Here is a 57,671-nt window from a genome sequence, read left to right on the forward strand (position 1 = left end):
AAAACTGGAGTTAATTATCCGGTTACTAAATCGGCGTTGTGGACAAATTCAGCCTTATTTAACTGAACGAGTTCATCAATTATCTATGGAAAAGCTGGAAGAGTTGGGAGAATCTTTATTAGATTTCTCTTCTATCAGCGACTTGGAAGGATGGTTGCAAAATAATTCATAACTATCAATCCTTCCCTTATATTTTCCTGTGAGTGATTTAAGGTTGTTTATTTCTAATATTTTGATGTGACTCATTTTGAATTTTGGTAGTTAAAACCGCTAATAACGTAAGTTGCTTTTTAAAATTAAGTGAGGTGCGTCAGAACCTTAAAATTAGTGATTTTAGTCTAAATTATTCTGTCTGATGCACCCTACAAACTACAAAACATCCGATTGAGGAGGAAAGAAAGATGCCCTTGGTTAGTCCAACCGAAAAACTTGCTATAGAACGTGGTAAACTTGAAGGGAAGATTGAAGGGAAGATTGAAGGAAAGATTGAAGGGAAACTGGAGTTAATTATCCAGTTGCTAAATCGGAGTTGTGGACAAATTCAGCCTTATTTAACTGAGCGAGTTTATCAATTATCTATGGAAAAGCTGGAAGAGTTGGGAGAATCTTTATTAGATTTCTCTTCTATTAGCGACTTGGAAAGATGGTTGCATAATAATCCATAACTATCAATCCTTACTAAGCTTATTAATTATGAAAATCATTTGGAAATGGGGCTTTAGATTTCTAATTATATTCCTGGGGTTATTGCTATTTTTGCTAATATCATCCCATTTAGGAGCAGAAATATTTTGGTTTCAGGAAGTTGGCTACCTGCAAATATTTTCATTAAGAATAATCACCAAAGCGGCTTTATGGTTAGTTGTCGCTAGTATCACAGCAACTTATTTATTCGCAAATCTGACAATAGCACAAAGACTAAAACATCAAGATCAGGGAAAAAAGGCCTTACTTCCCTCCTCAATGAGATTGCGCTGGCTGTTACCCGTGATCTTGGTTTTAACTATGCTGGTGGGGTTATTAGTGGCATATTATGGGCAAATTGGTCTAACCTATTGGCAAAAAGGAATTGATCAGGCTAGTTTATCCGTTCCCATTTTATTGCGACCAGAGATAATTTTACAGATGGGAAGACAGATGATTTCTCAAGTCTGGGGTTTTGGGATGAGCTTAGGAATAGCTATTATATTATTAGTTTATCCCCAAATCTCCCTCAGAGCGATCGCTCTCGTCTTGAGTATTGGTTTTGGTTGGATGATTTCTCAACATTGGGGAAAATTTCTGCTTTATTTCCACTCTATTCCCTTCAACAGTTCCGAACCTTTATTTAATCAAGATATCGGCTTTTATATATTTTCTCTCCCTTTCTGGGAACTATTGGGATTTTGGTTAATTGGATTATGTTTATATGGCTTCATTTCTGTTCTTCTCACCTATCTTTTATCCGCAGATAGTTTAAGTCAAGGCTTTTTTCCTGGTTTTTCTCCACCGCAACAGCGTCACTTATGTGGGTTAGGTGGATGTTTAATGTTAGTAGTGGCTTTGAGTTATTGGTTAAGTCGTTATGAATTGGTTTATTCACCCCGTGGAGTCAGTTTTGGTGCTAGTTATACCGATGTCAATATACAATTACCAGCAGATACAGCTTTATGTATTTTAGCTGTTGGTATAGCCACTTATCTATTAGGATTAGCTTTTTTCTGGAAACCAAAACCTAAAAATCACCAATTGGTAATTTCCATCTTGAGTATTTATTTAGTTTTGGTAGTTGTAGGTGATATAATTATCCCCACTGTCGTACAATATTTAATCGTCCAACCAAATGAATTAAAACGAGAGCAACCCTACATCGAAAGAACTATTGCTCTAACTCGTCAAGCATTCGATTTAAACGCAATTGATGCGATCACTTTTAACCCCCAAGGACAATTAACTCAAGCTGATTTAAAAATCAACGACTTAACAATTCGCAATATTCGTCTGTGGGATCAAGAACCGTTATTAAAAACTAACCGACAATTACAACAAATTCGACCTTATTATCGTTTTCCCGATGCAGATATTGATAGATATACGATAAAAACAGAACCATCCGCAATTGAACCCACTGAAAAACGTCAGGTACTAATTGCCGCGAGGGAACTAGACTATAATAATGTACCACAACAGGCGCAAACTTGGGTAAATCGTAATTTAATTTACACTCATGGTTACGGTTTCACCATGAGTCCCGTTAATACGGTTGCTCCTGGTGGTTTACCTGAGTATTTTGTGAAGGATATCGCAGGTAATAATGAAAACCCTTTGACTACTTCTAGTCCAGCTATTCGTGAAAGTATCCCTATTGGACAACCCCGAATTTATTATGGTGAAATTGCTAATACTCATGTAATGACAGGGACAAGGGTTAGAGAATTAGATTATCCTAGTGGTAGTGATAACGTTTACAACGTATATGATGGTTCAGGGGGAATTACCATTGGTTCACTGTGGAGAAGGTGGTTATTTGCTGCTTATTTAAAAGATTGGCAGATGGTATTTACACGGGATTTTTTGCCAGAGACAAAGGTATTATTTCGCCGAAATATTAATGAAAGAATTAGAGCGATCGCCCCTTTTTTACAATTTGACAGTGATCCGTATTTAGTAGCTGCTGACACCGAACAAGGGAATGGTCTTTACTGGATCATTGATGGATATACAAAGAGCGATCGCTATCCTTACTCAGACACAGGAGAAGACGGAATCAATTATATCCGTAACTCAGTCAAAATCGTCATTGATGCCTATAACGGTACAGTTAATTTTTATATAGCAGATAGCAGAGATCCGTTAATTAAGGCTTGGTCAGAAATCTTTCCCGACACATTCAAACCGCTCAATACCATGCCTGTAAATCTCCGCAGTCATATCCGTTATCCAGTTGACTACTTTAAAATTCAATCTGATCGGTTGATGATCTATCATATCACATCACCCCAGGTATTTTATAATCGGGAAGACCAATGGCAAATTCCCAATGAAATTTATGGGACTGAAACTCGTCAACTTGAACCTTATTATTTAATTACCAGTTTACCCAATGTCCCCTTTGAAGAATTTCTTTTACTCTTACCTTACACACCCAAACAGCGAACAAATTTAATTGCTTGGTTAGCAGCGCGATCTGATGGAGAGAATTACGGTAAACTTTTAATTTATATCTTTCCTAAAGAACGGTTAATTTACGGAACAGAACAAATAGAAGCGCGAATTAATCAAGATCCGGTAATTTCTCAACAAATTTCTTTATGGAATCGGCAAGGTTCAAGAGCAATTCAAGGTAATCTGTTAATTATACCCATCGAGCAATCTTTGTTATATGTTGAACCAATTTATTTAGAAGCAACACAAAATAGTTTACCGACTTTAGTGCGAGTAGTTGTAGCTTATGAAAATAGAATTGTGATGACGCAGACTTTAGAACAAGCGTTACAAGCAATTTTCCAGCCAGAAACCACACCAGCACCGGCGATAATTCGTCCTGTGGAGGAGGAAGGTGTACCACCAGTTAATTAATGAACTTTTTTGATATGCTAACAACTGCCCCAACATTGCCAATGCTTTCTTTGATTTGTAAAGACTGCTGGAAGAGGTTGATCGCTTCTTTACATCAACGATCGCATAAAATCATTCACTGCATCATATTGATCTGCCATTCGGGAATAAAACTCTAGTGACCGCAAATCCAATTCTGGTAATAATTCACTCTTACTTACTAAGTCATATCCTGTAGAACGCAAACAATAAACCGAAATTACACCATCTTGCCAAAACCAAACCTCTGATACTCCGACTCGACGATAAATTTCTAGGGTGTCAATTCCACCAGTGGTAACTATTACCTCAATTGCCAAGTCTGGAACTGGTCTGCGTGTACCCAAACAATAAGACTCATCTGGTTCTTTGCGAGCGCCTAATTCTTTTGTCCCAATTGTTGTACTACCGCGTCCATAAAAACGAATATTTTTCACCCGCATATAAATCTCTAAAAGCTGACCTAAAGTATTTTTAGGTTCTTCATGGGCATCAGATAAAGGAGTCATAATTTCTAAACACCCATCTAAATAAGTTAATCTCGCTCCAGTTTCTGCCAAATCTGTATCTAATTTTTCCAGAGTTTCCCATGTTAGATTGGATAGCAAAGCTCTAACTGGATTTATTTCAGCTTGAGAAATTGTGACAACCATTTGATTCACCTTTTGCGATAGCTACAACTAATTAATAGAAGGTTGATGTAAATTTAAACCTTTAATAAAGCGAAAATCTTTCACATTCAAGGTATATAAATCAATCTGATGCACTAATGCTGTTGCAGCAATTAAAGCATCAGGAATACTTAATTTATGACTAAGTGAATAATTTTCCATTAATCCAATAAACTGAGTAGATATCATGACATCAATAGGTAAAATATGGAGTAATTTTAAATGGGTTTTAATTTTTTTTAACTCCACATTATTGATAGCACCATAGTATAATTCAGCTTGAGTAATAGAACTAATGGCTAATTGATTGATACCCAGAAAACTTAGTTCAGAGATCACCTGAGAATTGTTTTTATAAAATTCTATGATGATATTGGTATCACATAAAATCATTTATTTTCTGTTCTCCATGCTTTTTGACGAATGGATTCAGTGGTAATATTTCTAGTTTCCCACATTCCCGCTAGGGCAAAAAAATCTTGTTGATTATCAGCTATATTGGTGTTATCTTCTACTACTTCTACAGAGTTGACAAAATCTAAAGCAGAAATTATTGTTAATAGCATCTCGGCTTTTTCTTTATCGGCAACTTGAATGATTAATTGTTGCATATTTTTGTAATCAGTTAATTTAATTATTATACATTATTTTTCTGGGTTATGTCGAGTAGCAGGAAAACGATATATCTGGTGAGCTACTGCTAACCAACTTCAAAATTATACCTAAATAGCGATCGCATCTGATAAAAATTATCAAGTTATTCTTCTGATACAAATAATGGCTTTTTATGTAATGTTAGTTAAGGTTAATGAAGATAATCAAGGTGTTACTTGTAACTTCGGTACTGATCCCGAACATTTAGGGAAAGTTCATCTTGATAAACATAATGGAAAAATTCAAGAGATTGAAGCCTCGAAATCATAAAAAAGCTGAACTGATATGCTAAAATTGTAGAACAAGTAGCAACTTAGGTCATTATAAAATAAATATTAACGTTCACTCCTTACCAATCACCACAGCTATGAACAGAGAATTAGTCAAAAAATTAGTTGAAATTATCCATTGCTTATCCCCAGAAGAACAACGATTATTAGAAACAGAATTGCAAATTAAATCTGATTGGACAATGATTAAGCAAAATATCTTTAAAAGAAGAGAAAGCCTGAATCAAAAGCTAAATAATCAATCTTCACAAGATATAATTACTAATATCATTGCAGAAATGAGAGAAGAGAGAATTGACGAGTTAGTTAATTCTTTTAGCCCCCATGAATAATTATTTAATTTGCGTAGATGCCAGTTTTATTGTTAATTTAATCAACAGTAAATCTGTAGATTCACCATTTATTCAATTATGGGAAACTTGGCAAGAAAATTCTGTCACCATAATTGCCCCAACTTTATTTTATTATGAAATCACTAATGCTTTATATCGTATGAATCAAGCGGATTTATTGAGCATTGAAGAAATGGAAGGAGCTTTACAAGATGCTTTGCATTTAGGGATAATTCTTTATGGAAACTCGCAAATTCCTCAACTGCATGAAATGGCAATAAATTTGGCAAAAACACTCAAATTATCTGCTGCTTATGATGCTCATTATTTAGCATTATCAAAGCTATTAAATGCAGAATTTTACACTGCTGATAAACGTTTATATAACAGTGTGAAATTATCGTTAAACTGGGTAAATTTTATTTCTCATGCTTAACTTCCACCTGATATGTCTTCATTTTCTCTTTTAATCTTCATCATCAGCATCTTGTTGTAAAATACGACTGTTTAATCTTTCATATTCATCCTCTAGTAGCCACATTTTAGCGGCTTCATAATTGTCACTGGTAAAGATAATTTTATAGTTTTGTGCAGGGTTATGGATACAGAATTTTCCTGATTGTTCTTTGACTAACATCAGAATATAAGGAGGAGATATCAAAGTATCTACCCAGATTTCTGCAAACTCCCATTCAGTTTGTTGTTTTGATGTTTGTTGCAGCATTTTCAAAATTTGGAAGTTTAAGAAATTACCTTAACCATTTGCCATTTGTTGCACATCATTAATAATTCTCTTCACTGTCTCAGCAGTGGGAGATTGAATACGCTGCAATATCTCTAAAGACTGCTGTAAATATTCCAGTGCAGTCACAGAATCTCCTTTTTGATATGCTAACAACTGCCCCAACATTGCCAAAGTTATCGCTTGACCTTGGACATTGCCAATGCTTTCTTCAATTTGTAAAGACTGCTGCTAGAGGGCGATCACTTCCTCTATTTTTCCCGTATTGGCGTAGATACCAGCTAACTGGTGCAAATTGAATAATTAATGCGTTAATTTTCTATACGGTTAATTATTTCCTTCACTTTTTCAGCATTAGGGGATTCGATCTTCTGGAATATCTCAAAGGATTTCTGTAAATATTTCCGTGCAGTCACAAAATCCTTTTCACTATATGCAAGCTGTCCCATCTCCATCAAAATAGAAGCTTTTCCTTTACCTGTTTCATTGCCAAATTCTTCTTCTATTTGTAAAGCTTGATAAAAATAAAAAAGTGCTTTATTTCTGTCTCCTTTTCTAGCATACACAGCACCTAAACATTGCAAAGTTGAGGATTTATTGATTACATCTCCAATGCATTCTTTAGTTTCTAAAGACTTTTGGTATTGAGCTAATGCTTTATCAAATTCTCGTTTTTGGACGTAACAACGTCCAAGTTCGTGAAAAATCGCTGCCTGATTGTAGAAATTTTCAGTACGTTCGTTAATTTCCAAAGACCGATTGTACAAGGTAATTGCTTCGTCAATTTCTCCCTTATCGAGGTAGGTACTAGCTTGGTTATGAATAATTGTTGCTTTTGCTTCTTCATCTGTTGCTGGACAGAGTTCTAATGCTTGTTGATAATGTTGATCTGCTTGTTCAATTTCACCAATTTCTTGTTCAGCACGAGCTAGATTAAAAAGAATTTTATTGCTTTCAACAATATCTAAGGTAGATTTGCACAGATAAATGGTTTCACGAAATCGGCTTTTTTGATTCCAGTGAGCCGCCAAATCTGATCCAACTTTTGAGGCAATTTCCCCTTTTTTCCCCAACAACGCTAACCGATGAATTTCTAACACTTCTTCTTCTGTTCTGGTTTCCCCTTGTTTCCACCACAGACGATACAACACCTCAGCCGCTTGTTGATGCAAGGTTTCTACATGAGTGGATAACGTCAACGGCAAAATTCTCGGTACTCGCAACGACTCATCAGGACTAACTTCCAACAATCCCAACGCCACCGCCCGATTGATATAATCTGCCAAATTGGGGATATTTTCACAAACTGCGGTTAATGCTTCTCTGGGGACTGGTAACTCAAACACCAAACCTTGTGACAACATTTCCCCCATCGTTGCATCCATTTGTTGCAGCAAAGCCTCAGCTAAAACCTGTTCTCGCAACTCCACCGCATCAACTTCTAAACGATTGAGAATTGCAACTTGGTCAACAGTGGAATTTTGCAAAATCTTATCCAACCATTCCAACAACCGAGGATTACCATCAGCTAACCTCCTCGCTTGAGATTTCAACGCCTCATCTACCTGAGATTTTGCCCCAAAAGCCTCAAGACGACTACACTTTTTTGTTAAATCTGCCCCCCGCATTCCCTCCAACGGCTGTTTATAGAAATACCGCAACTGGCTAAATTCAAAATCATAACGACAGGTGAGAATTAACCGGTGGTTGGTGGATGTTTCCCGAATTGCCCAAACTAAAGCCGTTAAAACCTCTACTGCTATGGGTTGCAAACGACCTAACCCCCCTAACCCCCCTTCCCTGCTAGGGAATGGGGGAACTAGACTCCCCTCTCCTTGTAGGAGAGGGGCTGGGGGAGAGGTCAATTCTAAATTCTCCTCAAAATCATCCAACACCAATAAAAACGGATTTTCCCCAGCGTCCGACAACTGCTGAAATACCCGCTTGAATCTAAATTTCAATTCCTCATCAGGATTTTGTAGCTGTTTGCGTTGTTCATTATCATCCAAATTTTTCACTAACTCACTAACTAAACTCGGTTCATCAATTCTCCCTACCAAGACAACACGCTGAAAATGCGGGAGGCGATCGCACAGTCTGGATGCTAAACTACTCTTACCTAAACCACCCATCCCATAAATTAATACCCCTATTTCTTCCGTTGATTGTGTCAGCGTCCTTAAACAACTTTGCAACTGACGACGACGACCAACAAAACTCTCACGGGTCGGAACTTTTATTTTTTGAGTCGCAGGATCTAAAAATTTCGTGCTAACAGAAAGCGGTGGTGGTAGTTTACGATTGGGAGTACCTTTAGGTGTCACCAATTCCCCTGGTAAATTATCCGCCGCATATAATCGCAATAAATGCCAATCCCGTGCTTTGTTTTTGATTAATGTTTTATAGGTAATCGCCACCGCTTCGGTGATTTGCTTTCCGGCGGCTAATTCTCCATATAATGTCGCTGCTGCTTCTGTTGCTTCAACTGCTGAAACTGCTTGTCCCCATCCCAAAACAGCTTTCGCACCAGCATTTAGCAATTCTTCCGCCATTGAAGGGACTGAACCATAATTAGCGCCATCACTCCCAGCTTGTCCAGTGCGACAACCGGAGAGGAAAATCAATTTGGGTAATCGGAATTGTAGTGCTTTTTGGAAATCTTCTGCACTGGCATAATCAGCTTCTCCGGTTTCCGTTTCGGTAATAAATTGGGGTTGTCCATCGGTAATTTTGGCATGACCGGTAATATGGAAAATATCAAAATAATCTTTACCGTGATAATCCACTAAATAACGCAACTCTGATAAACAACCGCTTTCTTCCACTGTCAAAGCTAAAGGTTGTCTTCCCGTCGCTTCTAAAATTCGCGCTTCTTCTGCTTCAAAATCTAATACAGGTTCTACTCCTTGGGGAGAAGTAGCCATAAATAAGACTTGCAAAGCGCGGTTTTCTGGTTTTTTTTCTACAGACAATGTTTTTACAGAATCCGATGATACCCACCGTACAGGAATAATTGACCGTTGCACCAGAAAGCTTTGACTATCGTGCAGAACTTCCCAAGGTAAATGATTGAGAGACTTTCCAGGTTGTAGAGACGTTGTATTATTTTGTAGAGACGTTCCATGGAACGTCTCTACAGAGGTGCGAATGGCTAAAATGATTCCTTGACGCTGATATTGATTGATGAGTTTTTGTAACCATCTGTCACTCCCATCTAACCAGTGATACAGCCGCTTCCCTGTGACTGCGTAATCTTCAGCATAAGAGGAAACGTAATAATCTCTTTCTGCTAACTCAATTAAATCACTGATATCACTCAAAGGGAGAGTGCGCTTTTCGTATTGGTTGTAATTATCAGTAAAGTAGCGTAACTCTACATAATTACCGGCAACGGCTTTCAGGTCAAGGTGAAGAATCTGCACGTTATGATTCTAAAATTTGGCGAATTTCCTCAATTGTGGCATTTTCTAACAACAATCGTCTACCATTACGCCCCACAATCAGAACTTTAGCAATTTTTTTTCCAGACTGACTCTGTTTATACTCTTGATACCATTTGCGAATTTGTTCAGCAATGGCGATTGTTCCACCAACCAAACCGACAATAGTAGCAATTGTAGTAATTACTGCCTCTTTTCTCGCTTCTTCCGAATCTATAGTATAGTCCCCAGTTATACCCTCAATCGCCAAAAGCTCCTCCGTAGCTGCAATTGAATCTTCACCCTCAATCAAAAACTTAATTTCTGCCATAAATTTACCTAAAAATACTTAATTTTTCTGATATAATTTAAACTATTAGTAAAATAATGTCAAACTAGATTTATTAACCTCTGCAAAACCTATTTGAGAGCGATCGCCATTTACTTTTCGCTGCTAGTTGAGCATTACCTTGTAGAAACCTGACCTGGGTAGGGATTATCGGGTTTACATTCTTTTTCACCAGATAGGTTTGGTAAAAATTCATTATCTAATATTTCTATCATTGCATAATCACAATTTTCTCCAAAGGTTTCATAAGGCAAATTAGTTTCCTTCACAGCCAAGTTAATCCCATCTTCATAACTTAATTTTAATGCTTCTTCTAAATAAGATTTTAAACTGGGACTATCTGCTAATATTCGCTTGATTTGAGTGCGTTGTTCTCGAATAGTTGCTAACCAACTATTACTGTGTTTTTCCGGTTGATATTGCCATTTTAATAAATGTCCCAATAATAACCCTAAACGGTTAATTAATTCTCTTCTTTCTTGTCTTCCCAATGCTTCTATCTCTTCAATTAGGTTTAACTTGTCTATCGCTTGCCATTTTTCTTCTTTTAGTAGTTGTGATTGTGCTTTTGTCCAGCCATAAAAATCAGAATCGTAAAGTTCACTCATTGTTTTTACCTGCATCCACTCTTCTAAATTTAATAAATATTCTTTATTCGTAACCGTTCAGGGGGTGTAAAGAAAACGAAAAACAACCCCCAAAATCAAACAATAAAATTAAGCAGCTTTCAACAAGTCAGAATCATCAGAACAAGTAGTATTTTCTGGAAGCAAAGAAGGTACAGTTGTAGAACCACGAGCCGCAACAACAGCTTGAGTGATAAACTCCAAAACATTACGCTGTTGGGACTTGAGGCTTGTAACCACAGTTAACATCCGAGCCACAAAAACACTACCAGCCTGAGGAAAGAGAGCCAAAACTAGTCCGTCTGCCACTGCGTTACTCGCTTCCAGCCTGAGTTTGTTGACTGTTCCCAAGTTTTTTTGATTGCTGTTCTATTTGCTGCGCCATTTCCTCCACCAGTTTTTTGACGCTGGTTGGAGTCTTTCCCCAATCTTCTGGGGATATCTGTTCTAAGTAATTGACGCGCTTTTCTTCCATGTCACTTAATTTAACAGATTTTTGGGGGAATTTTTAACGAACTGACCAGTCAGCACTTGCCCTATCGCTCTCCTACCCCCCTGAACGGTTACCCTATATCACCTTAGAGAAGTCCACAATATGTGATGGCAAAATCATTAGACATCTCCAGAAACTAAATATGCGTGACCTAAAACCCCCGTAGAAACGTTCCATGGAACGTCTCTACAATCTTTACCAGAGATGTCTATTTGGAATTAATTTAGTATTTGTCGAGACAAAAACTGATTTTATAGTTCCTTAGTCCATCTTGTCACTAATATTATTTTTTGTCTTAAAATTACCTGCTGAATGTAGGCTATAAGTCTGTATTAACAATTACTCCTGGAATTAAGGGAATAATACAGGGATTCTGGATGTTAAAAAAGTATGCAGTTAATTTCGCTCAGGCACTCATAGCATATTGCAGGAAAGTAGATTATTGTAAGTTTGCAATTTACAATGATATAATTAAGGGAATCTATAGTTGAAAGTGAATCAACCAGAGGTGTATACTCAAGTTTTGTGTACCAGGTGAAGGTTTTACCAATTGCCGCTTCTGGCTTGGTCAGTCGCCAAAGGGGGGAAAACTCTCTAAGCGACGCTGGCTAACCAATTACCAGCCTAAACTAAATAATAAGCAACTTAAGTTAATATATCTACTTGAGTTTCTGTTAAAAATAGTATATACATAAACCGGATTCGAGATCAGGACTCCGTATAGAATGACCTCCGAACAAGTAATTAGGCGTTCCGACATATTGAACACCCAGGTAATCACTCGCGATAATGGCAAACGGCTAGGAATCGTGAATCAAGTCTGGGTTGACATTGATCAAAGAGAGGTTGTGGCTCTTAGTTTGCGAGACAGCCTGATCTCTATTTCTAGCCTGCCTCGCTATATGTATCTCAATAATATCAGCCAAATTGGTGATGTCATCCTGGTAGATAACGAGGATGTAATTGAAGATATTGAAATTGAAGCCCTCAGCAACTTAGTTAACTGGGAAGTGATAACTGAAACTGGGGAAGTTTTAGGCAGGGTGAGAGGCTTTAAATTTAATGGGGAAACTGGTAAGATATATTCAATAGTCATCGCTTCCTTGGGATTACCGCAAATTCCTGACCAGTTTTTGAGTACCTACGAACTTTCCATTGATGAAGTTGTCAGCACTGGCCCTAGCCGGTTGATTATCTTTGAAGGTGCGGAAGAAAGGGTAAATCAATTGACAGTCGGTGTCTTAGAACGGCTGGGTATTGGTAAAGCACCATGGGAGAGGGATGCAGAAGAAGAATATGGTTATTCTCCTCCACGTACGGTTTCACCGGCGAATCAATTACCCAGTGGCGTACCATTACAGCCACCCAGACCCAAAGTTAGAACTCCTGAACCGATAGCTAGGGAAGAGGAGGAATGGACTGAGGATTATGTGGAAGAAGAAAGGCCACAGCGTCGGGTAATGCAAGCGCGACAGTATGAATCTATTCAATACGAGGAAGACGAGGAAGATAATTGGAGTGAGGCAACGGGTAGCGATAGATATCAAGCAGCCCCCAAATCGGAAGCACAAGCCTACAAATACGACGATTATGACGATGTAGAAGGTGATGCTTGGGATGATGCACCTAAACCAGTGAATATTCCGAAAAAGGTGAAGGAAAAACAGCCAGAATACGAAGAAGAAGGCGGATATTAAGCTCACCTCCAGTCCCTCACAAGGGTAGGTATTTTACATTGTCGTGAGGGCAAGACTTGGGGGACAAGGAAGGACAGTGGACAAGGGAAAAAAACCGTACAAATGATGTACAATTGGCAACAAAAACTGACGCTCAACAGACCATTTCTTGTATAAAATCTTCCTTGTCTACAATACCTCCTTGTCTTCCAAGTCCAGCCTTCACAGATAATATTAAAAACCTACCCCTGTCAGACCTCCAGCCCCCTCTAATATAACGAAGAGGGGGTTAATTTTTGTTTATTTAATGGCTGAATTGGCCATTTTGATTAATTCATTACGGCTACCAGCTTTTAAGCCGATGGTATATTGAATGCCCTGATATCGCCAGGTTAATGTAGCATCTGAGCAATTAGCACCACATTGGAAATCGACAAAATAGCCAGTGATGCCTTTAGCTAAAAGTACAGCTTTACCTGTGAGTCTGGGTGTTTGTTTATTTACTTTCTCAGCAGTCAGTAGACCCAAGCGGCAAGCAGTTCCACCACTACAATCGGGGCTAAAACCTAGTAATATCTCATATTTATTTTTTGTAGCGGTTTCGATAATGGCGTAAAGTGGGTTTTCGGTATTTGATTCAGGGATATACTTTGGTAAGAGCAGCTTAATTTGAGACTTTTGTTTTAATTTAGGGAGAATGGGCTTAAAAACTGGGTTTATTTGCTGTTGTGTGAGGGATGGTAGAGCGATAGCTCTTTGTTCAAAAGTACCAGGATAAGCGAAAAAAAGTAAAGCAGACAAAGCGTAAAGATTTTTATAGCTGAAAATCATCTTTGGCAACATACTATATATTACGTCAGGTTAAATAACTATACTGCACACGGTGTTAGGATAATCTTCACCTGATGAATCTATAATTATGAAATTAGTTTGCTCTCAAAGTGATCTCAGTACGAACCTCTCCCTAGTCAGTCGTGCAGTACCATCACGGCCTACTCATCCAGTTTTAGCCAACGTGTTGCTACAAGCAGATGCTGAGACTAACCAAGTTAGTTTAACAGCCTTTGATCTCAGCTTAGGTATCCGTACCAGCTTTAGTGCAGAGGTATTAGAAGGGGGAGCGATCGCTCTTCCTGCTAAACTATTAGTAGACATCACCTCTCGTCTACCAGAAGGAGAAATCACCCTAGACGACGAATCAGGGGAATCGACAGGAGAAGGCTTAATTGTCACCCTCACCCCCAAAAGCGGACGTTATCAAGTGCGAGCAATGGGAGCAGAAGAGTTTCCCGAATTACCCATAATTGAAAGCTCAGAGACAATTCATCTCACCACAGCCGCATTGATTGAAGGATTAAAAGGTTCATTATTTGCCACCAGTGCAGATGAAACTAAACAAGTTTTAACTGGAGTACATTTAACAGTTAAACAAGACACCTTAGAATTTGCCGCAACAGACGGACACCGTTTAGCAGTAGTAGAAACCACAAACGAGCGCCCTTTAGATGACAATAATCAGCTAGAGTTAACAGTACCAGCTAGAGCATTACGCGAACTGCAACGGATGTTAGCTCATAGTTCCTCAGAAGAAACAGTAGCAGTATCTTTTGATCAAGGTCAAATAGTATTTGCTTGGCAAAATCAACGTTTAACCAGTCGTACTTTAGAAGGACAATATCCCGTTTATCGGCAACTCATACCCCGTCAATTTGAGCGACAAGTTACCCTTGAAAGACGGCAATTTATCAGCACCTTAGAACGTATTGCTGTGTTAGCAGATCAAAAGAATAATATCGTTAAAGTCAGCATTGATAGTGAAGCTCAAGAAATCACCTTATCTTGTGAAGCGCAAGATGTTGGTAACGGTAGAGAATCAATGCCAGCACAGATATCTGGGGATAACATAGATATTGCCTTTAACGTCAAATATTTAATGGAAGGCTTAAAGGAGTTACCATCTTCCGAAATTCAAATGCACTTAAATCAAAGTCTTACCCCGGTAATATTTACCCCTTTAGGAGGGTTAAAAATGACTTATTTAGCAATGCCTGTACAACTGAGAAATTAAGAAATATCTGATTATTTCTCTTGTGATACTAAGATCAAACACAAGTAGAGACGTTCCATGGAACGTCTCTATAAAAAAAGGGTTTTTCTTTCATAAATTGACTTAAATAAGCGGTATTAACTTCCCTTCTTTATTTGCGGTTCATTTTTTTTAGATTATCATCATGACTGAATTTACCAACTATCTAAACGATTTACAAGAAAATATCAAACGAGGTGGAGAACGCAGCCATTACCCCAGCTTAAAAAATTTAATAGAAAGTTTAATGATTGGGATTAATGCCAGAATTGAAGAAAAAGGAAATCAAGCAGGAATACCCGATTTAACTATCAGAAAAAATGATCGGATTGTGGGATATATAGAAGCCAAAGATATTAATGTTGATTTAAGCAAAGCAGAAAAAACTGAACAACTCAAACGTTATTTAGAATCAAACATTGGTTATAACTTAATTTTAACTAATTATCTAGAATTTTGTTGGTATGTAGACGGAGAATGTGAAAAGACCGCCAAAATAGCTGATTTAGAACAAAACGAAATTATTCAAGTTAATGATTTACAACCCATAACAGAATTACTGCAATTATTTCTCAATCAAAAAGCCAAAGATATTAATAACTATTATGATTTGGCTAAAGAAATGGCAGCTTATACCAAAACCATTAAAAATGCGATTGAATCAACTTTAGATACAGAAGAAAAAACCGATGAATTAAATCAATTAAAAGAAACATTTAAACAGATATTGATTCTTGATACAGACAATCAACGGTTTGCTGATATGTATGCTCAAGCTATTGCTTATGGTTTATTTACTGCGAAAATTGGTCATGCACAAAACCCAGGAGAATTTACATTTAACCGGACAACAGCAAGTATTTATATTAGTGATAGAATACCCTTTTTAAAAGGTTTATTTGATATAGTTATTGCCACTGATAGCGTTAGCAAAATTCATAAATCAATTGAAAATTTAATAGAATTATTAAATTCAGTTGACATGACCAATATTTTAGAAACATTTGGAAGAGAAACACGGACAGAAGATCCGGTTATTCACTTTTATGAAACATTTTTAGCTGCTTATCAAGCTTCATTAAGAAAAAGTAGAGGAGTTTATTACACTCCTGAACCTGTAGTAAATTTCATTGTCCGTTCTGTTAATGATATTTTAGTTAATGAAGAGATTTTTGATTTAGAATATGGTTTAGGAAATAGAAGAGTAACTATTCTTGACCCTGCGACGGGAACAGGAACATTTTTATATGCAGTAATTAAACAAATTCGTGATAATGTCGTTAAATATGGTGTTGATAAATGGAATACGTTTTTAAGAGATGCAAAACTTTTAAACCGTTTATTTGGGTTTGAATTGTTGATGACTCCTTATACCATAGCACATTTAAAATTAGGATTATTATTAGGAGATTTGGGTTATAAATTTGCACCTGAAGAAAGATTAAAAATTTATTTAACTAATGCTTTAGAAGAAGGAATAAAGCAAAGTGAATTAATTCCTGGTATTACACAAATTATTGCAGAAGAATCAAGTCAAGCAGCAAAAGTAAAAACAGAAGTTTCTGTTACAGTTGTATTAGGAAATCCTCCTTATTCTGTGAGTTCCCAAAATGCCAGTAAACGCAAAAGGATATTAAATCAAGAAGAGAGATATTTAGCTGATGTTGAATATACTGGTTCATTTTGGAACAGGATTTATAAAACTGGTAAAGCTGGTAAAACCATTACAGAATTAACCCATATTGGAGAACTTTTAGAGTTATATAAAGGAAGAGTTAGATTAGAAAAAGAGAAGAATATTCAACCTTTAGATGATGATTATATTAAATTTATTCGTTTTGCTCAACATCAAATTGAAAAAACTACTCAAAATTGTGGCATCATTGGTTTTATTACTAATCACTCTTATCTCAACGGTTTAATTCATCGAGGAATGAGAGAGGAATTATTAAAGTATTTTGATAGATTATATATAATGGATTTACATGGTAATTCTTTATTAAAAGAAACTACACCAGATGGAAATGTTGATCAGAACGTTTTTGATATTCAGCAAGGAGTAGCAATTCTAATTGCTGTACGCGAAAAAAGTCATCCTGATTATGGTTCTACTGCTTATAAATCCAGAGATGGAATTAAGGAAATGGCTAAGGTATTATATTATGATCTTTGGGGAAATCGTGAGGATAAATATAAGTTTTTAGAATCAGCAAGTTTAGATAATGTTGATTGGATAGATTTACAACCAACTGAACCGAATTACTTTTTTGCCCCGAAAAATTTTGATTATGAAGATGAGTATAAACAAGATTTGAGTATTACTGATATATTTCCAATTCATGCTGCTGGTTCGCAAACCAGGAGGGATAATGTATGTGTTGATTATGATAAAGAAAACCTAACAAATCGGTTTAACGATATTGCAATAAATGCTAACTTAGAAGAATTAAAACAAAAATATAATATCACAGACACAGAATATTGGAGTTTAGAAAAAGCTAAATTACATATCCAAGAAAATGAAATTCAATCAAAACTACTACTATATGCTTATAGACCATTTGATAATCGCTGGGTTTATTATAATCCTAATATTATTGAAAGAGGAGATAGTCGTAAAGAATTAATGGGACATTTGCTAAAGGGTAATAACATGGCTTTACTTTCTTGTCGTCAGCAAGTTGAACCAGGTTTTTATCATATATTTTGTTCAGAGATTTTAACAGAACGTTGTATTGTATCGCTTAAAAGTAGAGAATTAACTTATGTTTTTCCTCTCTACACATACCCAAATACAGAAAATGACCAAACAAATCTTTTCTTAGAAAAAATTCCTAACTTATCCTCAAAATTCTTAGAAGTTATCAGAACAAAACTCGGTAAAAAACCAACACCGGAAGAAATATTTTACTATGCTTATGCTATATTTCACAGTCCTACTTATCGTAGTAGATACGCTGAATTTTTGAAAATAGATTTTCCTCGTCTTCCCTTAACCAGTAATCAAAACCTTTTTAACTCATTAGCTATCAAAGGAGAAGAGTTAGTTAATTTACATTTAATGAAATCTGATACACTCAATACCTTAACTACAACATACCAACCAATAGGAGATAATCAAGTTAGTGAAGTTACTTATAATTCAGAATTACAAAGAGTTTATATAAATAAACGAAGTTATTTTACAGATATTCCCCAACATATCTGGGAATTTAAAGTTGGTGGATATCAAGTATTAGATAAATGGTTAAAAGATAGAAAAAATGCTAGTCGAAAATTATCTACTGAAGAAATTATACATTATCAAAAAATTATCATGGCTTTAACAGAAACTTTGCGTTTAATGCAAGAAATTGATAGTTTAATTCCCAGGTTTCCCATAGAGTAAAAAATATTGGTTTTTCTTACGTCAAACACCGCTTTATATGGGGAAACCCGTCCAAAGTGAAGGGCTTCCCAATCTATGGTAATTACACCTTTACAATGTCAGCGAAGCGGATTTTTAAATAATCATCTTCCATTTTTGCGCCTGATGGTTGCAGTGCTGCTAAGGCTTGGGGTAATACCAAATTACGACGATGATTACCAATGGTAATGTTTAATTCATCCCCGGTTTTACTAAGTTGAACTTGGCTTTTGGGGATATTAGGTAAATAAAGTTCCAAACTGTATTGGCCATTTTCTTGAACAACTCGAATAGTTGTTTCTTTGTAATAAACTTGAGCCGGATCTTCATCTTTGTAGAGGGTTTCTTTCAATCTTTCTAAAGCTGCCAAACCACACATTTCTTCCGAAAAAAGTGGCACTTCTTTCACAGGTAAAGGATGAAAGTTGTCATGAATTTCTTGGCGATATTGTTCTTGATTTTCTTTCCAACGTTGGAAAAATGGGTCTTGAACTTCTGGGGGAATGATCCGATTAGCTACTACTAAATCTGTTGCTACATTATATAAACTTAGATAAGCATGGGCGCGAAGAGATTCTTTAATTACCATCTTTTCTGGATTTGTCACCAGCCGGACGGAGGTTTGTGTATTATCAGTTAATACTTTTTCTAGGGCTTCTATTTGTTCATAAAACTCATAAGGGGCATCCATTACTTCTTTATCTGGTAAGGAAAAACCTGCAATTGGTCTAAATAAAGGTTCAACCAAAGGTCTGAGTGCGACGGAAATATTTTGAAACGGTTTGTAAAAACGCCGCATATACCAGCCACCAACTTCTGGTAAACTTAAAAGACGCAATGCTGTACCAGTAGGGGCGGAGTCAATGATTAAAACGTCAAATTCCCCTTCGTCATAGTGACGTTTCATTCTCACTAAGCCAAATATTTCGTCCATTCCTGGTAAAATTGCCAACTCTTCGGCTTGTATGCCGTCTAAACCTCTGGCTTGTAAAACTTGGGTAATGTAGCGTTTAACCGCACCCCAATTTCCTTCTAATTCTTGCAGTGCGTCTAGTTCTGCACCCCATAAATTAGGGCGAATTTGTTTTGGTGCGTGTCCCAATTCTAAATCAAAACTGTCTGCTAGGGAGTGGGCGGGGTCTGTACTTAAAACCAATGTCCGGTAGCCGAGTTCAGCACAGCGAAGTCCAGTAGCGGCGGCGACGGAGGTTTTTCCTACGCCACCTTTACCTGTCATCAAAATTACGCGCATGGATGATTGCCTGAGTTATTTACATTTATTTACAATCTAACGTATTTAGCTAGGCTTTTGCTTTATTTCACGCAGAGGCGCAGAGGCGCAGAGAGAGTTGGCGAAAATGATCTCCACGGATTTCAAAGTTGGGGTATTGGTCGAAGCTGGCACAGGCTGGGGATAGTAAGATTACAGGTGCGTGATGCTGTTGGGCTAACTCTGCGGCTTTGGGAATGGCTTTTTCCATTGTTTCTACAATGTGATAATTTGAATATCCGATTTGTTGTAGACGTTGGGCAAATTTAGGTGCAGCAGTACCAATGAGTAAGACAGCAGCAGCTTTTTCTTGAATTTTGGCTAACCATGCGTTATCGTCTCCGGCTTTGGCTTCTCCACCAGCAATCAAAATTGTGGGACTTTTGACTGATGTTAAACCAACTTCGGCGGCATCATAATTGGTGGCTTTGCTATCATTAATAAAGTCAATATTTTTCCAGGTACAGATATGTTCTAAACGATGGGGTACGCCGGGAAATTCTTGTACAGCTTGGATAATAGCATTTTTATCTATTCCTGCTAAACGGGCTGCTGCTACGGACATGAGGAGATTTTGCTGGTTATGTTCTCCTACCATTCGTAAGGCGGAAACTTCAACTATGGGTGTTGGTGTGGAAGTGGCTGTTAATTTTTCTATTACCCAACCATCTTGAATATAAAAGCCTTTTTCACTTATTAGGTGATATTTTCCTTTAACGCTTGTCCAATAAGCATCTGGCCAATGGGTTAATCCAATTTGGCTTAAAAAGGCATCGTCGCCGTTGAATATTTGTAACTGAGATTTTTTTAACAGTTTGGCTTTGATATTATAATAGTTATCTAAGGTTTTATGGCGAGCAAGATGGTCTGGTGTGAATGTTGTCCAGACTCCTATTTGAGGTGCTAGGGTGTTGGAAGATTCGATTTGATAACTGCTAAGTTCGCCAATTATCCAGTCTGGTTTTTTTGGAAGTAGGGCGACTTCACAGGCTGCATGACCAATGTTACCACAGGCGGGGGCGTTGAGTCCGGCGGTTTGAAAAATGGCAGCAGTTAGGGCTGTGGTGGTGGTTTTACCGTTTGTGCCGGTTATGGCTACCCAAGGAATGTTTTGCAGGTTTCGCCAAGCTAGTTCCATTTCGCCTACGGTTTCAATTCCCTGTTCTCGCGCTTGGATTAGGAGGGGTATGTCCCAAGGTACTCCGGGACTGACTACTATTAATTGCGGTGAGTCGTCTAAGTTGGGGGTTGATTGTAATTTGACTGTAATTTGTTCGGTGGCGAGTTCTTGTTGTTGTTGGAGGAGGGTTGGGGAGGTGTTGAGGTCATTTATTTCTACCTCCCAGCCTTCCTGTTTCAACAATCTTGCCGCAGCAACACCGGATTTTCCTAATCCAATTATCGAGGCTCTTGGCATAGACTGTGTAGCAGAGTTCCCTGGTTAAGCTTTTCTATGGTAACGCGATTTGTTCACAGTTACACAATTTTTTGTGAGAAAGTCCTGGCGACTGGAAGTCGCGGCTACACAGACAAAACCCACCTCCGTGGGTTTAAAACCTTTTTTGTGAGTTTTACAGCAAATTGTCATCAAATCTACCACAGATGGAAGGGGAATTAAACGCAGATGAACGCAAATTAACGCAGATGAAGGATTAATTCCACATTATTTTTGTGGTGGGTTTAATCGAAAACTGCTGTAACTACAGGTTTTTGACGATCGCTCCAAAGTCTGCTAAAATGCGGGCATGATTTCGCAGTAATCCGAGCAAATTTAGGCGATTTCGTTTAATTTCTGGGTTGGAGTCCATGACTAGGACGCTATCTTCACCATCAAAGAATTTGCTGAGGGTGGGGGCGATTTTTTCGAGTCCAGCGATTAATAGTTGATAGTTGCGTGTTTTTTGTGCTGCTTGGGTTTGGGGGGCTAATTCGATTAAGGCTTTGTAGAATGCTGGTTCGGAGGGTTTTTGGAAGAGTTCGGGTTTGATTACTGTTGTTGGTTCTAGTTGCTGGAAGTCTAAGTCTCCCTGGGCGGCGAGACGGGTGGAACGGTTGACGGTTTCGTAAATTTTATCTAGTGTACCATCGTTGCGGATTTTTTGTAAGTAAAGAGAGCGATCGCGCACGTCTAATAAATCTTCTAACGCCCTCTCTGTATACTCTTTGTCATTTTCGCCTAACACAGCATTGACTAAATCATAATCTATCTGTTTTTCTTCTTGGAGTAAGGTGCGAATCCGTTGGAGAAAAAAGTCTCCCAAGGCGTTATTTAATGATGCTTGATCTTTATTAAATGCTGTGGTAAAATCTGTTGTAATTTGCTCTAATAATTTATCTAAATTAATTGGCAAATTCGCAAACCAGGTAATATTAATGATTGCGTTTGCGGCTCGACGCAATGCAAAAGGATCAGATGAACCTGTGGGTATTAAACCTAAACCAAAGATACTCACTAAAGTATCTAATCTATCCGCTAAACCGACAATTTGACCTGTGATGGTTTGGGGTAAATTATCGTCGGCGTTTCTGGGTAAATAATGTTCAACTATTGCTGTAGCCACTTCTGCATCTTCACCACTGGCTAAGGCGTATTTTTCGCCCATGATTCCTTGCAATTCTGGAAATTCATACACCATTTGGGTGACTAAATCGGCTTTACATAATAAGGCTGCTTTTTGGATTTGTTGGGTTTGAATTTCGGTTAATTGTAGTTGGCTGGTAAGGCGTTCGGCAATTTTGACGACTCGATTAATTTTCGCACGAACAGAACCTAAATCTTCTTGGAATGTGACTTTTTCTAATTGGGGTAAAAAGTTTTCTAAAGGTTTGGCTAAATCGGCTTCATAAAAAAATCGACCATCTGCTAAACGCGCTCGAATTACTCTTTCATTTCCCACTGCAATGATATCTGATTTTGTCGGGTCGCCGTTGGAAATGGTGATGAAGTTGGGTAATAATTCTTTGCTGTCAGCAGATTTGAAAACTGGGAAGTAACGCTGATGACTTACCATAACTGTGGTAGTTACTTCGGTGGGTAAGTTTAAAAATTCATCTTCAAATTTTCCAACTACGACGGAAGGATATTCGACTAAATTTGTCACTTCTGCTAACAGTTCAGGATAAATTGGTGTGTGTCCGCCTAACTTTTGTGCTGTTGCTTGTACTTGTTGGGCGATAATATTTGAACGTTCTTCAGGTGCGACAATTACAAACGCATCACGCAAGGTATTTACATATTCTGTGGCGTGGGAAATGGTGACGGGTTCGGGGTGTAAAACGCGATGAGTTTGGGATATTCTATTACTGTTGACAATTTTATCGCCATTTGCTAGTTCTAAGGGTAAAATTTCTCCATCTAACAAAGCGACTAACCAGCGAATGGGACGGGAAAACCTTTTATCTCCATCTCCCCAACGCATTAATCTTTTTCCTTCTAAATTCCAAACCCATTGGGGAACAAGTTCGGTTAAAATTTCCCCGACTGGTTTTCCGGGAGTCTTTTTCTGAACGAAGACAAAATCACCTTTGTCTGTGGGTCGAATTTCTAAAGCTTCTAGTTCCACACCTTGTTTTTTGGCGAAACCGACTGCTGCGGGTGTGGGTTTACCATCTTTAAATGCTGCTTGTGCGGGGGGTCCTTTGATTTCTTCTTCTCTGTCTGGTTGCTGGGTGGGTAAACCGGTGATCAGAACTGCTAACCGTCGGGGTGTTCCGTAAACTTCGATAGATTCGGCTTTGAGGCTATGGGTTTCTAAAGTTTGGGGAATGCGCGATCGCCATTGTACAATAGCGTCACTCAAAAAGTTTGCTGGTAGTTCTTCTGTACCAATTTCTAATAAAAATGCAGTCATCTTCTTAATTTTGTTTATCGGTCAATTCTACCAGTTTACCTTGACATTAAGCTGGAAGGACAATTTTTTTCACGCCGAGGCGCAGGTAAGCTGTCAGAATCAAGATGTCCAGGATTAGAGGATTAACAGGATATTCTTTGTCTGAATCAGGATGTCCAGGATTAGAGGATTAACAGGATATTTTTGATCACTTATGGTTTTTATAAATGATAGAATTAATATTCATGAGGATTCAATATTCACAGAAAAGCTATAAACTACAATCCTGTACATCCTAAAATCCTGGTTATCCTGATTCAGACAAACTATTTTTATCTAACTCGCTGTAAGTTGAGGATTTCTTGATAATATTGCATATTTCCTTCTTGATAAAAGAGATCAGCAGATTTTTGCAGGTCTTCAATTGCTTTTTGATCATTGTTTAAGTTGCGCTGAATATGTGCGCGGACTAGATAAGCTAAAGCATAACGGGGTTGGAGTTGTAAGGCTTGGTTTAAGTCTTGAAGTGCTGGTTGTAGGTTTTGTAAAAGTAGATGACTACGACCTCGATTAAACCAATCTTGGGCTAAGTTAGGATTAATAGCGATCGCTCGATTGTAATCTTTGATGGCGCTATGATAATCTCCTAAAGCATAATGAGCATTGGCGCGATCGCTGTACAATATTTCTAACTGGGGATTTAGTTGTAATGCTTGGTTGTAATCAGCGATCGCACTAGCAAAGTCTTGTAAAATATAATGGCTAGAACCCCGATTATAGTATGCTTCTAACAAATTAGAGTCTAGTTTTAATGCTTGATTATAGTCTTGAATTGCTGCCGATAAGTTTCCTAACAAACGGTGAATATTACCCCGATTCAAGTATGCTAGAGCAAAATCAGGAGCGATTTCTATGGCTTGGCTATGATCGTCAATTGCTCTTGGTAAATCTTGCATAGCTTCCCGTACCATTCCCCGTCCATAGTATGCGGTAGCTAAACGAGGATTCATCTGTAATGCTTGATTATAGTCTTTGATTGCCCCTTCATAATTGCCCAATTGGTGATGCTCTCTAGCCCGATAGCTGTAGACTAAAGCCAGGGTGGGATCGATCTGTAAGGCTCGGTTATAGTCGTTAATTGCCCCTTGATCATCTCCCAATGTACTATATATTAAGCCCCGTTCACAGTAGGCTTGTACGTCTTCAGGATTGAGTTTTAGGGCTTGGTTGAAATCAGCGATCGCTCTTTGATATTCTTGGAGTTGGCAAAAAACTAAACCTCGATTATAGTAAGCTTGGGCAAAGTTGGGGTTAATTTCTAAGCTGCGGTTGTAATCAGCGATCGCTTCTGTATATCTACCTAAAACCTGAAAAATATTCCCCCGATTATTATACCCTGGGGCAAAATTACCATCCCACTGCAAAGCCGTTTCTATATCTGCAATAGCCCCTAAATTATCTCCACGCTGAAATTTTGCTAAACCCCGGTTATGGAATGCTTGAGCTAGACTTTCAGGACTATGATTTGTGGTTTTTAGATAGTTAGCGATTTCTTTGGAGTGCTGATCCTCCGCGATAGCGATCGTCTGTTCATCATCTAAATTAGGTAGAATAAACATTATCCCCAACTTTATTTTTTCATTTTGTGTTTTTAAATAAGAATAGTTTAACAGATAAAATCATCCGTTTTAAATAGGTGGACAGAATAAAACCAACCTGTGTAAAGCAAAATAAGGGCGTATTACAATACGCCCCTGTCCTTTTTTCCTGCCCCTAGTTTATCCCAAGTCCCTAGAATTTTAACATTACAATTTCTGTAACAACTCCTGAGTTAATTGAGAAAATGCCTTAGAACCAGCAGAACCAGGATTCATTAACACAACAGGCATAAAACTATCAACAGCTTTAGCAACATTTACATCAACTGGTATTTGCGCTTGACAAATTTTTTCTACACCAAAATCTTCTACAACTCGGTGCATTACTTGTTTATAATACCTACCAGTTAAAAGATTATTATTGCACATACTAAAAACAATACCCAACATTTTGATATTGATTTTAGTTTCATGTTCGTGACTATCTTTTAATTGAGCAATACGCCTTTCTAGTAATTGAATACCTACCACAGATAAAGGTTCAGGTTTAGCAGGTAAAATGTAAAAATCGCTGGTAGCTAAAGCACTGCGAGTCATGAGATTATAGCCAGGAGCGCAATCTAAAAGAATAAAATCATATTCATCACGCACTGTTTTTAAAATGTTGTTAATCAACACTCGTTCAAAGCGATTCCAAATCGTTTCAAAATCCTGTTCACCTAAAGCAACAGATTGATTATGGAGCATTTCTGAAACCACAAATTCATCGTATAAGTCAATATCTCCTGGCAATAAATCCAATCCAGGGAGATTACAAACTTGCGGTTGAATGATATCCTGAATGATCAATTTAGAATTTGGTTCAGGATTAATTACTTCATCTATTAAATACCTAAATGTCTTTCTTTGTTTGCGACGTTTGGCAAAATCCACAGGCGACATCAGACTGAGTGTAGCACTAATTTGACTATCTAAATCGAGAACAAGTACCCGTTTTCCGTGATTTTTAGCCAAACAAGTAGCTATATTGACGGTGAGTGTAGTTTTACCAACTCCACCTTTCATATTTGCGGTCGCAATTACATATCCCATTGGTTAACTCCTCTAATTACGCTTTCCCGTTTAGGTAGCGTACACTTTTTCTGATGAATTTAAATTTTAACTAACTTATGCCTTTTGGTAGATGTGAAAAAATAGCTTTAGTGATATTTTACGCATCTGTTAGTCAGGATTATATAGTAAAAGATAGATTTATAGACTCTGAAAATATATAGTGTAGGGTATGTTACATTTTATTAAAAAAGTATGACAACCTTTTCTACAAAGAAACCATAAGCAGATACAATTGTAAAGTTGATTGCCTCACTGTATTAGTATGACTGCTGAGAATGACTCTAACCTTACACGTATTTTTAATGGGATCAGTCGGAGCAGCAATGAATCCGATGTAGAACAAAAAGTTATAGTTCCTATGTTAAGTATTCTAGGTTACAGTAGTGAAGATTGGCAATCTCAGTTAGTAGTTTTACAGTCTAAACTTGATTTCTTAGTAGGTCAGCCAGATACAGTTTTAACAAAGCCAGCTTATTTAGTTATTGAAGTAAAAGCACCGTCTAAAAAAATATCCCATAGTGTTTGGCAAATTAATAAATATATACGTCGAACTGGCGCTGTTTTAGGTCTTTTAACTAATGGGTATGAATTTCGTATACTGTATAATCATAATGATAAAATTACAACACTTGTTGAATATTCCCAAGTCATGCTTATTGACAAAAAAAGGATATTTTACAAAATTTTATCTAAAAAAACTTATTTAAGTTTTAATGAAAGTCTTTATAGAAATCAACAAAATATTCGTTTGCAATTCTTAAATTTAATTTCCAAAGCAGTGGAGCAAGAAAATATGTTTGGCTTATTCGATAAACCTAAAAACACTCCTGTTCAACAAGAACAAGTTACCCAAAAAAAAGAGATGTTACCAGAAATTAAAAAGGATAAAAAAGCAATGATTATTACGGTATTTAATAACAAAGGTGGAGTAGGTAAGACGACGACAACTATCAATCTTGCTGCTGCTCTTAACAAATTAGGTAGACGTGTATTGCTAATAGATATTGATCCTCAAGCTAACTTAACGATGGGATTAGGAATAGATCCTTTAGAAGATGTTGAACAGCAAGGCAAGAAAGATATTAGTTATTTATTAACTGAACCAAGAACTACCGTAGAAGATACAGTAATTCATAAACAGTTTGATGATGTTGAACTTGATATTATTCCATCTCATATTCGATTAAGTGAAATGGAAGCGATGTTGATTATGACACCGGATATTGATCGTGTATTAGCCAAGAAACTCAAGAAATATCAAGATCAATACGATTATATCTTAATCGATCCACCACCATCTTTTGGTAAAGCTAATACTATTTCATTAATGGCTTCAACAGGAATATTAATTCCTACTCATTTATCTCCTTATCCCATTAGAGCATTAGAGTATGTTATCAATAGAACTATTGCACTAGATCAATCTAGAGATGAATCTTTGCCAATTTTGGGTATTGCAGTTAGTATGTATGATAGAAATGCTAATAAAAATACTGCTAACATGGCTCAAAAAATCCATGATATAATTGCTAATAATCCTCAGAACAAAACTATAGAATTGTTTCCACAAAAAACATGGATACCACGCTTAAACATCGTTTCTAATGTGGCAGATGAAGATAAAGGATATCCATTGTGTTATGCAGAATTTGATAATCGTTTAACTGCTAAAGATAAAGAATCTGCCCAGGATGCTTTTAGTTGCTATATTGAACTGGCAAAACACTTAATTTCTATTACTAAAAATCAGGACTAACAAAAATGACATCATTAGAAACCAGTAATTCAATTATTGATCGTTTACGGATTAAACCAATTTCCCACGGACAAATTTACACTTTCCAAATTGCTATTCCTTCTTCTGAAATTGTAGAAATCTCTTTAGAAAGACAAGAATACCTAAAAAGTAGTCTTATCCAGCAAGGTACTAACTTAATTCCTTTAATTGTCCGACGAACTGAAGCTTATAGCGAAGAAGAAGAATATGAGCTTGTCTATGGGGCTGATTGGTGTTTAGTTGCTAAAGAACTGGATATTGAAAGGCTCTGGGTCTGGGTATTTGATATGACTGATGAACAAGCTGCTATTGCTAAACAAGAAATGCAGTTATTAGTTAGTAATGCAAATGAAAGTGAAAAAATTGAAAATAGAAGCAAAGAAACAGATATTGGTATTTTATTTGAACAAAAGCTAAAACCAATTCATACTCAAATACAACAACTATTTTCTAATTTTCGTAAGATTGAAGATTTATCATCCATTATTCAAATACTTACCCCACTTATTAAAAAACTGACTGCTGAAAATAGCAAATCAGATTATGATGAAAAATTGAGATCAATTGAAAGTAAGATTGAAAATTTATCATCTGATATTCAAAAACTTACAATAATTCCTGAAAAACGTACTATCAAAGATATCACTTCAGATCCCCCAGCTAAAAAGCTGGATTTATTAATAGCAACAGATGAAGATATTACAAACGAATTAAAACATTATGGAATGAAAATTACCAACATAAAAGCAGCATTAAACGCTATTAACTCTTGGCGACAGCCTGGTGAAAAATTAACTTGGAATAATCTCGAAAAATCTACTAAACCAGGTGAACATAAAATTGATAATTTTGGGAAAGAAACTTATAACAAGCTGAAAAGTGTTACGGATATAGGCAATGGCTAGACTTTTCTTTTGCGTCTCTGCATGAGACATAATTCCTGTATTCAGCGCAAAAATTGACCCTTTACCCTTCTTGAAAGATGCAAACTAACTGCGACTCTGGTGGGGCTTTATGTCCAATAATCTTCACCTTTTTCTCCCAACATAACTGTTGAACTAATCCATCAATTTGAGATTCTTTCAATTCTGGAAAATGAATACAGGTGTTTTGAATTAAAATTTGTCTACTCAAAAAATATTGAGTTGCTACTAGATTCAAAATGTAATCCTTACTATCTACCAATTCCTTTTTCGATTTCATTGGTTTAAAAGCATCTTTAGCACCAATTTGACTATCTGACTCAAATAACTCAGGTGGTTTTGTTACAACCCCTAAAGACTGCAATAAAGCACAATCATGTAAAACCTTAGTTTCATTGATTAAAGACTGTAAACCAACTAAATCAATCATCTTACCACCAATTACCAAATCTCTTTCACGAGCATCTCTAATAAAGCTGTTATAAGTAACCAAGTAGTGAACAGAATTTAAATTGGGGATAATGTGAACATGACGAGAATTAGTAAAAATCTCTTCATAAGCTTCATAACCTTTATTACCTGGACTTCCTAAAGATTCTGCACGAATTAGATACATCTTGATAGATTTATTTTTTTCTAGCATTTTCCTACAGGCTTCCATCACATAAAACAAACTTATATTGTTAGGATCTTCTGTCCAAACAACTCCTAACATTTCAGATTTATTTGGTAATTCATAGCCTAAAGAATAGCCAGCATACTTTGTTCTAATAAACAGGGGATTTGTGATTTTTGTTATTCCTGAACCAACTAAGGCTTCATTTAAAATTTGAATCAGTTCAGGGGATGATAATTGATTAATTCGTGTAATATCATACTGGAATGTAGTAAATCTTTCACGCCATTTAACTTTGAAGTTTGCTAATAACTCTAAATGTTCTTCCTCTAAGCTTTGATGATCTTTATTAATGTTGAAATCACCCCGCTTATTACCTTGCGCTAACCATTTTTTATAGGCTTTAAAGATATTACTAGCCCAAATGATTAGGTCTCTAGGATTGGTTCTTCCTTCAGGAAACTCTTTTTCTAATATTTGTCGAGTTAAAGGATAAATTGGTGAAGGTGGTTGAGGATTTGATTGAGAATGGATGGTAGCAAGTCTAGAAGATGTGATTAGTTCCGCCTGTGCTAAGGTAATATTTAATAAATCTACTTTTTGATTAATCCGAGACTGCTGGATCTGATTAATTTTCGATTCATTTTCTTCCCAAGTATGGTTAGAAATATTGATGATAATCAAAAAATTATGATCTTCGTCTCTAATTTTGGTATTGACAGTGAATAATGCTGGTAAATCTATTGAGCCATCTGGTAAGCAGCCAATACTTTCTATTTGATCAAAACACAGGACTATAGGTTGATTATCACCAGCTACTTTACCTAAATTGACTAAGGTTTCCCGTGCTATTGTTTCGGTATCAATCGTTTTTTTAATTCCTAATGCTTGCATAGATTCTTCGCTTAAATCATCACCACGCAAATAGCCACAAGCTAAAGGATAAAGGTCTGAATTAGTCAAATCGAAGAGTATGCCAAAGAAAGTATCAGGATCATAAATGTTGACCTGTTTATATATTTCTTTGAGTTTGTTAATAAATTTCTGTTTATCGCTTCGCCAAAACTCTAATAGCTCATCTCTGAACATTCGTTCCTTGGTGTTGCTTTGCTTCATAGCAGATAACCAAGTTAATAGTTGAGATTCTCGGCTATCTTCTGATGGTTGTGTCAAACTATCAACTGTATAACGGAGAATATGCCGCCAAATCCACTCACGATCAGGAAAGGGAGGTATATAAGCAAAATATGATTTGAAGTGAAATTGCTTTCTCAGTCTAGTTAGTAAATAGGTTTTACCAGAACCACTATGACAATTAATCAGAACTGTGCGTGTACGGTGATCTTGTATAACTTGATTTAGTAAAGCTTCAATTGTGACAAATGCTTCTTGATGAATATAATCAACTGTGGATTCTGATTGTTCCTGCTTATGCCAACTTATAACTGAGTCAATGTCACTAAAAGGATTTGTATTTCTCAGAATAATCTCATTAATAGATGCCATAAAATTACCTCTTAGTTCACGGTAAGACAAAAGGAAGCTACAAAATAGATGGAAGAATTATTTGGGAATTGTGTGATCTAGGCAATTTCACCGAGGGGAGAAGTTTTACTGGTAGGATAATGGAGATATCCAGATGAATTTAATCATAAGTTCAAATCATTTTTGTTCATGCAAGTAGTTTTGCTGATATATTAAGGGGTAGTGTGATGAAATAACAAAGTTTGACGAACTTTGTTTAATCTAACTATCATCAGTGTGATTAGTTACTAATTATTATGCCATTTCTTATGCACATTTGTTAAGTAATAACAGTTTTTTTTATTGTTTAAATTGGGGTTTATTCAACACAAGATTTTTTATTCTTCTATTAATATAAAGTTAACCTTTTCATAAAGTTATTCTGCTATGGAAATCATTAATGATATTTGAAAAGTTCTAAGACCGGGTTTTGGTGGGCATTGCCCACCCTACAATCGACAAATTTGAACGCTGACTTACTTATTCTGTTATAGGTTGTTTGAAAAGTCTAAATTCATACATTCCTTGGCGATTATAATAGAGCCTCCGGCACGCTAATGCGAACGCGGCTACACAGACAAAACCAACCTTCGTGGGTTCAAAAGCCCTGATTTTTCATTAGTCCATACAGGTGGACTTCGTTTGTGTAGTAGCGTTCGCATTAGCGTGCCGGAGGCTCTATTATATTCGCCAAAAACTTTTCAAACATCCTCTTAGAAGAGATTTCTCAAAATCCCCCTTTCTAAGGGGGATTTAGGGGGATCTGGGGATGTCATATCCCACAGGAAAAAGTTTTAAAACAACCTCTTAGAAGATGTTATTTTTAGCTTGGTTGATGGTTATTTTCAAGATGGTTAATTAGGTTTTCTGCTATTTCAATGGCGACTATTATTAGTTTCTGTTCCATTGTTCCACGCCCTCCTGCATCACTAATTTGGGGGTAAATGTGGGGATTTGACAACATGGCGGCCAAGATTTGAGAAGCAGTTTGTTGGAGTTGATTGGTTTGGGTGTTCACTCTGTTATTGTCTCCAATCTAAGGGGGGTTGAATGAGGGTTTGGTCTGATTTACCGGCACGGACACCTGGTTTGTCGATGATTTTAACGGTGCTGGCTTGGGGCCCTTGTTCACCTTGTTCTAAGGAAAAATGGACTCCGGTACCAATTTCTAAGCGATCGAAGTGGTTATGTAAGATGCTGTTGCGGTGGAAGTAGATTTCTTGACCGTCTAAGGTTTTGAGGAAACCGTAACCTTGATCTCGAAATAGTTTGGTGACGAAGCCTGTAGTTTCTTGTGCTGTTTCATCTCTGCTGGCTTGTTCACTAGGACGTTGAAGTTGGGTAAGTTTAGATAGCTGGTGACGCATAGCATCAAAGGCTTCTCGAATTACTGCATTGAGGGGTTCGTATTGGATTCCTTCACTGGGATTTTTTTCTGCTACGAGTTCATGGCCTGGGGGAACAGTAAGATCAATTCGGACTCGATAAGGTGAACCACTACGGGGGCGATCGCTCACTTTTTCGATGGCTATGCGACAACTGCTGATGTAATTACAAATATGTTCTAATTTGCTAATCTTTTCCTGAACTAGGGCATCGATCGCATCTGTTTTTTCTAAATTGCGATAGGTAATTTCAGGTGGAATTTTCATGTTTTTAGATCTAATGGACAATAACTGGTTCTATTTGGTGGAGTAGGTCTTGAACTTGGCGATCGCTGGTTTGAGGAAAGTCTTCGTACCAAAGACCGACACTGTAAAAGGATTTGGGTTGGTGGATACAAATTATTTCGTCTACGGCTGCGGCTAATTGTTGGCAGGTTTCTGGGGATGCGACTGGTACACCAATAATAATATGTGCTGGTTGCTGTTGCCGAACTGCGACTACTGCGGCCCACATGGTTGCGCCGGTAGCTAAACCATCATCTATTAAGATCACTGTTTGCCCTCGAAGTTGAGGAAATGGGCGATTTTGACGATAAAGGTATTCCCGTCGTTCTAGTTCTCTTTCTTCTTGAATGGCGATTCTCGCGATCGCATCATCGGTGATATGTTCTTCTTGGACTATCTGCTGATTCAGTATCCGTACTCCCCCAGGGGCGATCGCACCCATGGCCAATTCTGCATGATTGGGTACACCTAATTTCCTGACTACCAAAACATCCAAGGGGGCTTTGAGGGCTTTGGCTACTTCAAAAGCTACAGGTACACCTCCCCTGGGCAAGGCTAATACTGTCACGTCTGGGCGATCGGCATAAGGTTTTAATTTTTCTGCTAATAATTGACCCGCTTCTTGTCGGTCTTTAAATAGCATGACATCACACTCCTGACAGTCATCTCTAATCTTGATTGTAAAAAGTTAAACCCTGTATGTACTCTCACTAATGGAACGAAATACTGGATCTATAAATCTATCTAAGGACTGGTCATAATTTTTTATAGCAGGAGTCAGGAGTCAGGAGTCAGGAGTAAAACCCTGTTGTGAAACTCCTTTCATCAATAGCTTACGTCAACCTGCCCTAACAATTGATGTCCTAACCACCTTGGCGGTTGCTATAATATTAACTCAAGCCCTGGCGACTGGAAGTCGCGGCTACAAAAACAAAGTCCACCTCCGTGGACTAATAAACTAATGAAACCCACGGAGGTGGGTTTTGCCTGTGTAGATGCGGTTTCTAACCGCCAAAAATCTGCGTGGACTAATAAACTAATGAAACCCACGGAGGTGGCCTTTCCTACGGAAAGCCGCTACGCGCCATGCCTGTGTAGATGCGGTTTCTAACCGCCCAAAATCTTAAAGTGGCTTAAATGGGCAATTGATACACAAGTACCTTTCCTTTCCAATTTTCTTCAGCGAACACTAAATATTCACCGTTAGAACGACGAAAGGCGCGAATACCGTAGGGAATATCAATCCAACCACTTTCTCCACCAACTTCTGGACCTGGCTTTAACCTATAGATTAAATTTCCTGTTGATGCTTGATAAACATAGAGTTCGGCGGTTTTTGTGGTGACAGTAAACACATAATCACCAGATGCACTGATGGATGATGTAGAAACTTCCCGCTTACCAGTGGTATCGTAAGGGACTACAGTTCGCCAACGGGGGGTGCGATTTCCCTTACTCCAATTGTCAAAACGGGCAATTTCTGATCCTACAACTTTGGCATCGTCTTCAAAGGCTGGATGTTCTGCTGTAAAACCAGATAAATACATTGTATCTGTTTCTGGAAAATACTCAAGTCGCCGTAAGTCGGTAAACATGACGGGAGTTGTGTCCTTTTCCATGGATTTATAGGTATAGATGGGATTACCTTTGGCATCTATTCCTTGTAATGGATAGTGACGAATGCCATCTTTTGTTCGCAAAGTTTTCCAAACATCCCCCTTGCTATCTACCCACCATCCTCCTATGTAGGGATAGTCTTTATGGCGATCGTATTCTGTTGATTCAAAAGTACCATTACCATTACCATCACGCCAAATCCATTCTCCTGTTGTTGGTTGAGAGGGTGGCCAATCACCTTTAATGGATGGTTTATTGCTTTCATTTGTACCCACAAACATCCCCGCAGGTATGGCAATTTTACCGTCTGTTGCTGGTTGAAAACGATAGATTTCTAGAAAGCTGTTGTACATATCTGTGAGGAACAAATAAGGTTTTCCTTTAATTCGCCGCACAAATGTACCATCTGGGGATGTATGCAAACGTGGATCTTGGGGATATTTGAAGGGATTAAGGGTGTAAGCTTTATATGTCCATTGTTTACCTGCGGGTTTGCTGTAGTCCATCAAGTATCGTTCTTGTTTGGTAAATACATCTACACCATCGGTTTTAGGATCTGCATCGGCATTATCGACAAATATTAATCCTAGTAATTTCCATTCCATTTTTCCTGATGGTGAAAATTTCCTCAAGTCTGTCCCAGAATGGTTAAAGCCATTACTATTGACATAGACATTGCCAGCACCATCCACACCTACTGCGGTTAAACCGTAAAGTTTGGAATTTTGTACCTCACCTGCTACGCCACTATAAATGCCATTTTTGCTGCCAATTGTCCCGATTTGTACAGGTTGAGAATTTTTGATGTTGTAAATCAGCACTTGCTGAAGGGGTCCATTTTCTGTAACTAACAGTTTACCTTGAAAATCAAGAGCGATCGCTGTTGGTGTGATTACATCTTTAATTTCTTCTGATAATCTCGTTCCTGTGGGCGAATAATGGACAATCTTACCAAATTTATCTCCATCTCTGCGTTGAATCGTCCAAAGACTTCCTTGTTTATCAACAGCGATCGCTTGGGGACTAGCAACAGTAAATTTCCTTATTTCCTCCATTTTATCAGTGTCGTAAATAGTAACCTGATTGGCTTCAGCATTACTGACAAATAACTGATTATTAGCGATCGCTAATCCCGTTACTTCACTGGTATCACTGGCAATTAACATACTTTTATCCCAACCACGTCCACCTTTGAACGGTGCGGGTTTTCCCTCTAGATCATAGCGTCTGACACAGTACCAATTTTTACCCTCCGGCGGATAATCCTGGGTTTTGTGATTCATCCCCCCTTGAATCATCGCCATGTAAATATACTTATCATCTCTCGTTACTGCTTTACCACCAAGACGATTCCAACCGTGGGTATCATCCAGAAGGTCAATTGGTTTACCATCTTTATATATTCCCGCTTCTGCACCCGCTTCATCCCAATGGCTATTCGTATAAATAGTACCATCAGGCGTTACAAACATTCCCTCAATATTATTTTGTACCCGCAGTTTCCCATTGCCAATTGTATTACCAATCCAAGAAGTTGTATAGGTGAATCCAGGCGGTTTAGTCACAGCCCAGTCCATTTTAGAACCTACAAAAGTCACAAGGATTCCACAGATTAGACCTAGTAAGATTTTGAGAATTTGTTTTTTCTGCCAATATCTACTCGGAAATAAATTCTTGATGTAGTGATTGAGTCTTTGGCGAAATTGGACGAGTTGTGGCATAAATCTGTTTCTCATAAAAGTGCTAAAATCAAAATTCTTTAAGCATCATTTTGGGGATATTCATGATTAGGTAAATAGCACAGCAAAAGAGACAGCAAATTTCGGCTAATAATTCCAGATCATTAACCAAGTCAGCTAGTTGTTTACTCAGGAATCAGATCAGATTTTCCCTAACTAGCGACCTACAATATTACTTCCAAGAGAATATACATAAACTAGCAAAAACCATCTGAAAAATAAGATTATTCACCAAAACTTTATCAAAAAAATATTTTTTAAATCTTGAGTAGTCTTGATAAATTTACATCTATAATTGTTATATTTCTGGTAGTAAGCCTATAAAATGAGGGTTTTGACGATTAACCGTTGTTTTAATTTTGCATTATTCTTGGTTTGTTAGATACATTACTTGATTTTTTATTTCTATCCAGATTTAGATCAATATCTAGGAAATATAACAATGACAATCATAATTTATAGATGATAAGTATTACCAGTGTTAGTTTGCTACTAAATCTAAAAACTATTTTGATTCGGTGTTAAAGCAAACAGATACAAACGCAATTTATGGAGATAAATAAGTGGAAGATAACAAAAAAAAATATGATTTAGCACCTGCATCTATTCTGACTTTAGGAACGGGATGGTTTCCTAAAACTCCAGGAGGATTAGAAAGGTATATTTATGAACTAACCCATAAATTAGTAGATACTCAAGACCAAGTAGAATTATGTGGAGTTGGTTTACCAGAAACTCCAGAAAATACACCAGTTAAACTCACAAACTTAGCTAATCCAGATAGTCCAATTTGGCAAAGGTTATCATCAATTCGTACCAACTTTCAAAAAACAAGAGTTAGTAGACCTGATGCAATTAATTTACACTTTGCATTATATAGTTTTCCTATTTTGGATCTTTTACCCAAAGATGTACCCATTACCTTTAACTTTCATGGACCCTGGGCTTGGGAGAGTAAACAAGAAGCAGTTAATAAAAAACTCAGCATTTTAATCAAAAAATACTTAGTGGAAAAAAACACTTATCAAAAGTGCGATCGCTTCATTGTCCTCAGTCAAGCCTTTGGCAAAATTTTACACCAAGATTACCAAATTCCCTGGAGTAAAATTCACATTATCCCTGGTGGAGTTGATATCAATCGCTTTCAAACCAATTTATCTCCTCAAGCAGCTAGAATACAGTTAGATTGGCCTACTAATCGACCTATATTATTTACATCCCGTCGTCTAGTTCATCGGATGGGAATTGATAAATTGTTACAAGCTTTAGCAATCATTAAACAAACAATTCCTGACATCTGGTTAGCGATAGCTGGTCGTGGTCATATCCAAACCATGCTACAACAACAAGCCATAGAATTGGGACTAGAAAACAATATTAAATTTTTAGGTTTTCTACCAGATGAACAATTACCTGTAGCTTATCAAGCTGCTGATTTAACAGTAATGCCGAGTCAATCTTTTGAAGGATTTGGGTTAGCAGTGATCGAATCTTTAGCTTGTGGAACTCCGGTTGTATGCACCCCAGTCGGAGGAATGCCAGAAATATTACAAAACTTTTCACCAGATTTAATTACTGACTCAATTTCTGTTGAAAGTATAGCGGAAAAAATAGAACAAGCAATATTACAAAAAATTGCCTTACCCACCAGAGAAGAATGTCGTAATTACACAGTTAAAAACTACGATTGGACTAATATATCTCAACAAGTAAGACAAGTTTTATTATCTTAATTAATTACTTCTGTGAAACTCATGAAAATTCTTTTTTTAGACCAAAGCGGTAAACCAGGAGGTGCAGAACTGTGTTTAATAGATATCGCCAAACCATATCGTGAAAAAGCACTTGTAGGATTATTCGCAGATGGATCTTTTAAAACTTTACTTCAACAACATTCTATCCCAGTCGAGGTTTTAGGAACTCAAGCCATTAAAGTAAGTAAAGACAGTAGCTTATTCCAAGCATTATTTAGTTTAGGGCAATTAGTACCTTTAATTAAAAAAGTAATTCAACGCGCTCAAGAATATGACTTAATTTATGCTAACACACAAAAAGCCTTAGTTATAGGAGCGATCGCTAGTTTTTTCGCCCGTCGTCCCCTAGTGTATCATCTACATGATATCCTTTCTAAAGAACACTTTAGCCAAACTAACCTTAATGTAGCCATTACCCTAGCAAATCGCTTTGCATCCTTAGTAATTGCCAACTCCCAAGCGAGTAAAACAGCCTTTATCCAAGCGGGAGGAAAATCAGGCATTGTAAAAGTAGTCTACAATGGTTTTACTCCCCAAACTTATCAAATTCCCGAAACTGAAATTCAAAAAACCAGAACAGAATTAGGACTAGAATCAAAATTTATCATCGGACACTTCAGCCGTCTTGCACCTTGGAAAGGACAGCACATTTTAATATCTGCCTTAACCAACTGTCCCCCAGAAACAACAGTTATTTTAGTTGGTGATGCCCTATTTGGGGAACAAGACTATATTCAACAATTACACCAGCAAGTAAAAGAATTAAAATTAGAAAATCGGGTGAAATTTCTCGGATTTCGCTCAGATATTCCCCAATTAATGGCAGCTTGTAACCTTGTAGCACATACATCCATTGCCCCCGAACCCTTTGGTAGAGTGATTGTAGAAGCCATGCTTTCTGGCAGACCAGTGGTTGCAGCTAAAGCCGGTGGAGCAGTAGAATTAGTAGAACAGGGAATCAATGGTTTTTTAGTCACACCAGCGAACCCCCAAGAATTAGCCCAAGTAATTACAGCCTGTATACAAGAACCGGAAAAAACCGCAACCATAGCTAAAAACGCCCAAATTAACGCTAGTTTGCGATTTGATGTCACAACTATTAATCAGCAAATTGCCCAATTATTAGCAACCATTAAGTCTAAACTCCAGTAATTACAGCGATTTCCAATCATATAAGGTACATCCTAGCCCAATACAGTTCGGTTAAACAAATTCATCAGCCGGAAACCCTTGTAGAGACGTTCCATGGAACGTCTCTACAGTCCTTAAACGAACCGTATTGCATCCTAGCCCCCTCATCGCTTGCGGGGAGGGGGTTGGGGGTGGGGTTCTTGTTCCAGGTTTGATGACAATTTGCTGTAACTTTTGGCTAGTTATATTAAAAATGGTTGGGACATTGATTATATTGGTAAAAAACTACAATTCTCAAAGCAATACCAAGTTTATTTCACTATCTTAAACCATTCAGTTACCCCATCAGCCAAAGTCCTTGCGATTTTCTTCTGTTGTTCAGGGTTGACTAACTCCTCAAATTCATCAACATTACTCATCAAACGAAATTCTAATAAAACCGCAGGTGCAGTTGAGGGACGAGTCAGGGCTAAATTATTCCAAAACACGCCATAGGAAGGTTCACGGTGTTTGTTAACCAAGTAATTATGTAAAAATATTGCAGGGCTGTGTGCTTGGGGATGATACCAAAAACTCATCAACCCCCTAATTTTTTCAGTATTACCATCATCAGGTAAAAAGTTATAATGGATAGAAAGAGCGATCGCTGGTTCTTCTCGATTAATTATCTCCTGACGTTCAACCAAAGAAACATCCCGATCATCCTCCCTTGTCATCACCACCGTTGCACCGCGCTTCACCAACTCATCCCGCAGCAACTTCGATAACGCCAAATTTACATCTTTTGCTAAATAGCCCCTCCCTCCCCTTGAACCAAATTCTTTACCACCGTGTCCCGGATTTAGTAAAATCTTAATATTAGACAAAGGCTTGCGTCGATTATTCCCCATCATCGGTGGTTGACGCAGAGTTAAAACCAAAGTTGTATTTTCATATTTCAGCTTATAACCCCACTGTTGGAGCTTTTTGAGGTTGAAAGTGTAATTGACCTGTGTAGGAGTCACCTGTTGCCAATCTAGGCGAGAAATTAAGGGATTGTCATCTAAACGAATGGTGTCAGTTTGGGCAGTGGTATTATAGAGGCTGAGAGTAAAGTAATTATCACCCTGCTGTACACTCACAGGAACAGGAACTTGTAACGGGAAGCGGATTTCTACTGCACCGGGGACTTGACGAGATGCCACACTGCGAATTATCGTCTGTGGTGGAATAGTACCGGGGAGAGTTTGGGTTTCCTGGCTATTAATCCAAGCACCATAATCTAAACGTAACCAATCACCATCTTTCCCTGTCACCGTCAACCTAGTTCCTTGGGGTAAAGGTGTAAGTCGAGAATAATCGGTACTAGCACCAGTACGGGCTACTCCAGAAGGTACTGTCACCTCAACCACAGGTAACTGTTCAGGAGTGAGGATTTGAACTTTTCCTGGACTTGATTGAGTGATTGTTTGACCATTCAGGGTTAAATTAAATTGGGGTTGCCCTAAATCTCCAGGATTTGTAAAGGTTGTGCAACCTTGGTAATTGCTAAAATTAGCAGTAATAGGAGCATTTTTTCCCGTTAACACACTAATATTAGCAGGTAGTTGAGCCTGTGCTGGTTGAGATAAAAGAGCAATAGTTCGATTATTCAGTTTAACTGAGACAATAGCATTAGGACGTGCGATCGCTCCAAAACAAATTAGTTCACCTGGTAATCTGGCAAGATCAACAGAGGGAGTGAGGGAATCTTTAGCAAAAGCTACCCCTTGGGATAACTCAGGATCTAGAGAACGTCTAATTACCTTAATCTCACCTTCTTCATTTGGGTGACGAATTGTAAATGTATTCTCCCCTAACTTTAAGGGGACGCTAGGGGAAAAATGACCGATTTTGTGACGCTTAACTGGATTACCATTAATTATAACTTGCTCATCTGATGGTGCTGTACCAATAAAAAATATTTTTTCTGTACTGGTTTGGTAGTTTATTGGTGGAAAAACTACTACAAGGGATGATTGTGCATAAGCTACAGAGGAGGAGAAAAAATAAGTCAATACTACTGAAACTAAAAGCTTTTTCACGATGGAAACACAGAAGATTTCTGATTAACTACTGTGGCACAATGACCAAGAAAGGATGGTGGATACAACAGGAAAACCCTGATTTATCCAAATGTAGACGGGACGTATTTTTAGAAGTTGCTAGAAATTGAAAATACTATGACTAAGTTTATCTTTGTGACTGGAGGGGTTGTCTCCAGTATTGGTAAAGGCATTGTAGCAGCAAGTTTGGGACGGCTGCTTAAATCACGGGATTATTCCGTGTCGATTCTTAAACTCGACCCTTATATTAACATTGATCCAGGCACAATGAGTCCTTTTCAGCATGGGGAAGTATTTGTTACCCAAGATGGTGCGGAAACAGATTTAGATTTGGGTCACTACGAACGGTTTACGGATACCTCGATGTCACGGTTAAATAGTGTGACTACTGGCTTGATTTATCAATCAGTCATCAATAAGGAACGCCGGGGCGATTACAATGGTGGTACAGTCCAGGTGATTCCCCATATTACCAATGAAATTAAAGATCGGATTCTGAGAGTTGCCAAAGAAACCAATCCCGCAGTTGTGATTACAGAAATTGGGGGAACGGTGGGAGATATTGAATCTCTGCCGTTTTTAGAAGCGATTCGGCAGTTACGGAAAGAAGTGGGACGGCAAAATGTTCTGTATATGCACGTTACACTGTTGCCGTGGATTGCTTCGGCCGGGGAGATGAAAACCAAACCTACTCAACATTCTGTCAAAGAATTGAGATCCATTGGCATTCAACCAGATATTTTAGTTTGCCGTAGCGATCGCCCTATCCCAGTCGGCTTGAAACAAAAATTATCAGAATTTTGCGATGTCCCTGTAGAATGTGTGATTGCTGCCCAAGATGCCAGCAGTATCTATGAAGTACCATTAACAATGGAACGGGAAGGTTTGGCAGATAGAGCCTTAGATTTGCTACAAATGGAACGACGCAAGCCAGATTTGACCCATTGGCAAACAATGGTAGAACGGATGTATAGTCCTAAATACAGCATCGAAATTGCCATTGTTGGTAAATATGTGAGATTAAGTGATGCCTATCTTTCCGTGGTAGAAGCCTTGCGTCATGCTGCTATTGCTACTCATGGTGATTTGCGTTTGCGGTGGATAAATTCCGAAGTCTTAGAAACTGAATCACCAGAAAACTATTTGGCTGGTGTTGATGGTATAATTGTCCCCGGCGGTTTTGGTATTCGGGGCGTAGATGGCAAAATTGCAGCGATTAAGTACGCACGCGATCGCCAAATTCCCTTTTTAGGTTTATGCTTAGGGATGCAATGTTCTGTAATTGAATGGGCTAGAAATGTCGAAGGATTACTCAAAGCCAACAGTGCCGAATTTGATCCCTATACTATAGATCCAGTAATTAACTTATTGCCAGAACAGCAAGATGTAGTAGATTTAGGTGGTACAATGCGTTTAGGATTATATCCTTGTCGGATTCTTCCTGGTACATTGGCTTTCCAACTATATCAAGAAGAAGTGATTTATGAACGCCATCGCCATCGTTATGAATTTAATAATGTCTACCGCGAACAATTATTAGATTCTGGTTATGTTGTTAGCGGCACTTCTCCCGACGGACGCTTAGTGGAAATTGTCGAATATCCAAATCACCCGTTCTTTTTGGCCTGTCAATTCCATCCAGAATTTCAATCCCGTCCTAATACCCCTCATCCTTTATTTCAAGGGTTCATGCAAGCTGCAATATCCCTCACTCACCCCATGACCGAGAAACCAACACCAGTTAAAGTTTCTTAATATACTAAACACGGCTTAATCATTTCATTCTCTGGGTAAGGGTTTAGCACTACTCATACGTGTCAACTTAAGATTAAATCGGCGGTTAAAAACCGCATCTACACAGGCAAAACCCACCTCCGTGGGTTTCAGACCCTCGATTTTTCCTGAGTCCGCGAAGGCGGACTTTGTTTGTGTAGCCGCGACTTCCAGTCGCTGGGGCTTAAGTTGACACGTGTGATCACTGCTAAAACCCTACAAATTTGGGTTTTTCGTAATTTTGTAAAAGTCCATGTCCCAACGGTTTTTAGTATACATCATCAACTACCAAGTTCAATAACTAACTCCATTTTAGGAAAATTGCCAAAAAAATCTAGACTTGGGAATAATTTGCTGTATACTGTGTAAAATTACTGTAGCAAACAGAAAAATATACAGTGGGTCAAGAGGCAATTTTGTGGCATACTGGGAAAAGATTCAATATTTAAGGAAAGTTTATGTAATTAATTTTGACCGTATTAATACCTTTTGTTATGAAAATAACGGTAGAGTTACATTTTGGCTGCCTGATTGTGCTGTACCTATAGTAGTCAATCCTGTTAGTAATTTGGAGGATTATAGGAAAATTTTTGAATATACAGAATATTTAAAAAACGCGGAATTAAATGATGCTTATTGGGTGAAAATAAGTTACCAGAAAAATGAATACATAATTAATCTTAATTCGATCAATTCTTTTTATTATGAAGAGAACGGTAGATTAACTTTTTGGTTGCCTGATATTACTCAACCTTTTATACTTCACCCCGTTAGTAACTTAGATTCATACAAAACGGTTGTTAAATACCTCCAGGAAAAAACAGGATACATTAATTCTTAATCCCATTTCTTGAATGTAGAGACGTTCCATGGAACGTCTCTAGGGTATTTATAGGAAATTTGGTGTCACCTGCTAGATCCTAGACTATTGTAACTGAGCGGGGAAAGCACCAGGGCTGACAGATACTTGAATATTTTGTCCGTTGCGACGCAATTGTAAGCTCAAATTTCGGCCAACTTGGGTGTTTTCTACGGCTTTTTGGACACTAGAAGCATCTGTTACTGGGCTACCGTTGATACCTTGGATGATATCTCCAGCACGTAACCCGGCTTTAGCTGCTGGGGATTTAGGCATAACTTTGACGATTAATACCCCTTTATCCTCGGTTACAGTTAAACCACTGTTAGGATCTGAGTTGATATTTTGCTTGAGTTCGGGGGTTAAACCGACCATTTGGATTCCCAAGTAGGGATGTTGTACTTTACCTGTGGCTATGAGTTGATTAGAAATACGTTGTGCGGTATTAATAGGAATGGCAAATCCTAATCCTTGCGCTCTTTGAATAATAGCAGTGTTCATACCGATGACTTCACCACGGGCATTTAGCAAAGGACCACCAGAGTTACCGGGGTTAATTGCTGCGTCGGTTTGAATAAATTCCACACGCTTATCGGGAACACCAACTTGATTGCTAGAACGTCCGGTGGCGCTAATAATGCCTGTAGTTACGGTATTATCTAAACCAAGGGGATTACCGATCGCGATCGCCCATTGTCCTGCTTGTAGTTGATCAGAATTGCCTATACTTACCTTTGGTAGGTTTTTCGCTTCAATTTTGATCACTGCAACGTCGGTTAATTCGTCCTTACCCAGAACTTTACCTTGAAAGCTACGTCCATCCTTTAGGGTAACTTTTACCGTATTTGTTCCATCAACAACGTGTGCATTGGTGAGAATCCGTCCGTCACCATCTAAAATAAAGCCAGAACCGGTTCCTCTTTCTACTCGGTTTCTTGGTGTTACTGGAAACTCTGAACCAAAAAAGCGTCGGAAAAAGGGATCATTAAATTCATCAGGTACACGACTTTGAACGGTACGGGATGAGTCTATTCTTACCACTGCTGGACCCACCTTCTGCACTACCTGAGTAATAAAGTTAGGATCTGCGTTAGCTGGTAATACAGGGGCAGCATTTACCCGACTGACAGCAAAATCAGATGCCTTTTTAGACATTTGTTGATGGTTATTTCCTATATATCCACCAGCTAATGTCATACCTGAACCCAATAGAATTAGGGATAGAGAAGCAAGTCTCTTTTTCCAGGGGGATGTAGTGGTGTCTGTAAAATTTTGTTTGTTAGATGGTTGGTTTTCCATTGCCGTGTTGAAAAAATATTTAGATTTACTACTACTACTGTAGATATTTTTTTTGACTTTTTTGTTGCCTAAGTTGGAAATTAAGTTCAGGACTTACCCAAAATATCTTTCAAAACCTCATTTCTCTGTGACCTCTGTGCCTCTGTGGTTTGTTTTTCAGTGACTTGTGCGTAAATCCTAGAGTTGTATGGCGATAAAAGTATTTGATTTTTCATGGTATCATGGCAGATTTATGGGAAAATGCACTGAAACTTCTGAAACTTCCTTACGTCTCAATGAGTTACTATAGATATTTCGTATTTTTGCTATGAAAAAACTCTTAGGATTGGTAATATTTAGCTTTATTTTCGCCTCCTCCCTGGCCTGGGCGCAACCGCAAGCATCACTGTTAATAGTTTATCCCCCAGCCAAACACCAAACCAGTACAGAAAAAATATTTTTTATCGGTACAGCACCAGTAAATGGACAGGTTTTGATTAACGGTAAACCAGTTAAGCGTAACAAGGCTGGTCATTTTTCCCCTAGTTTCCCCTTACAATTGGGAGAAAATATATTTACAATTCGTCACCAAAATCAGGAACGAGAGATTAAGGTAACAAGACTTTCTACTCAACCTCAGTTACCAGATGGGTTAGGTTTTGCCAAGGATTCCCTGACTCCCTCTGTCGATATTGCTAGACTACCAGGAGAACTAATTTGTTTTAGTGCGATCGCGCCTTTGCAAGCTAATGTTTCTGTTAAACTAGCTAGTCAAACTATTAATCTTTTACCTCAACCGTCAAAGGCAGATTTACCCGCTAATTCCAGTATTTTAACCGGGCTGAATCAGGCTAGTATTTCTAATGTTAGCAAATATCAAGGTTGCACGACCTTTACAAATCCTGGTGATTTAGGTCAACCCCAATTTAATTTAACTCTGAATGGACAAAAAATCACTCAGCCAAGTCCAGGAAAAGTCCAAATCCTCACCCCTGGACAGTTACCTGTGGCTGAGGTGACAGTACCTTCTGGGGTAGCCCGTACCGGTTCTAGTACCGATTATTCTCGACTCACACCTTTACCCCAAGGAACGAGGTTGACGGTGACAGGGAAAGATGGTGATTGGTTACGTTTAGATTATGGTGCTTGGATTAATGGCAAGGAAACCCAAACTCTCCCCGGCGCTATTCCACCACAGACGATAATTCGCAGTGTGGCATCTCGTCAAGTTCCCGGTGCAATGGAAATCCGCTTCCCGTTACAAATTCCTGTTCCTGTGAGTGTACAGCAGGGTGATAATTCTTTTACTCTCAGCCTTTATAATACCACTGCCCAAACTGACACAATTCGCCTAGATGATAACCCCCTAATTTCTCGCCTAGATTGGCAACAGGTGACTCCTACACAGGTCAATTACACCTTCAACCTCAAAAAACCTCAACAGTGGGGTTATAAGCTGAAATATGAGAATACAACTCTGGTTTTAACTCTGCGTCAACCGCCTGTGATGGGGAATAATCGACGTAAACCGTTGTCTAATATTAAAATTTTACTAGATCCTGGTCATGGGGGAAAGGAATCTGGTGCTAGTGGACCAACGGGGTATTTAGAAAAAGATGTAAATTTAGTTGTTTCTAAGTTGCTGCGGGATGAGTTGGTGAAGCGGGGGGCAACGGTGGTGATGACAAGGGAGGATGATCGGGATGTTTCTTTGGTGGAGAGGATGGAGATAATAAGTAGAGAAGAACCAGCGATCGCTCTTTCTATCCATCATAACTCTTTACCCGATAATGGTGACGCGGAAAATACTAAAGGTTTTGGTACTTTTTGGTATCATACCCAGTCCCACAGTCCAGCAATATTTTTACATAACTATGTAGTTAAAAAATTCAACCGACCTTCCTACGGTGTGTTTTGGAATAATTTAGCCTTAACTAGACCAAATGCTGCACCTTCGGTATTACTGGAATTGGGTTTCATGAGTAATCCCGACGAATTTGAACAATCTATTAACCCCCAAGAACAAAAAAAAATGTCACAAGCTTTAGCTGAGGGAATTACTGAATGGTTTAAAATGGTAAAATAAGATCTTCGAGTGAAGGGAAAAGCGTTAAAAAGTATGATACAACTCATACGTGTCAACTTAAGATTAAATCGGCGCTTAAAAACCGCATCTACACAGGCATGGCGCGTAGCGGCTTTCCTACGGGAAGGCCACCTCCGTGGGTTTGGGATCCTGTATCAATACAAGTTGTTTGGCAGAATCTGGAATTAGCGATCGCAACTCCTCTAAGAACTTACTTGTGTTATATAATGATTCAAACTTTCAGGAGTTTCAGCATAGGCAGAAAAAATACTGATAGCTTGATTGTTCGTTAAATTTTTACCAAAAATAAACTTTATTTTTTGTTGAATATATTTCTGATCATTTGACGAATCTTGTAGTATTAATTCAATCATTTTAAGTATAAACTGCATTTCATATTTACCTCTAAAAACTTTACATTGATCGCAATTAGTAAACTCGGCAAGCTTTGTGTTTAAAATATCCTCTGAAACTTCTAATGCTTTTGGGAAAGTCTGTTTTATTTTTTCAAAATCATATTTTGCTGAAATTGACTGTAATGTTAAATCAATAAACTTATTTGGAAATTTATCATTTAAATCCACACCTGTTTCCTTTCCTGTAATATTTCTAATTTTTATTAAACAAGCATACCAAGCGTTAAACAAAATTGTAGCTTCGTGAAACTCCTTTTGTCTTTCTGTAAAAAGTATGATACAACTTTCATAAGTCTCACTAGCTTCCGATAAATTAAATTCATTTTTAATAATTTCTTTGAAAACATCTAATGAAACATAAAAATTTTCAATAGAATAACAAGGCGTTTCAAAGATTGGCGGATTATGTGGTGGTAAAGGTTCATTAAAATCCCTATCAATGAAAAATGCCTTTTTGTATTTATCATATTCTCTATGATAATTAATAAGTTCGTACACTTTTAACACCGATTTTCTACGATTACATATTATGGGTTGAATATTTAATGTTGTTAGTTTTTTTATTCTTGAGTAATAATAGGGATTATCTTTTCCTTCAAAAAAGCAAAATAAACCGTTTTTATCTTTACTAACAAGGTTATTAAACTCTTGGTAAGGTACATTAGTTGATTCTCTTGCTCTTCTTAAATCGTCTGCATTCATAATTTACAAGATTTAGACAGGGTGAAAATACTCATTTAAGCCAATAGCATATCTATCCAATTCATTTTCAAATATGAAAGGTGAATGGGTTACAGCCAAAAGAAAATTACATTTACCTGAATTGACAATATCAGGTAACAAGGTTCTTTGCCAAAAAATAGATAATGATAATTCTGGCTCATCAAAAAGTACAATAAATCGTTTATGACTTTCGGAAAGGTAAATTTTAGAAAACATTGAAATAATTTGCTTTTCTCCAGATGAAAGTTTACTCAATGAAATTTCAGAAGAATTTCTCTTTGATTTAATAAATATTTTGATTGCACTTTCATCATAAAATACCTCTTTGTTGATTAAATATTTATTACAAATATCTCTAAAAAGTTTCACCGAATCATCTAATTGTTTCTGCTTTTCATAAATTTCCACTAATTTTTGAAGAATATAAGTTAGAGATGGGTTTTCAAACGATTGAGTCTTAACACTGTTTCTTATTTCATTTTTATCGTTTTCAGATAATTCTTTACCAACCCTTGCTAAAATAATTTCAATATCATTTTCGTCAATTTTATTCAAAAAACTATTGTCTGTTTGAGAAGATCCTTTTACTAGCTGACTTAAAATTTCTGAAGTAATTTTAGAAAATCCTTCCTTTAAAAGTTTATCAATTGTACTTTCAATTTGCTTAAAACGGTTTTCAACATCATCCATTCCAAATTGGATAAGTGTATTTTCTTGATTTAAAAGTTCGTCATCATTATAACCAAGATTATGCAAATCTTCTTCAACACGCCTATATGTTGGAAAATACATAATATCACTACCTTCGATCCTTGATTCAATTTCTTTTTCACATTGACTAAAAAAAGAGTTGAATATATGTACTTTTTTTGTTCCAATTTGTATATTAAAACCACTGCGCTTTTTAATTTCAGAAGTAGCTTTAGAACTATCTGATGTATATACCAGATCGATTTTGCTTTGTATAAATCTATTTCTTAAAATCTCATATCCTATCATAAGATTATGATATTGAAATCTAATTTGATTATCAAATTCATCCATGATTATAGGATTTTCATAAATTTGTTTAATCAATTCATCTACATTAAGTTTAGGAATCTCAATAGGTTTTCCGTTAGGAAATTCTAAAATCAATTTATCAAAGCTAAATTCACCAAGTCTAAAAAAATTCCTTGTTAAAGTGTAATAAAAAATATTTAAAACTTGAGTTTTTCCAAGTCCATTCTCTCCAATGAGTATTTTTATATTCTCATCAAAAGGAATGTGTACATCATCTGTTCCGAAAAGACCATACACCGAAAAAGATTTTATATTACTTGTGTTCATTTTATTATCCATGCTACACATAACCATATATTAGATTAAATATTTGAGTTTAAATAGCTCTAGTTCTCTGTAGTAATTTAAAAAACGAACTATGGAAAATAAAATATCCACAGTCCGTTTAAAAAGAGAGTCGATCATAAGCCGGGTTCTGTTCTCTTGCGAGGGCAATTATCTATCTGGGACGGTTGTTACCAAACGCCTCTAGCGGCTCTTTTCAAGCGGAACTGGTAAAAGACCAACCTATAGTTCCTCCGGCCTTGCTCCCAACCGGGGTTTACCGAGCCAGCGCCTCTCGACGCTGCTGGTGCGCTCTTACCGCACCTTTGCACCCTTACCAAAACAATTAATATTTTGGCGGTATCTTTCTGTGGCACTATCCTCGCGATCGCTCGCACTGGGGGTTATCCAGCAAGTCTGGTCTTTCGGGAGCCCGGACTTTCCTCAAACCAGTCTTGATGACTGATCTGTAATTGCCTACCTCTACTCTCTCTATTACATTTTAAACTTTTATTGTCTGGTATAGCAATGCTATTGAATTTAAATAAATAAAATTACTTCTTCTTATTCCAAGGTAGCGCGTAAGTCCAAGGTAATTTTGTGATCGTGAAAGGACAATTAATAATTGAAACTGCTGGAACATTTAACCCAGGTGCTAAACCTACACGCAATTCGGAAATTCTTAGCACCAATTGTAGTGAAAATTCTATATTTTTTGTACCTTCCATAAATTCTTTATACAACTTTTTCTGATTCTTCAAACCAACAATATTAATCAAAGGCGATCCAGGGCTATATGTTCCCGAATCTTTATCACGTTTTAAAACATCTTCTGCGGTGATAGTTTCAGAGGTTGTTTTTTTAGGAGCAACAATCGTGGCAATTTGTGACATAGCCAAATCCCTGATTAAATCTGGAGATTTGCGGATTACTCGCCGTGATTGCTTGCTATGTTCAACCACCAAAGAGCTATTATCCCAGTCAACATATACAACTAAACTGTCAGATTTATTTTCAATGTTAACTGATAAATCTTTCAAGTTATCATTTAGCTTTTCTAAGGAATAAGTGCTAGTTTTAAAGGAAATGCCAATTGTATCTTGAAGATTTTGTTCTTTTAATTGTTCTTCAATGACACTTTTTTTAAAATCTAACTTCACCATATCGTCGATAGATTCAATCATCCGATTGAATGTGTAATAAACACCAATTACATAGAACGTTAAAACAAGTAGATTCTGATCACCGTTTTTCATTACCATAACCCAGAATATAAACTACATATCCCGAACTTTGAATTATTTTTCTTGATCTGCCTTAAAATTGACTGAATTAGTCAGCCAACCCCGTCGCCAAAATAATGTTATCATACCTGTAGCCATAACTGCCATTAGTCCCAAACACATTGGATATCCCCAATACCAGTTTAATTCAGGCATATTATAGGGTGATTTTTCTGTATTGAAATTCATTCCATAGATACCAGCGACAAAAGTTAACGGAATAAAAACGGAAGAAACGACGGTCAGCAGTTTCATAATTTCATTCATTTTATTACTAACTGCCGAAAGATAAACATCCATTAATCCTGATGCCAATTCTCGATATGTTTCCACCATTTCCATTACTTGTACTGTATGATCAGAACAATCTCTGAGATAAATTCTTACCTCACCACTAATCAATTCACTTTCATCCCTAATCAGAGTATTAATGGCATCGCGTTGTGGCCAAATTGCTCGACGCAGTTGTAATAATTCTCTCCGAATTTGATAAATTTTATATAATGTATCTTGAGTAGGATTGACTATCACCTCTTCTTCTAAATCTTCAAGTCGCTCACCATAAAGTTCTAAAACAGGAAAAAAACCATCAATGATTGCATCTAATAAAGCATAAGCTAAATAATCAGCACCTTGTCTGCGAATAACTCCTTTACCTTTGTCAATTCGGGATCTTACTCCTTCAAAACAATCATGTTCTGGTTCTTCTTGAATTGTTAATAGATAATGTTTTCCTAAGACTAAACTTACTTGTTCACTATAAAAACTGTGATTATTTTGGTTAGGGACTACCATACGGGCAATTATGACTAATTGATCTTCATAATCTTCTACTTTTGGTCGTTCTCCCATATTAACTACATCTTCTAAAATCAGGGCGTGTAAGTCAAAAGTTTGACCTAAACGATGTAAAATATCTTTATTACCTAACCCTTGAACGTCTACCCAAGAAATTGATTCTGTATCTAAATAGTAGCTACAATCCTCTGGGTTAATTATTTGTTTACAAGTAAGTGTGGTTTGGCTATAATCAATTAAGAAAATTATCGGTTGTTCAGAACTTTCATCAACAATAATTGTTCCTGGAATAGTTCCCGGTTCGTGATAGTATTCTTCTTTCTTGCGCTTATTGGGTTTGGTTGCAATTTTGGGAATACGGCGACGTTTTTTTGGCATGATTTATTTCGCGCAAAGACGCAAAGAAGAAAATGTATTAACCAATTTTACTCGCAATAGGCATTCTCCAACCAGTACCAAAGGCGCGGTCTGTGATTTTTAATCCAGGGGGTGCTTGTCGGCGTTTAAATTCGGCACGGGACACCATTTGTATAACTCGGTTTACAATGGCTGAATCATGACCTGCGGCAACTATGTCTGCGGCTGATTGGTGGTTTTGGATTAGGCGTTGTAAGATATCATCGAGAACTTCGTAAGCTGGGAGGGAATCTTGGTCAACTTGTCCGGGTTTGAGTTCGGCGCTTGGTGGTTTGGTGAGGATGTTTTGGGGAATGATTTCTCTGTTGCTGTGGGAGTTTAACCAATGACAGAGGGAATATACACGGGTTTTGGGTACATCTGCAATTACAGCTAAACCGCCATTCATATCGCCGTAGAGGGTGCAGTAACCAACGGCCATTTCTGATTTGTTGCCGGTTGATAACAGTAGATGACCAAATTTGTTAGCGATCGCCATCAACAATGTACCACGAATCCGCGATTGAATATTCTCTTCGGCAATACCAAATTCTGTACCAGCAAATAACTCAACGAGTGTGTTATCAAAGCCTTGCATTAATTCACCAATGGGTAAAATTTGCGTTTTAATGCCCAAATTATCACCTAATTTTAAAGCATCAGTAATGGAATGTTGGGAACTATAGGGAGAAGGCATCAAAACACCAAAAACATTTTCTTTCCCCAGTGCAGCAGTAGCAATTGCGGCAACTAAAGCGGAATCTACTCCACCACTTAACCCCAATACCACTTGAGAAAAACGGCATTTACTAGCATAATCTCCCACTCCTAAAACCAAAGCTTGCCAAATTTCTTCGTCTTCAGATTCAGCAGGGGTTGTTACAGAGTTCAACTGTAAATCCTGTTGTTTTTTATCAAATTCTATTACTACTAAATCAGTTTCAAAACCTTTCGCACGACTAACAATTTCACCACCACGATTCAAGGCAAAACTACGACCATCAAAAATTAAATCATCATTTCCTCCGACTTGATTAGTATAGATAATTGGCTGGTCGAAATTCACGGCGCTATGTTTTAACATGGCTTCCCGTACTTGCTGTTTCCCAACAGTGTAGGGAGATGCTGATAAATTTACAATTAAATCTACACCAATATTTGCTAAATCAGCAATCGGATTCATGGCATAACTACGTTTTCCCCAAAAATCATCATCATTCCATAAATCTTCGCAAATAGTTACGCCGATTTTTATATCATCTAATGTGAAATAATTAGCTTGCAGTCCTGGTTCAAAATAGCGTTTTTCATCAAATACATCATAAGTTGGTAATAGTCGTTTATGGAAATATTGTTTAATTTGACCTGCTTGCAATAAAGCCATACTATTAAACAAGGTTTTACCACCGTGAATGTGCGCTTGGGAATTTTTAACTACAGTTCCTACTAATACAGTTAAATTTGGCGGTAAGTCTTGGGCTAATTTTTGTAATGTGGTGTCCATTGCTTCGACAAAGCTAGGATTTAGCAATAAATCTCTCGGTGGATAACCACATATAGATAACTCTGGAGTCAGTAATAAACGTACATTCTTAAATGCTGCTTTTTGTGCCAGTTCTAATATTTTTTGAGCGTTTCCAGGCAAGTCACCAATAATAGGATTAAGTTGAGCTATGCCTATGGTAAAGTTTGTTTTCATGGAGGAATAGGAGCGAAGGAAATAAAGAAAGAAGAGTTTATGAGAATTTTTGTGTTTTTTAGGGGAATATGAGAAAATAGGTTATCCCATTTTATGGAATGGTCATCCTACCCGTCTTTCATGATTAGCAAACAAAACGCTCGCAGCACAAGAAATTTTTGGAAGTCCTAAATAAACACTAATGGTTTATCTTTTAAAGGGGCAAAAGCTTCAGCATCAAATTTATACAAACTGGCTGGACGACCTGCTCCTCTTGAAACTTTTATGCCAGTATCAGATAAAAATCCTAATTTTAGTAACCGCGCTCTAAAGTTAGAATAATCTGAAAAATTTTCTCCTAAAACTGTTGTGTATAGTTGATATAAATCATTTAAAGTAAATACATCTGGTAATACTTCAAAAGCTACAGGACTGTATTCTAATTTGTTTTTTAATCTTCTATGTCCATAGGTGATAATTTCATGATGATCAAATGCTAACTGGGGAATTTGTTTAACTGGATACCAAGCGATTCCTGCGACTTTATCGGCAATTAATTCGGCTTCTTCAAACCTAACTAAAGCAAAGTAACTAACTGATAAATAACGGACTCCATAACTATCAGTTTTTTCTCTGGGATCACGATTGGGTCCGCCAAAAGTATAGAGTTGTTCAAGATAGAGATTATTGACTTTAATTTTTTCTGCCATAATGCGATAGGCAGCATCTTCTAAAGATTCTCCTTGACGTACCAAAGTACCAGGAAGACTCCAATGATTGGAAAATGGCTCTTGCTGTCGCATGACGAGGAGAACTAATAGCCGATTTTGGGCGGTGTCTACAGAAAAAATAACATTATCAACACCAACTTTGAAATCAGCCAAAGGTTGTTGATTTGTCGGGTTTAGAATCTTTTTTGGGTGACGTACTGGCATTCGTACAAATGCTCTTGGTTAATATAGGCAACTACAGGTGGTGTGAGGGTTTCGGGATCTTTTTGCTCACGAAAGGCTGTTGAAGAAACATCCAAACCTGTTAAACTAGCGATCGCTATTCTTCCCCCTAGCTGTTTAACTCCCTCTAAGCTAAATTCATCTATTACATATCCTGGTCGGGGAATTACCAATAATTGCACTTGTTGTAATAAATCTTCAACTTGATACCAACGTGGCAACTGTTCCAATAAATCAGAACCAATTACCAAGGTATATTCAGTTTCATTACCCCAACGGACTTTGGATTTTTCTAATGTTTCTATTGTTCTCCAACTACTTAATTCTTGCTCTAAACTAATATTATCCCTGGGCGCATTTATATCTTTAATTAACAGTTGTAACATAGCCGCTCGGTGAGGTAACGGCGTTTGCTGAGACTTAAAAGGATTATCTGCCGCCCAAACAGCTACCCAATCATAACACTCAGACAACCATTTTAAAATCATTTGATGTCCTGCCGTTGGCGGGTCGGCACTTGTACCAAATAAAGCAATTCTCATAAATTTACCTCTGTGTCCTCTGCGTCTCTGCGGTTAGTATTTTCGTTTTGTCCGTCAATTCCTGCAACAGTTCAGATATCTCCACCTTCACAGAAATAGGTTGATCTAAACACCGTGTTTCCTCTGATAAACTAGCAACTGAGGCGGCAGTACGTTGACGAATTGTTTCTAAACTTTCCGATTTTTGTAATTGTTTACCTGCTTGCATCACCAACTCTAATAAAGGCTTTTCTCTAATCGAATTTTCATTAAATAATCCCAATCTATCTACTTCTAATTTACCTCCTGCATAAGAACGAAAAATCTGTTTGCGTCCTGGATAAGTGATTTTTCCACTAGACTGTTTCATCACGGGAATATCATCAATTTCCACAAGTTTGTAAACTCCATTTACAGGTGTACCTGTAACTAACTTTGTTCCCAATCCATAACCATCAATTTCTGCCCCTGCTGCTTTTAGTCTAGCTATTTCCCATTCATCTAAGTCACCACTAGCTAAAATTGATACGCCCGGTAAGAGCGATCGCACTTCCTTTGATAAACTTACTAAATCCCCAGAATCTAACCTCACCCCCGTTAATTTCATTTCCCCAGAATTTACCTTTTCAGCCAATCTTTCCGCAGCCCCAACAGTATTATAGGTATCAATTAACAATGGCGCACCGGGAAAATATTGATGAAAAGCACTAAAAGCCCGTTCTTCAGAACCTTCCAAAGCTGACAAGGCCATTACTAAAGCGTGAGCCATCGTACCACTTGGTTTTTCCCCTAGCTGTAGCGCTGCTAACACATTAGAAGTGGCATCTAACCCACCCGCTAAAGCTGCCCTAGCCGCCCATAAAGCCCCTTGGGGACTAAAAGCTCTCCTCGTACCAAATTCTAAAAGTGTCGCTTTTTCCCCAGCCACATCACGCAACCTGGCCGCCCTAGTTGCAATTAAAGTTTGGTAATTAAGGGTATTTAAAAGATAGGTTTCCACTAATTGGCCTTGCCAAAGGGGTGCTTCTACCCGCAAAAATGGCTCATTGGCAAAAATTGCCGTCCCTTCAGGAACAGCCCACACATCACCAGTAAATCTACCCTCAGCCAGTAACGACCAAAAACACTCAGGGGCATGAGTAAAAACCCCCATACTTTGCAAAGCTGCAATTTGCCCAGGATAAAAGCGGAATTTGGCTAAATATTCTAAGGCTTGGGCTAAACCCATGGCAATCAAATAACCACAACCCTCTGGTAAACGTCTAACAGACAATTCAAAACAGGCTCGTTTTTGTTCTATCCCTTCACCTGTATAACAAGCTGCCATTGTTAGCTGATAAAGGTCAGTTAGCAAACTGTAATCTTCAGAACTTAAATTCAGTTCTCCGTGCTGGTAATTATTTTTTCCATTATCCATATCCCGGAATGTTGTCATTTACAAGCTTCCTCCTCAGAGTGTTGCTTTGTTTATGGTATTATTCACCATAAATCTTGTCAAGTATTTAGCAAATAAATCTCCAAAAGCCTTGCAATGGAAAGATATTAATCCATTATTTACCAATAAATCAATATCTATTAATGGTGTGATTAGGGTAATAGGACTTTAGACCTCTTGCAAAAGTCGTGATCTTCAAATTCTTCTCCGCGCCTCTGCGCCTCTGCGTGAGCTTTTCAAGAATATTCTTGGCGACACCAAAGTATTTAGAGGTCTTTTGTAACTAGATCAGTCCAGGGAGCTATGATTTTTTAGGGATTCGAGTTAGCCAAAGTTGGCGATCGCGCAATTCTGACATAGCTGCTTCCCAGGTAAAAGTAAACGACTGAAAGGTTTCTGGACTAATGCGATCCTGATCCAAAGCTTCCACCACCCTTTCAAACTTATGCAACAAATCAGCCCGAATTTGTTCTAAACTCTTCATATCCGAACAAGTGGCAATGGTTTTCATCAGTTTAACAATATCCTGGTTATAGCCATCACCACGATTTTTCTTAGCCATTTCTAGCCGCGCTTTAATTTGCCAAATCCAAGATCCGCACAGCAAAACAATAGTCAGTATAAAACCCAAATATTCAGCATTCTCTTGAATGAAGTTTGGTTTTTCTCGGTCATAATAAGCCGCAGCGCCTAAATGAAGTGGTAAACCAGTTCCACCAACAGCATTAGGAGGACTGATATTAGCTGCTAAAGGCATAATATTAGCTAATTCTTGGCGATGATCGTACAAAATTGCTGTAATTTGCCGAATTACACTTGGATCAACATTTTTAGAAGCCAAAAGAGTTCTTTGCACACTCACCGCAGGTAAATTAATCGGGGGAATTGGTGGGTTTCCTTGATAAGCACCTTTAGGAATAAATGATGAATCTAAAGCTGGATAAGTTATTTTCATGGCTGCACCTTGGTCAATGGATACTAATCGGCCATTACTGGTTTGCACAAGTTTTTGGATCGATTCATTACCAGGTGCGCGGACACGAAAAACTGCATCTACTTGTTGGTTACGAAACAGAGTATCAGCCTCTAGTTCAGGAACGGCTTTGTAAGTAAAATCCTTGGCTGTAAGACGGTAATGTTTAGCCAACATCCAGAAAGACTCAAATTGACCACCTCCTTG

The 57,671-nt window shown here is 37.6% G+C and carries 47 protein-coding genes and 1 other RNA gene (1 of these 48 running past the window's edge); 16 read left to right on the top strand and 32 right to left on the bottom strand.

Annotated features, from left to right (window positions below; translation table 11 throughout):
• Positions 1 to 16: 16 nt before the first annotated feature.
• From VB711_RS04710 to VB711_RS04720, 3 genes are all read left to right on the top strand, one after another.
• Positions 17 to 172, top strand: a complete 156-nt coding sequence (locus VB711_RS04710) for a DUF4351 domain-containing protein (RefSeq protein WP_323284733.1) — start codon at positions 17 to 19, stop codon at positions 170 to 172.
• A 229-nt stretch (positions 173 to 401) separates the two neighbouring features.
• Positions 402 to 665 carry a DUF4351 domain-containing protein gene (locus tag VB711_RS04715; RefSeq protein WP_323284577.1) on the top strand — a complete coding sequence of 88 codons (264 nt, stop codon included), beginning with the start codon at positions 402 to 404 and terminating at the stop codon, positions 663 to 665.
• Positions 666 to 699: 34 nt separating this feature from the next.
• Positions 700 to 3,558, top strand: a complete 2,859-nt coding sequence (locus VB711_RS04720) for a UPF0182 family protein (protein WP_323284734.1) — start codon at positions 700 to 702, stop codon at positions 3,556 to 3,558.
• Positions 3,559 to 3,647: 89 nt separating this feature from the next.
• Here the strand turns inward: VB711_RS04720 and VB711_RS04725 are convergent, their stop codons facing one another.
• Genes VB711_RS04725 through VB711_RS04735 form a run of 3 tightly spaced genes read right to left on the bottom strand, consistent with a single transcriptional unit; the run spans position 3,648 to position 4,858 of the window.
• A complete protein-coding gene (locus VB711_RS04725; RefSeq protein ID WP_323284578.1) occupies positions 3,648 to 4,229 on the bottom strand; it encodes a Uma2 family endonuclease in 582 nt (193 codons plus the stop codon).
• 27 nt (positions 4,230 to 4,256) lie between these two features.
• Entirely contained in the window at positions 4,257 to 4,640 is a 384-nt protein-coding gene (locus VB711_RS04730; RefSeq protein WP_323284579.1) for a type II toxin-antitoxin system VapC family toxin, read from the bottom strand.
• Positions 4,637 to 4,858, bottom strand: coding sequence for a hypothetical protein (locus VB711_RS04735; protein WP_323284580.1), 222 nt, complete (start codon positions 4,856 to 4,858; stop codon positions 4,637 to 4,639). Before VB711_RS04735 ends, VB711_RS04730 begins: the two co-directional genes overlap by 4 nt.
• Positions 4,859 to 5,024: 166 nt before the next feature.
• Between VB711_RS04735 and VB711_RS04740 the strand changes: the two genes are divergently transcribed.
• The 3 genes from VB711_RS04740 (at position 5,025) to VB711_RS04750 (ending at position 5,959) form a co-directional block, all read left to right on the top strand.
• Complete coding sequence (locus tag VB711_RS04740) at positions 5,025 to 5,171, top strand: hypothetical protein (protein ID WP_323284581.1); 147 nt, start codon at positions 5,025 to 5,027, stop codon at positions 5,169 to 5,171.
• 97 nt (positions 5,172 to 5,268) lie between these two features.
• Positions 5,269 to 5,523: a hypothetical protein gene (locus VB711_RS04745; RefSeq protein ID WP_323284582.1), complete on the top strand. Its 255-nt coding sequence runs from the start codon at positions 5,269 to 5,271 to the stop codon at positions 5,521 to 5,523.
• Positions 5,516 to 5,959: a type II toxin-antitoxin system VapC family toxin gene (locus VB711_RS04750; protein WP_323284583.1), complete on the top strand. Its 444-nt coding sequence runs from the start codon at positions 5,516 to 5,518 to the stop codon at positions 5,957 to 5,959. The genes VB711_RS04745 and VB711_RS04750 overlap by 8 nt, the downstream gene beginning before the upstream one ends.
• A gap of 30 nt (positions 5,960 to 5,989) precedes the next feature.
• Here the strand turns inward: VB711_RS04750 and VB711_RS04755 are convergent, their stop codons facing one another.
• The 6 genes from VB711_RS04755 to VB711_RS04780 form a co-directional block, all read right to left on the bottom strand.
• The gene (locus VB711_RS04755; protein ID WP_323284584.1) at positions 5,990 to 6,247 is read right to left on the bottom strand and encodes a hypothetical protein; all 258 of its coding nucleotides are present in this window, start codon (positions 6,245 to 6,247) and stop codon (positions 5,990 to 5,992) included.
• Positions 6,248 to 6,576: 329 nt separating this feature from the next.
• The gene (locus VB711_RS04760) at positions 6,577 to 9,687 is read right to left on the bottom strand and encodes a tetratricopeptide repeat protein (RefSeq protein ID WP_323284585.1); all 3,111 of its coding nucleotides are present in this window, start codon (positions 9,685 to 9,687) and stop codon (positions 6,577 to 6,579) included.
• Between the two features lies 1 nt (position 9,688).
• Positions 9,689 to 10,015, bottom strand: coding sequence for a hypothetical protein (locus VB711_RS04765; protein ID WP_323284586.1), 327 nt, complete (start codon positions 10,013 to 10,015; stop codon positions 9,689 to 9,691).
• A gap of 134 nt (positions 10,016 to 10,149) precedes the next feature.
• On the bottom strand, positions 10,150 to 10,641 hold the full coding sequence (locus VB711_RS04770) for a DUF29 domain-containing protein (RefSeq protein WP_323284587.1): 492 nt from the start codon (positions 10,639 to 10,641) through the stop codon (positions 10,150 to 10,152).
• Positions 10,642 to 10,749: 108 nt separating this feature from the next.
• Positions 10,750 to 10,968 carry a hypothetical protein gene (locus VB711_RS04775; RefSeq protein ID WP_416233561.1) on the bottom strand — a complete coding sequence of 73 codons (219 nt, stop codon included), beginning with the start codon at positions 10,966 to 10,968 and terminating at the stop codon, positions 10,750 to 10,752.
• A gap of 4 nt (positions 10,969 to 10,972) precedes the next feature.
• Positions 10,973 to 11,134 (bottom strand): hypothetical protein, encoded by a 162-nt coding sequence (locus tag VB711_RS04780; protein ID WP_323284588.1) that lies wholly within the window; start codon positions 11,132 to 11,134, stop codon positions 10,973 to 10,975.
• Positions 11,135 to 11,877: 743 nt separating this feature from the next.
• Here VB711_RS04780 and VB711_RS04785 point away from each other — a divergent pair.
• The gene (locus VB711_RS04785) at positions 11,878 to 12,849 is read left to right on the top strand and encodes a PRC-barrel domain-containing protein (protein ID WP_323284589.1); all 972 of its coding nucleotides are present in this window, start codon (positions 11,878 to 11,880) and stop codon (positions 12,847 to 12,849) included.
• Positions 12,850 to 13,128: 279 nt separating this feature from the next.
• Here VB711_RS04785 and VB711_RS04790 read toward each other — a convergent pair whose 3' ends face one another.
• Positions 13,129 to 13,659, bottom strand: coding sequence for a hypothetical protein (locus tag VB711_RS04790; protein ID WP_323284735.1), 531 nt, complete (start codon positions 13,657 to 13,659; stop codon positions 13,129 to 13,131).
• Positions 13,660 to 13,747: 88 nt separating this feature from the next.
• On the opposite strand from VB711_RS04790, the gene dnaN reads away from it, so the two are divergent.
• Positions 13,748 to 14,896, top strand: coding sequence for a DNA polymerase III subunit beta (gene dnaN, locus VB711_RS04795; protein WP_323284590.1), 1,149 nt, complete (start codon positions 13,748 to 13,750; stop codon positions 14,894 to 14,896).
• Between the two features lie 163 nt (positions 14,897 to 15,059).
• A complete protein-coding gene (locus tag VB711_RS04800; protein ID WP_323284592.1) occupies positions 15,060 to 18,302 on the top strand; it encodes a type ISP restriction/modification enzyme in 3,243 nt (1,080 codons plus the stop codon).
• 82 nt (positions 18,303 to 18,384) lie between these two features.
• On the opposite strand, the gene VB711_RS04805 is transcribed toward VB711_RS04800, so the two are convergent.
• From VB711_RS04805 to VB711_RS04825, 5 genes are all read right to left on the bottom strand, one after another.
• The gene (locus VB711_RS04805) at positions 18,385 to 19,572 is read right to left on the bottom strand and encodes a TRC40/GET3/ArsA family transport-energizing ATPase (protein ID WP_323284593.1); all 1,188 of its coding nucleotides are present in this window, start codon (positions 19,570 to 19,572) and stop codon (positions 18,385 to 18,387) included.
• 67 nt (positions 19,573 to 19,639) lie between these two features.
• Positions 19,640 to 21,007: a UDP-N-acetylmuramoyl-L-alanine--D-glutamate ligase gene (gene murD, locus VB711_RS04810; protein ID WP_323284594.1), complete on the bottom strand. Its 1,368-nt coding sequence runs from the start codon at positions 21,005 to 21,007 to the stop codon at positions 19,640 to 19,642.
• Positions 21,008 to 21,290: 283 nt separating this feature from the next.
• The gene (gene glyS / locus VB711_RS04815) at positions 21,291 to 23,441 is read right to left on the bottom strand and encodes a glycine--tRNA ligase subunit beta (RefSeq protein WP_323284596.1); all 2,151 of its coding nucleotides are present in this window, start codon (positions 23,439 to 23,441) and stop codon (positions 21,291 to 21,293) included.
• Positions 23,442 to 23,752: 311 nt separating this feature from the next.
• A complete protein-coding gene (locus VB711_RS04820; protein WP_323284597.1) occupies positions 23,753 to 25,039 on the bottom strand; it encodes a tetratricopeptide repeat protein in 1,287 nt (428 codons plus the stop codon).
• A gap of 186 nt (positions 25,040 to 25,225) precedes the next feature.
• Positions 25,226 to 26,110, bottom strand: coding sequence for a ParA family protein (locus VB711_RS04825; RefSeq protein ID WP_323284599.1), 885 nt, complete (start codon positions 26,108 to 26,110; stop codon positions 25,226 to 25,228).
• 283 nt (positions 26,111 to 26,393) lie between these two features.
• Here VB711_RS04825 and VB711_RS04830 point away from each other — a divergent pair, with 283 nt between their 5' ends.
• Both VB711_RS04830 and VB711_RS04835 read left to right on the top strand, forming a co-directional pair.
• Positions 26,394 to 27,887 (top strand): AAA family ATPase, encoded by a 1,494-nt coding sequence (locus tag VB711_RS04830; RefSeq protein WP_323284600.1) that lies wholly within the window; start codon positions 26,394 to 26,396, stop codon positions 27,885 to 27,887.
• A 5-nt stretch (positions 27,888 to 27,892) separates the two neighbouring features.
• Positions 27,893 to 28,813 (top strand): hypothetical protein, encoded by a 921-nt coding sequence (locus tag VB711_RS04835; protein ID WP_323284601.1) that lies wholly within the window; start codon positions 27,893 to 27,895, stop codon positions 28,811 to 28,813.
• Between the two features lie 61 nt (positions 28,814 to 28,874).
• Here the strand turns inward: VB711_RS04835 and VB711_RS04840 are convergent, their stop codons facing one another.
• The 5 genes from VB711_RS04840 to VB711_RS04860 all read right to left on the bottom strand — a co-directional run bounded on the left by VB711_RS04840 (position 28,875) and on the right by VB711_RS04860 (position 35,994).
• Complete coding sequence (locus VB711_RS04840; RefSeq protein ID WP_323284602.1) at positions 28,875 to 30,953, bottom strand: ATP-binding protein; 2,079 nt, start codon at positions 30,951 to 30,953, stop codon at positions 28,875 to 28,877.
• 841 nt (positions 30,954 to 31,794) lie between these two features.
• Positions 31,795 to 31,989, bottom strand: coding sequence for a hypothetical protein (locus VB711_RS04845; RefSeq protein ID WP_323284603.1), 195 nt, complete (start codon positions 31,987 to 31,989; stop codon positions 31,795 to 31,797).
• Positions 31,990 to 31,993: 4 nt separating this feature from the next.
• On the bottom strand, positions 31,994 to 32,623 hold the full coding sequence (locus tag VB711_RS04850; protein WP_323284604.1) for an HPF/RaiA family ribosome-associated protein: 630 nt from the start codon (positions 32,621 to 32,623) through the stop codon (positions 31,994 to 31,996).
• 10 nt (positions 32,624 to 32,633) lie between these two features.
• The gene (locus VB711_RS04855; protein WP_323284605.1) at positions 32,634 to 33,284 is read right to left on the bottom strand and encodes a phosphoribosyltransferase; all 651 of its coding nucleotides are present in this window, start codon (positions 33,282 to 33,284) and stop codon (positions 32,634 to 32,636) included.
• 490 nt (positions 33,285 to 33,774) lie between these two features.
• Positions 33,775 to 35,994, bottom strand: coding sequence for a hypothetical protein (locus tag VB711_RS04860; protein ID WP_323284606.1), 2,220 nt, complete (start codon positions 35,992 to 35,994; stop codon positions 33,775 to 33,777).
• A 566-nt stretch (positions 35,995 to 36,560) separates the two neighbouring features.
• Between VB711_RS04860 and VB711_RS04865 the strand changes: the two genes are divergently transcribed.
• Entirely contained in the window at positions 36,561 to 37,730 is a 1,170-nt protein-coding gene (locus VB711_RS04865; protein WP_323284607.1) for a glycosyltransferase family 4 protein, read from the top strand.
• Between the two features lie 21 nt (positions 37,731 to 37,751).
• Positions 37,752 to 38,903 carry a glycosyltransferase family 4 protein gene (locus VB711_RS04870; protein WP_323284608.1) on the top strand — a complete coding sequence of 384 codons (1,152 nt, stop codon included), beginning with the start codon at positions 37,752 to 37,754 and terminating at the stop codon, positions 38,901 to 38,903.
• Positions 38,904 to 39,193: 290 nt separating this feature from the next.
• On the opposite strand, the gene VB711_RS04875 is transcribed toward VB711_RS04870, so the two are convergent.
• Positions 39,194 to 40,945 (bottom strand): N-acetylmuramoyl-L-alanine amidase, encoded by a 1,752-nt coding sequence (locus tag VB711_RS04875; RefSeq protein ID WP_323284609.1) that lies wholly within the window; start codon positions 40,943 to 40,945, stop codon positions 39,194 to 39,196.
• A 138-nt stretch (positions 40,946 to 41,083) separates the two neighbouring features.
• Here VB711_RS04875 and VB711_RS04880 point away from each other — a divergent pair, with 138 nt between their 5' ends.
• Together VB711_RS04880 and VB711_RS04885 are read left to right on the top strand one after the other, a co-directional pair.
• A complete protein-coding gene (locus VB711_RS04880) occupies positions 41,084 to 42,721 on the top strand; it encodes a CTP synthase (protein ID WP_323284610.1) in 1,638 nt (545 codons plus the stop codon).
• Positions 42,722 to 43,157: 436 nt separating this feature from the next.
• Positions 43,158 to 43,580, top strand: a complete 423-nt coding sequence (locus VB711_RS04885) for a hypothetical protein (protein WP_323284611.1) — start codon at positions 43,158 to 43,160, stop codon at positions 43,578 to 43,580.
• Between the two features lie 84 nt (positions 43,581 to 43,664).
• Here the strand turns inward: VB711_RS04885 and VB711_RS04890 are convergent, their stop codons facing one another.
• On the bottom strand, positions 43,665 to 44,897 hold the full coding sequence (locus VB711_RS04890) for an HhoA/HhoB/HtrA family serine endopeptidase (RefSeq protein ID WP_323284612.1): 1,233 nt from the start codon (positions 44,895 to 44,897) through the stop codon (positions 43,665 to 43,667).
• Between the two features lie 307 nt (positions 44,898 to 45,204).
• Here VB711_RS04890 and VB711_RS04895 point away from each other — a divergent pair, with 307 nt between their 5' ends.
• Positions 45,205 to 46,962 carry an N-acetylmuramoyl-L-alanine amidase gene (locus tag VB711_RS04895; RefSeq protein ID WP_323284613.1) on the top strand — a complete coding sequence of 586 codons (1,758 nt, stop codon included), beginning with the start codon at positions 45,205 to 45,207 and terminating at the stop codon, positions 46,960 to 46,962.
• A 203-nt stretch (positions 46,963 to 47,165) separates the two neighbouring features.
• Here the strand turns inward: VB711_RS04895 and VB711_RS04900 are convergent, their stop codons facing one another.
• From VB711_RS04900 to VB711_RS04945, 10 genes are all read right to left on the bottom strand, one after another.
• Positions 47,166 to 48,080, bottom strand: coding sequence for a DUF4435 domain-containing protein (locus VB711_RS04900; RefSeq protein WP_323284614.1), 915 nt, complete (start codon positions 48,078 to 48,080; stop codon positions 47,166 to 47,168).
• Positions 48,081 to 48,092: 12 nt separating this feature from the next.
• Positions 48,093 to 49,430, bottom strand: a complete 1,338-nt coding sequence (locus VB711_RS04905) for an AAA family ATPase (RefSeq protein WP_323284615.1) — start codon at positions 49,428 to 49,430, stop codon at positions 48,093 to 48,095.
• Positions 49,431 to 49,551: 121 nt separating this feature from the next.
• Positions 49,552 to 49,918: RNase P RNA component class A (gene rnpB, locus VB711_RS04910), an RNA gene on the bottom strand.
• A 63-nt stretch (positions 49,919 to 49,981) separates the two neighbouring features.
• Positions 49,982 to 50,683, bottom strand: a complete 702-nt coding sequence (locus VB711_RS04915) for a hypothetical protein (RefSeq protein WP_323284616.1) — start codon at positions 50,681 to 50,683, stop codon at positions 49,982 to 49,984.
• A gap of 42 nt (positions 50,684 to 50,725) precedes the next feature.
• Positions 50,726 to 51,886, bottom strand: coding sequence for a magnesium/cobalt transporter CorA (gene corA / locus VB711_RS04920; protein ID WP_323284617.1), 1,161 nt, complete (start codon positions 51,884 to 51,886; stop codon positions 50,726 to 50,728).
• Between the two features lie 37 nt (positions 51,887 to 51,923).
• Positions 51,924 to 53,603, bottom strand: coding sequence for an NAD+ synthase (locus VB711_RS04925; RefSeq protein ID WP_323284618.1), 1,680 nt, complete (start codon positions 53,601 to 53,603; stop codon positions 51,924 to 51,926).
• A gap of 167 nt (positions 53,604 to 53,770) precedes the next feature.
• Positions 53,771 to 54,517 (bottom strand): NUDIX hydrolase, encoded by a 747-nt coding sequence (locus tag VB711_RS04930; protein ID WP_323284620.1) that lies wholly within the window; start codon positions 54,515 to 54,517, stop codon positions 53,771 to 53,773.
• On the bottom strand, positions 54,487 to 55,077 hold the full coding sequence (locus tag VB711_RS04935; RefSeq protein ID WP_323284621.1) for a nicotinate-nucleotide adenylyltransferase: 591 nt from the start codon (positions 55,075 to 55,077) through the stop codon (positions 54,487 to 54,489). Before VB711_RS04935 ends, VB711_RS04930 begins: the two co-directional genes overlap by 31 nt.
• 4 nt (positions 55,078 to 55,081) lie before the next feature.
• On the bottom strand, positions 55,082 to 56,491 hold the full coding sequence (locus tag VB711_RS04940) for a nicotinate phosphoribosyltransferase (protein ID WP_323284622.1): 1,410 nt from the start codon (positions 56,489 to 56,491) through the stop codon (positions 55,082 to 55,084).
• A 301-nt stretch (positions 56,492 to 56,792) separates the two neighbouring features.
• Positions 56,793 to 57,671, bottom strand: partial view of a TAXI family TRAP transporter solute-binding subunit gene (locus VB711_RS04945; protein ID WP_323284623.1) — the 3' portion only. Its footprint extends 468 nt past the window's final position; 879 of the gene's 1,347 nt are visible here — the last part of the coding sequence; the start codon falls outside the window, past its right edge; its stop codon occupies positions 56,793 to 56,795.

The organism is Cronbergia sp. UHCC 0137, from assembly GCF_034932285.1.
GTDB lineage: Bacteria > Cyanobacteriota > Cyanobacteriia > Cyanobacteriales > Nostocaceae > Cronbergia.

What these genes read in the sequence shown, in the direction of transcription:
- VB711_RS04715 (WP_323284577.1), top strand. Translation starts at nt 402, where the DNA reads ATGCCCTTGGTTAGTCCAACCGAAAAACTTGCTATAGAACGTGGTAAA.
- VB711_RS04725 (WP_323284578.1), bottom strand. Translation starts at nt 4,229, where the DNA reads ATGGTTGTCACAATTTCTCAAGCTGAAATAAATCCAGTTAGAGCTTTG.
- VB711_RS04730 (WP_323284579.1), bottom strand. Translation starts at nt 4,640, where the DNA reads ATGATTTTATGTGATACCAATATCATCATAGAATTTTATAAAAACAAT.
- VB711_RS04735 (WP_323284580.1), bottom strand. Translation starts at nt 4,858, where the DNA reads ATGCAACAATTAATCATTCAAGTTGCCGATAAAGAAAAAGCCGAGATG.
- VB711_RS04740 (WP_323284581.1), top strand. Translation starts at nt 5,025, where the DNA reads ATGGCTTTTTATGTAATGTTAGTTAAGGTTAATGAAGATAATCAAGGT.
- VB711_RS04745 (WP_323284582.1), top strand. Translation starts at nt 5,269, where the DNA reads ATGAACAGAGAATTAGTCAAAAAATTAGTTGAAATTATCCATTGCTTA.
- VB711_RS04750 (WP_323284583.1), top strand. Translation starts at nt 5,516, where the DNA reads ATGAATAATTATTTAATTTGCGTAGATGCCAGTTTTATTGTTAATTTA.
- VB711_RS04755 (WP_323284584.1), bottom strand. Translation starts at nt 6,247, where the DNA reads ATGCTGCAACAAACATCAAAACAACAAACTGAATGGGAGTTTGCAGAA.
- VB711_RS04765 (WP_323284586.1), bottom strand. Translation starts at nt 10,015, where the DNA reads ATGGCAGAAATTAAGTTTTTGATTGAGGGTGAAGATTCAATTGCAGCT.
- VB711_RS04770 (WP_323284587.1), bottom strand. Translation starts at nt 10,641, where the DNA reads ATGAGTGAACTTTACGATTCTGATTTTTATGGCTGGACAAAAGCACAA.
- VB711_RS04780 (WP_323284588.1), bottom strand. Translation starts at nt 11,134, where the DNA reads ATGGAAGAAAAGCGCGTCAATTACTTAGAACAGATATCCCCAGAAGAT.
- VB711_RS04785 (WP_323284589.1), top strand. Translation starts at nt 11,878, where the DNA reads ATGACCTCCGAACAAGTAATTAGGCGTTCCGACATATTGAACACCCAG.
- VB711_RS04790 (WP_323284735.1), bottom strand. Translation starts at nt 13,659, where the DNA reads ATGATTTTCAGCTATAAAAATCTTTACGCTTTGTCTGCTTTACTTTTT.
- dnaN (WP_323284590.1), top strand. Translation starts at nt 13,748, where the DNA reads ATGAAATTAGTTTGCTCTCAAAGTGATCTCAGTACGAACCTCTCCCTA.
- VB711_RS04800 (WP_323284592.1), top strand. Translation starts at nt 15,060, where the DNA reads ATGACTGAATTTACCAACTATCTAAACGATTTACAAGAAAATATCAAA.
- VB711_RS04805 (WP_323284593.1), bottom strand. Translation starts at nt 19,572, where the DNA reads ATGCGCGTAATTTTGATGACAGGTAAAGGTGGCGTAGGAAAAACCTCC.
- murD (WP_323284594.1), bottom strand. Translation starts at nt 21,007, where the DNA reads ATGCCAAGAGCCTCGATAATTGGATTAGGAAAATCCGGTGTTGCTGCG.
- glyS (WP_323284596.1), bottom strand. Translation starts at nt 23,441, where the DNA reads ATGACTGCATTTTTATTAGAAATTGGTACAGAAGAACTACCAGCAAAC.
- VB711_RS04820 (WP_323284597.1), bottom strand. Translation starts at nt 25,039, where the DNA reads ATGTTTATTCTACCTAATTTAGATGATGAACAGACGATCGCTATCGCG.
- VB711_RS04825 (WP_323284599.1), bottom strand. Translation starts at nt 26,110, where the DNA reads ATGGGATATGTAATTGCGACCGCAAATATGAAAGGTGGAGTTGGTAAA.
- VB711_RS04830 (WP_323284600.1), top strand. Translation starts at nt 26,394, where the DNA reads ATGACTGCTGAGAATGACTCTAACCTTACACGTATTTTTAATGGGATC.
- VB711_RS04835 (WP_323284601.1), top strand. Translation starts at nt 27,893, where the DNA reads ATGACATCATTAGAAACCAGTAATTCAATTATTGATCGTTTACGGATT.
- VB711_RS04840 (WP_323284602.1), bottom strand. Translation starts at nt 30,953, where the DNA reads ATGGCATCTATTAATGAGATTATTCTGAGAAATACAAATCCTTTTAGT.
- VB711_RS04850 (WP_323284604.1), bottom strand. Translation starts at nt 32,623, where the DNA reads ATGAAAATTCCACCTGAAATTACCTATCGCAATTTAGAAAAAACAGAT.
- VB711_RS04855 (WP_323284605.1), bottom strand. Translation starts at nt 33,284, where the DNA reads ATGCTATTTAAAGACCGACAAGAAGCGGGTCAATTATTAGCAGAAAAA.
- VB711_RS04860 (WP_323284606.1), bottom strand. Translation starts at nt 35,994, where the DNA reads ATGAGAAACAGATTTATGCCACAACTCGTCCAATTTCGCCAAAGACTC.
- VB711_RS04870 (WP_323284608.1), top strand. Translation starts at nt 37,752, where the DNA reads ATGAAAATTCTTTTTTTAGACCAAAGCGGTAAACCAGGAGGTGCAGAA.
- VB711_RS04880 (WP_323284610.1), top strand. Translation starts at nt 41,084, where the DNA reads ATGACTAAGTTTATCTTTGTGACTGGAGGGGTTGTCTCCAGTATTGGT.
- VB711_RS04890 (WP_323284612.1), bottom strand. Translation starts at nt 44,897, where the DNA reads ATGGAAAACCAACCATCTAACAAACAAAATTTTACAGACACCACTACA.
- VB711_RS04895 (WP_323284613.1), top strand. Translation starts at nt 45,205, where the DNA reads ATGAAAAAACTCTTAGGATTGGTAATATTTAGCTTTATTTTCGCCTCC.
- VB711_RS04900 (WP_323284614.1), bottom strand. Translation starts at nt 48,080, where the DNA reads ATGAATGCAGACGATTTAAGAAGAGCAAGAGAATCAACTAATGTACCT.
- VB711_RS04905 (WP_323284615.1), bottom strand. Translation starts at nt 49,430, where the DNA reads ATGAACACAAGTAATATAAAATCTTTTTCGGTGTATGGTCTTTTCGGA.
- VB711_RS04915 (WP_323284616.1), bottom strand. Translation starts at nt 50,683, where the DNA reads ATGAAAAACGGTGATCAGAATCTACTTGTTTTAACGTTCTATGTAATT.
- corA (WP_323284617.1), bottom strand. Translation starts at nt 51,886, where the DNA reads ATGCCAAAAAAACGTCGCCGTATTCCCAAAATTGCAACCAAACCCAAT.
- VB711_RS04925 (WP_323284618.1), bottom strand. Translation starts at nt 53,603, where the DNA reads ATGAAAACAAACTTTACCATAGGCATAGCTCAACTTAATCCTATTATT.
- VB711_RS04930 (WP_323284620.1), bottom strand. Translation starts at nt 54,517, where the DNA reads ATGCCAGTACGTCACCCAAAAAAGATTCTAAACCCGACAAATCAACAA.
- VB711_RS04935 (WP_323284621.1), bottom strand. Translation starts at nt 55,077, where the DNA reads ATGAGAATTGCTTTATTTGGTACAAGTGCCGACCCGCCAACGGCAGGA.
- VB711_RS04940 (WP_323284622.1), bottom strand. Translation starts at nt 56,491, where the DNA reads ATGACAACATTCCGGGATATGGATAATGGAAAAAATAATTACCAGCAC.